Raw genomic sequence first — 53,815 nt, forward strand, 5'->3', positions numbered from 1 at the left:
TGTGTGATCTGTACAGTGACATATCAATAACTTGAAAATCAGTTAAATATCGCAACATTATATTTACAATAAATGACAGTTTCGAAGCGTGGCTTGATAGAGCTTTGCTAGGTGATAAACTTAGATGTGCTGCGGACATTGTGTACCTGTAAATCGTGCCTCTTCATGCTAGTGGCGGACGGTGCAAGCGTCTTAGGCTCTGTACGAAAAATCTGAGCGATTTAAATTGTCGCCATGACAGGCTGGAGGGCCGCATGGCAAAGCGTTACGAACTCCCGGATGAAGCATGGGAGCTGATCGAAGATCTTGTTTCGCCCGAGCAGAAGAGGGGGCGGCCACGTAGTAATGACCTGCTGATGCTCAATGGCACCTTCTGGATCCTGTGTTCAGGTGCCGCCTGGCGCGACCTACCTGAGCGGTTCGGCCCCTGGTCCACGTTGTATCAGCGGCTTCGTGACTGGCGAGATGACGGTACGTTTGATCGGGTTCTCGAGCGCTTACACGTTCGCTTGAATCAGGAGGGGCTGATTGACCTGGACACCTGAGGGCCAGAAGAACCGGTAGACCATGCGCTGGGGCGCAGCAGAGGTGGCCTGACCACCAAGATCCGCATGATTTGCGACGCCAACGGCGTCCCCCTACGCTTTATGTTGTCGCCGGGTCACCCCAGCGACATCTCCCATGCTCAGGCACTTCTGGATCAGGTGCGCATCCCCAGCAAGCCAGGCCGCCCCGCAAGCGCTGCCGCTGGTTGCTGGCAGACAAGAGCTACGATGCCGAGCACTGGCGCCAGTACTGCGACCATTACCGAATGAGACCTGTGATTCTGCGGCGAACGATGAAACGCAAGCCCAAGCCGGGACTGCCAAGGCTGTTCGACCGTCCGAAATACCGGCAGCGCAACATCATCAAGCGGATGTTTGGCTGGCTGAAAAAGAGTCGCAGGATTGGCACTCGCTACGACAAGCTGGCAAAAATTTTCGCTACGATGGTCACGCTGCGCTGCCTACGCCAGTAATTTTCGTACAGAGCCTAGCATATCGTCAGCCAACTAATTACGCATGTGGAGGCGCGATGCGGCGAATACGAGGCTATTACATCGATGGGCGCATAAGTGCCTCGCGGTAAACCTTTAACAAATTGATAGCCATAAATTCACTGCGAAAATGCGTATTGAAGCGTTCCCGCGCAGCATTCCCATACCGAGTCCGTAGATCGACACTCTGCCAAAGCTTTATTAGCCCCTGACGTACAGCCAAGGAGTCTGGCGCGACGCCTAGTCCGGTTTTTTCATTAATATTGATTTCGCTCATTCCCGATCCTATCTCGCAACTGAGCATGGGCTTGCCGTACATGGCCGCTTCTAGAAGCGCCATACCGAAGGCTTCAGAACGCAGGTGCGAAGGGAAGACGAAACTCTCGCAACCTGCGTAAAGAGCCGCTAAATTTTCTTCCGTCTGCCGGCCTAAGAAGTGACAGTTCGTAAGCTCAAGTCGCTCGCATTGCATTTGTAGCGCATCGCTTTCTGGACCAGCACCTACGATAGCCATCGGATAATCCAAGCCTCGTAAGGCTTCAAGTAGCAGATGTAGCCCTTTGTAGTAGCGTAGAACCCCCACGAACAAAAAATATCTTTGCCCGAGTCGCTGTTTCCATTCCGCGATACGCTCCTGCTCTGGCGATGGATAGCTAGCGGGGTCTAGACCGTAGGGGATAACGCGAACCTTGTCACCCAGACGCTGCAGCATCGCACTTGTCTGGCGATAGGGTTCTGTCGCCGCAATTACGCAGGCTGCTTTATCCAGGAACTGCCGCATTAATGGCGCATATAACTTGAGCAAATTACGCTGCTTAACTATATCTGAATGGTAACTCACCACATAGGGTCTTCCTGTGCGAACCAGGAGTTGTAACACATCCATGAAGGGCCATGGAAAATGGAAATGCACTAGATCTGCCGTGTGAGCCTCTTCGGCAAAGGCTTTGAACGCTCCCAAGGATAGTCCTGTAGAAGCCACATCAAAATCCTGGCGCACGCGACGCACAGTAATGCCATCTACTTCGACGCGCTCCGGCACTGGGTGCTTGCTGAGCGTCAGTATGCGATTGTCAACGCCGAGCCCTTTGGTTGCCAAGCACATCTGTCGTATGACGTGCTCAATACCGCCATGGGTGTCGGGAAGGTAGGTTTTGAAAACATGCAGAACGCGCACGGCAGAAACCTTCTTAAAAAGATATACCCTACCACATCCTTGGAAGATACTTAAGGAGCTTGTGATGAGCTAAGCCTTTAGAACAAATTTTCAAAAATTCCTTTCACGATATTGCATTGGCTTTCAGTTAGTTAGTAGGTGAGTGCGGGCGTTTCACGTTGACAATGAAAGCGGAGGCCTATTAGTTAATAAAGATTTGAGCATGACCGTTTAATATTAATTTTTATTCAGCTAAAATACTGGCAGTCGCAGGTTGGGTCAAAGGAAAACGAAGCGGTTTCATGGAGGCAAGATGCGATCGAGTTTTCAGATTTTTTGCCTTTTCCCGATTTTCATTTTGCAGTTTTTGCCTTTGAGGGTTCTATTTTAGGCGAAAATCCATTAATTTAATACTATCTGATATATTGGCCATACAGGGGGTAATGGTGATTATTGGTTTTAAATCTATCTAGATAGAAATGCAAAGCTCTAATTGCGGAGTAGTACTCCTGAAAGGCCGAGTGTTTAGGTGGTGCCTTAGTTGTTAGGCAATATCGATAATGGCTCGGCTTTGATAGAGATGGCTATAATCTTGGCGTCAGAGTGAGGCTATGGTTTGTGTATTTATTGAGTGCGGGCTTGAGGTTCTAGTTTGATTGGTGTCAAAGGATGCCTGGTGTTTTATATGTATAACATTATCTAAAGGTTGTGGCTCGTAACGCTTGCCTGGTAAAATTGGATATCATTTAGTTTTGATGAATATCAATTTTTCAATTAAGGCTGCATCTATAAGATTGCTATAGTAGTTAAACTGGCTGGTGAGCAATGATGAATAGTGAAGCGGCAGAGCTAAAAAGTGCTTTATTTTCATTGAGAGAAAGCTTTTTCTATATAGGGTTCTTTAGTTTTTTTGTGAATCTTCTATTGCTGACTCCGTCTTTCTATATGTTGGAAGTCTACGATCGTGTTGTCAGTAGTCGAAGTGAGGTAACTCTTGTTATGCTTACGCTGATTGCTGTTTTTATGATTATAGTTTATGGGGTCTTAGAGTGGGTTCGTTCGCGGATGATGATCCGAATTTCCACAAAGCTAGACCTAATGCTCAGCGAGCGCGTTTTTAATGCTAGCTTCAAGCAGGCATTAGCTAATAACGGATTAGGCATTTCGGCGCAGCCAATGAGCGATTTGGCGGGTTTGAGGCAATTTCTCACAGGAAGCGCCTTGTTTGCATTTTTTGATATTCCGTGGATTATCGTTTATATAGGACTGATGTACTATTTTCATCATTGGTTTGGGTGGTTAACTGTCATTGGCGCGCTAATTGCGGTGATGTTTGCTGTTTTTAATGAGTGGGCGATAGGCAAGAATCTTTATGAGGCTAACAAGGAAAATAGCGTGGCGTTGGGTGCGTTTAGCGCGAGTCTGCGTAACGCCGAAGTCATTAGTTCAATGGGAATGTTGCCAAGCTTACTAGGCCGCTGGAAGTTGCGTGGATATAGGGTTTTGTCTCTACAAGCTCATGCGAGTGAAAAAGGCGGCGCCATCTCAAATGCCTCGCGAACATGGCGGATAATGCTTCAGTCTTTTATACTAGGCCTCGGCGCTTTTCTAGCTATCAATAATGAAATTACCCCTGGCTTAATGACTGCTGCATCAATTTTGGTCGGACGCGCTTTGGCTCCTATCGATAATATGATTGGGAATTGGCGGGGATTCGTAGCCGCTCGCGGTCAATACAGCCGTCTCAGCGCACTGCTACAGCAAATTCCGGTAGATCCTGAGCACATGCCTCTCCCAATTCCCCAAGGCGATCTTTCTGTAGAACAGATCATAATAACGCCGCCAGGTGCTCAGGCTCCGGTAATTAGAGGTATTAGCTTTCGAGCACCTCCTGGCGCCTCGGTAGGGATTCTGGGGGCCAGTGCTGCGGGTAAATCTACTCTGGCTCGTGCGTTGCTTGGCGTTTGGCCGACACAGAGTGGCAAGGTGCGTTTGGATGGAGCGGACATGTGCCTCTTGGATCGAGCCACGGTCGGCCCCTACCTCGGCTATCTCCCTCAAGATATAGAGCTATTCGAAGGCACAATTGCTGAGAACATCGCCCGGTTTGGCGACGTTGATGCGACTAAGGTAGTCGAGGCTGCGAAGCTGGTTGGCGTACACGAGATGATTCTGCGTCTTTCTCAAGGCTACGACACGGTGATCGGTGCCTATAAAGGTGTTCTTTCAGGTGGCCAGCGTCAACGCATTGCGCTTGCGCGTGCTATCTACGGCGATCCTAAGCTGGTGGTGCTCGATGAACCCAATTCTAATCTGGATGACGTTGGGGAGCGTGCTTTGGGTGAAGTGCTCGAAAGGCTCAAGCAAAAGGGCACCACCCTTTTCATCATTACTCATAGAGCAGGCGTGCTTGCTTATGTGGACAGCCTCTTAGTGCTAAGTGAAGGCCAAATCGCGATATCCGGCGCGCGCGACCAAGTACTTACCCAGTTGAAAGCGCAACAGGCGAGCGCGCCCCAGTCTGTGTTGATTCCTAAGTCGGCCACGCCAGTACCACCTCCGTCTGGTAGTTCTGAAAAGGGACCCGCATGAAGGACGTCTTCTCGGAGGCAGAAGCTCATGGCCTCAAGGTCAGCGACGTACCGATACGTCGGCTGGGCTTGTTAATTCTGTTGGTAGTATTTGGGATTGGCGGTGGCTGGGCAGCCCTGGCACCGCTTAATAGTGCAGCCGTTGCCACAGGTTTGGTGGCGGTAGACAGCTACCGCAAGTCGGTCCAACACCTGGAAGGCGGTATCGTCCGCGAGGTGCGGGTACACGACGGCGACGACGTCAAGGCTGGGGACGTGCTGATTGTCCTGGACAGTACCCAGGCGGGTTCGGAACTGGAGGCGACCCGTGGTCAGTTGATCGCCGCCCAAGCGCAGGAGGCCCGGCTCATCGCCGAGCGGGACGGCGTCAATGACATCATCTTCGGCGCGAGTGACTTTCCAACCGCAGACAAACGTGTGCAAGAAGCTCGCGCCAGTGAACGGCAGATCTTCTTGGCCGGTCGCGATGCGCGCCGTGGTGAGATCGACGTTCTGAAGAATCGCGCCGCAGAACTCGAACAGCAGATTCGGGGCTATAACGAGGTGATCGCCAGCAAGGTGAGTCTGGCCAAATCCTATGCCAGCGAGATTAAGGATCTCACCGGGTTGCTGAAGGAGGGCTTCGTCAGCAACGAGCGTCTTCGTGACCAAGAACGCAATCTCTCCCGTCTGCAGGCGGAGATCGCTGATCAGCGCTCCGCTATCGCCCGGGCCAAGGTCCAGATCGGCGAGACGCGGCTGCAGATCCTGCAGACCACTCAGAAATTTAAGTCTGACGTGGCCAGCCGGCTGGCTGACGCTCAGTCGCGAATCTACGAGGCGCGCGAGCGGGTAGGCGCCTTGCAGGACAAGTTCAACCGTACCGAGGTCAAGGCACCCGTTAGCGGTATGGTGATGAATCTGGCTGTACATACCATCGGAGGCGTCGTGCAATCGGGCACCAATCTGCTCGATATCGTGCCAGATGCCGCCAAGCTCATCGTCGAAGTACACATCGAGCCCAAGGATATCGACCGGGTAGAATTGGGAACCAAGGCCGAAGTTCGTTTCAGTGCCTTCAGTAACGCCACCACGCCCATCATCGAAGGCGAATTAGTCTATGTGTCAGCGGACCGGATTATCAACGAGCGCGACGGTACGCCTTACTACCTGGGCCGGGTAAAGCTGACCGACCAGGGTAAGAAAGATTTGGGCCACCGGGAACTGGTCGCGGGCATGCCTGCCGACGTGCTGATCAACACCGGTTCGCGCACCATGCTGCAATACCTGCTCAAGCCAGCGCGCAATGCCATGGCTCGCTCGTTGATCGAGGAGTAGGGCAGCTATGAAAGGCAAATTCATTACGTTGGCGGTATTGCTAGGTTGCTGTCACTGGGCGCAGGCGCAGACAGTCGCCACATCCCAACCACAGGATTATGTCGATCTTTGGAAGCTTTATCAGGATAGCGCTGTGTCGGATCCGCGTATTCGTGGTGCCGAGGCTCAGGTGAAAAACCTGGAGGGCCAGGAGCGCTCCGCCTTCGGCCAGGTGCTGCCGCAGTTGAGCGGCGGAGCCTCGACCAGTCGAGTACGGCGTGAGGAGGGTATGCAGACCCTCAACTACAACGGCGAAAGCTACAACCTGAGCCTGAGCCAGGCCCTCTACAACGCCGCGGCCTGGCGCGGTTTCAAACGCTATGAGCAGCTGACCGAGCAGTACCGTGCCCAATACGAGGATGCCAAGACCCAGTCGGCCGCGGACCTCGTACAACGCTATTTCGCCGCGTTGGCAGCTGAAGATACGCTCGAGCTGGTCACTGCCGAGCGAAAGGCGACGCAGCGCAACCTGGATCGTGCCCAGGCGCTGTTTGACAAGCAGATGAGTACCATTACCGACGTCCTGCAGATATCCGCCAAGGTGGATAGCCTGAAAACTCAGGAGATCGAGGCACGCAACCAGATCCAGGTGACCCGCGAGGCCCTGGGCGAACTGATCGGCCGTTCTGTCTATCAGCCGCTCAAGCGCCTCAACGAAAAAGCCCAGCTGGCCATGCCGCAAGGTGACGAAGAGCAGTGGGTGAGTTCGGCCGTGGCGAACAACCCTGCGCTTGGGGCCAAGCAGCGCGCCGTGGACGCCGCCAACTATGGTATCTCCGAGGCCAAGGCTGGCCATCTGCCGACCCTGAGCTTCAACCTCGGCGCCCAACGCAGCGACTTTGCCTATGACAATGTCATCGCCTCATCCGCGATCAATACCTACTCAGCCACGATCAGCGTGCAGATACCGCTCTATAGCGGCGGCTCGACCAGCGCCCGTGTCGCCAGCTCCTATGGCTCGCGCGACGCCGCCGAGCAAGAATACGAGTCGATCCGCCGTCAGGTGGTGAAGGAAACGCGTACGGCCTACATGAAGAGCGCTGCGGATTTGGCCAAGATTGGCTCTTCGCGTAATGCCCTGGACTCGGCGATCAAGTCCCGCGCCGCCAGTGAGCGATCGCTCAGCCTGGGCGTAGCGACCGCTGTGGATGTGCTCAACGCGGTGCAGCAGGAATACAGCGCACGGCGAGACTATCTGCAGGCGCAATACGACTTCGTCACCAATCAGTTGGTGCTGCTGCGCTGGAGTGGTGGCTTCCGAGATACCGATATCCAGAAGATCAACGGTTGGCTGGCTGTGCCTACCCCCGGTGAAGAGCGTAAGACCGGGGTGAAGGAGGGAGAGATCGTCAAAGGATGAGTGGAAGGCAATAGGGTTTGCATCCGCGCCCCCCCCCCAGCGTCTGCCACCTATTAGGGAGGCAGACGCTTTTCTATCTGAAAGAATTGCCCTGATTGTAGTATTTCACTACGAGATAGACAGGTTCGCTGTGTTATCAGGCGAAGCCTGGTCTAGTCCGAAGGAGATAGGTTGAACAGCTACGACCTCGGGCCACGCGCCACGGACACGCCGGTGCTATTAACCCTCGTAATACCGGTATTTAACGAGACGGAAGCCATTCCTTTCTTCCTGGAGCGAGTAGGGGCCGTCTTCGCGACACAGGCTGGAATCGAGCTCGAGTTTCTGTTCATCAACGATGGCAGTACCGATGCGACCTTGCAGACGCTGTTGGAATGCCAGCAGCGTGAGCGACGAATCCGAGTGCTGGATCTTAGCCGCAACTTCGGCAAGGAAGCGGCCATGACCGCGGGTCTCGAAGAGGCCCGCGGTCAGCTGGTCGTGCCGATTGACGTCGATCTCCAGGATCCACCCGAGGTGATCCTAGAGATGATTGCCAAATGGCGCGAGGGCTATGAAGTCGTTCTAGGACGACGCCTGAATCGCGACTCGGACTCCTGGGCCAAGCGTACCTCGGCCAATTGGTTCTACCGTCTGCACAACAAGATCGCCAATCCCCAGTTACCGGAGAATGTCGGCGATTTCCGCCTCATGGATCACTGCGTGGTGGAAGCGCTCAAGGAACTGCCGGAGTCGCGCCGCTTTATGAAGGGATTGTTCGCCTGGGTAGGCTTCCGCACCGCCTACGTGGACTATGCTCGTCCTGAGCGGGTCGCCGGCTCGACCAAGTTCAACGGCTGGCGGCTATGGAATTTTGCCTTGGAAGGCGTCACCAGCTTCAGCACTGATCCCTTGAGGGTATGGACCTACCTGGGATCAGCTGTTTCCCTGGTGTCCTTTTTGTTTGCCATATCCATCGCCCTGAAAGTGTTGATCAAGGGGGTGGATGTGCCCGGTTATGCCTCCATCATCGTCTCGGTCACTTTCTTGGGCGGTCTGCAGCTCATGGGAATCGGCATTCTTGGCGAGTATCTGGGGCGAACCTACCTCGAAGCCAAGCGCCGCCCGGTCTATGTGGTGCGCAAGAATTACACAGTGACCGATCAGGCTGAGCCATGATCACCAAGCTCAAGGCACTGCGCGAGGGACGCGCCTTTGGCGAGCTATTGGTAGCGAGTCGCTTTGGTTTAGTAGGACTCGCGGCCACAGCTGTGCACCTTGCCATTATCACCCTGTTGATTCGAGCTGGCTTGGCACCGTTGCTAGCTAATCTGCTGGCCTTCGTGTGCGCCTTCGGCGTGTCCTTCTGCGGGCATTACCTTTGGACTTTCCGCAGTTCAGTCGGCGTAAGTCGCGCCATTGTGCGCTTCTTTCTAATAGCGGTAGGTGGTTTCTTGGTTAACAGTGCTTTGCTTGCGCTGCTGTTGCGCTGGACCACCTTTGAAAGTACCACTTGCGCGCTGATTGCCATTCTCATCGTGCCGGTGCTGTCCTTTCTAGCAAGCCGGCTTTGGGGCTTCAAGGCGTGAGTACGATTCACTCTTTAGGAAAGTAAGATGTCAGATTGAAGCTCACGCGCGGAATCGCGGTTGGTAGGGACTTAGCTTGGGCGACCTGGCGTACTCGCCTTCCTGGCAATACTCGGTCCCCGCGTACTTGATCCTGCCAACATTAGCTGGTTGCACGCAGGTAACTTTGCCCAGTACTACTTGGGCTGGCGTTTTTTCAGCAGGCGCCTTGGATTTTTCCTATTAGACTAAACCCTGGTTTTGGCCTCGAATTAGGTAATTCCATCGGCTACACTGATTCTACACCACTGTTGGCAATCTTCTTCAAATAGGTCCCCCCTGCTGCCCGGGACTTTCAAGTCCGCTGGAATCTGGTGGCTCTTCTGCTTCATATTGCAGGCATTTTTCGCTAGGAAGATCATCGGTCCGTTTTCAAGGAATCTGGCCATCCAGATTCCGGCCGTAATGTTATTTCTCTTCGCACAGCCGTTTCTCTGGCGCTTGCAATGTCACGTAAGTCTTACCGGACATTTTTTTGGTTTTGGCAGGAATCTATCTCGTACTTCGCCTCGACCAACGCCACTGTATTCTCTATTGGTGCTTACTGTTTGAAACGTTGTTCTGATTCATGCCTACTTCTTTCCCATGGTTGGCGCGCTGTGGGGGGCAGGATTAGGCTGGCGTATAGCGAAGCGTACACAAACAATTCGCCATGCTATTGTCGAGACAATAGCCGTAGCCCTGACTGCGCTTTTCTGCTGTTGGCAGGCCGGCTATTTCGCTGTACAGAATGGCTTAAGTGCAACTGGTTATGGTCAGCTCGCCCTTAATCTGCTTTCAGTCTTCGATTCTGCAGACACCTGGGCGCACAGTCCTACGTCGCGATGGTCATACGTGTTGCAGCATCTTCCTGAGATTCCAGGTAACTATGAGGGCTTTAATTAACATGGCTTGGGTACCATCGTGCTGTTGATCCTAGGTATACCTACCACAAGTGAGTAGCAAGGTTAGCCTGATTTCAGTGGTTCCTCGCAATCCATTGCTAGTCCTAGCCGTGCTGGCACTTACGCAGTTCGCCATTACAAACAAGGTTGGTATCGGCTCCTATTCCTTTCAGTTCCCCATCGGAGCTCATCTAGAACGACTAGCCAACGTCTTTCGAGCTTCGGGAAGGATCTTCTGGCTCGTACAGTACCATCGGGAAAAATACTCTGAACGAACGCTATTTCACGGTAGGGAGACGTGGAGCGATCATTGACGAGGAACATGGCGGGCCGCAGGCGGTAGGTGATTTCCAGGTCATCATACCGACCCGAGTCTTGCCGCTGCATGTCGCTGGCGTGCGCTCCACCCGCTAGACGAAACCGTCCGGCAGACAGGATTGCAGAAGAGATGGTGCCGGCACCAGGAGTCGAACCCGGGACCTACTGATTACAAGAAAGCTGGGCTTCCCTTGGATTTCAGGTACTTAGCCGTTTTCTTGTTACGCATGCGCACGCCGTTAACCCGAAGCCCTAGCGGGTCCCGGCTAGCTTGTTACGTGCTGGTTCAGAGAGCGGAAGGTAATGAGTGACGACGATGGCGCTGAGTCTATGGCCGGTCAGGCATCACGACGGATCAGAAGCCCGTTGCCATCGCTTATCGCTTGCTAGCTAAGGTTTCGGGAATGGGGCCAATCGCTCGCCCACCTGGAAGCTGCCCTTCTAGGTGGACCCGATAAATCTTCGTTGCAATGGCTAGCCGGCAGTTGGTGGCGGGACAACATTGACGCCATCATTTGTTGCTAGCGAAGGATGCGCGGTATGTGGGTGGGAGGCTTCATCAGTAGATACTTTTGGGTCCAGCATGTTTTTACAAACATCCGCTTCGGGATGCCGGATTCCAATTGATGCGTTATCAGGGTTGGATCGATACCGTTCAACCAAGGACTCTTTGTTCCAAGCCTTTGTTAAGTTCACAAGGCCTTCAAAATTCTTAGGATCAGTCTTCTGTGCCTCGATTATGAGATGAAAACCTCGGCGTTCGGTTCCTGCAAGAATGCCTGAAAAACACTCTCTCAAAAGGCAGTCATCCAGGTCGCGATATTTGATTCCTTGGGCGAGAAATTCGAAGTAATTTAAGATATATATTGTGCCTTGTATTGCGTCAGATACATCTTGAGGAACCTGCGCATTTTTATATTCTTCTTTGGAGCCGTTAAAGCGCCATTCTGCCAGCTCTGGCGGAATGACTGCATTATTGTAAAGTTTTGAGCTGGCTCTGGCCTGCTGCTGATACTCACTGCTGGTGCGCGAAGCCATAATTATATTTAGCGTATGACTTCTTCTAGCGTTAGCTGCCGTTGTAATTGCTTGGATCCACCAGCCCATTCCTACAAAGGAACCGGTCACAAGTATAGAGAGAGATGTCTGATATTCTGGTTTGTATCTTAGGATTGTATAGCTGCATACCATGATTGCCCAAATGACAAGGCTAAACATAGGCAGCATTTCGCGTGTATCTGGATATCTTTTGATAATGTATTCATATGCACAAAAAACAAGTAGTGTTGCACCAGCTATAACAGTTAGGCAGTCGAGAAAGCCAATGTCAAAGGGAAGCGGTGTGCTTGTGTAGGTAAACATCAAACGAAGTGCTGCCATACAGATTAGAGTTGCTGCTGCAGCACCAATTTTTAATTTATTCATTCTTCTCATCTGCCAGAACTAAAAAAGGCCCCAGAAGGGGCCTTTTTAATAGGTTTAGATATTAGCCAGCACCAACACCGATGTTCAGTTTCATGCCTTTGCTCCTCACCGCTTCGTTGAATGATATGTTTCACGTTAAAACGTAGCTCAGCAGTTAGGCCGGTAAACCGGCTTGACTTACGACTGCCACCGCATTCAAGAGTTCAGGCCCATCGGTGGACCTTGCTTGCGCGTAGGATCGGATAGCTACCTAAAGGCGTCAAGGCGCTTTACAAAAAAAATTATTGCGTACTTGTCGAAATTGGCTTGCTTTTTCGCATGTTGTGTGGCAGCTGGTTTCTGTGTGCTAGCCGGCTTCCCTTGCTATCCTGATGGAGAAACAATCGGAATGCTCAAATCGTAGATGTCTAGCATAGCAGCCGAGCGGTGGCCGCTGGCCTGCTGCTTGTCAGCGCGGGTGCCGGGGCTATCGGTGATGCCCTTGCGCTTGAGGTCGTGCAATGCGAAGCGCTGCTCGGCCTGGATGACGCCATCGGCGATCGCCGTGGTGATGAAGCGCTGCCAGGCGCTATCGAGGCTGGACTTGACCAGGGCGCCGCCGTGAATAGCCACGATTGCCGGGCGGCGCTCGGGCGCAGCGGGTGTGGGGATCGACTTCTTTGTCCAGATCGCTGTGCGATAGGCCCTGGCGGAGTTCCAGGCCTCCCGGAGACGTGGCGTCCAGCTGACGACGTTGTCGCGGCTACCCTTGCGGCGATTGGTCTGCAGGCCTTCGGGCAATTCATTGGCGTCGGTGAGGGTCACCACCTCGATCCCACGCAGGCGGCAGAGGTAGGCCAGCTCCATCACCAGCCACAGGTAGGCTGGGCAGCTGCCAGGTTGGCCGCGGCTCAGGCGTCCCATTTCGCGAGCTCGCTGGATCAGCAGGTCCATAACCTCTGGTGCCGGTAGACGCCGCTGCTTGCGCTCGGTGGGCGCTTCGATGCCCAGGGCGGGATTGACGTCGACGTAGCCGCGGTTGCGGCCCCACTGCAGAACTCGGCGCAAATAGCGCAGGGCGTGCGCAGCCTTCGATGGCGTACCCTCGGCGGCGATTCGATCGACCAGGCGCTGGACCAGGGCTGGGGTGAACTTGCGGACAGCGAGGGCACCGAGTGGCTTGCCCAGCTTGGTGGGAACGCTGACCAGGACCTTCCGGCAGTAGTCATAGTCGGCTTGGGTCTTGGTGGCGAGCTGCTTGAACTGCTGGCTCGCATGGTACTGGCTGCATAGATAGTCGAGGCTCTCGCGATCCACACCATCGCGCTCTTCCATGATGCGGTGCAGCTCGGAGAGGGTAACGGTGGCTGGTGCAACGTTCTTGCGGCGCTGCCGGCCGGCTTCGTCCCGGTGCAGGGTGTACCAGACGCCATGCCCGCGGTGATCGAAGAAACAGGCCGCGGGTAGCGCGGCCTGGTCGATGTGGCTGGGTATATGGGGGTTGAGCTTTCGCTTCCTGGCTCGCCTCATAGGATGTCGACGCCGTACCGCTCCTGGCTTGCCGGCTTGACGCCGCCGGCCTGGTTGATGAGTTCGAGGGTGGTCCAGGGGCCTGTGCGGCCCCTGAATATCCGGACGCCCTGGTCGAGCAGGATCCGCTCAACGTCCGCGCGCCGGTTGTACCCGGTGATTGATTGCAGATCCTGGAAGGTCAGGATCCCGGTCGCCGGTGTCATTGCTCCAGCCACTCCTCGCGGCGACCGTACTGCCGCCGCATTTCCTGGATGAGTTTATCGGCCGCCTGGGCACCGCGTTTACTGGAAATCAAGGCGCTCAATTCTTGGATCCGCTCGGGTGAAATGTAGCCCTTGCGGATCCAGGTGCGCGCCTCGGCCTCGAGGAGCTGTTGGCGGTTGTCGATATTCATTACCTAGCCTGCAGGTCTGTGGGCTGTTCCAGCGATGCCACCCGGCTGGCTTCGGCCTTGGCGCAGTCCAGGCGGAGGGCATGGACGGACAGGGCCTGGATCAGCTGATGCGCTTCATGGCGGGCATCGTGCAGAGCGTGGTGACGGATGCCATTGAAGTGGCGCGGCTTGGCGGCCGGATACAGGTCCAGCAGCGTCCGCAGGTCGCGCTCTTCCCGGTGATGCCAAGGCACCAGGTTGCCGCCGATGCGGTAGGCGTTGCCCAGGATGATGCAGTCGAAACTGGGGCTGTTGCCCCAGATCCGCCGCTCGACATCGGCGAGACAGCCGTCCTGGTCGGGCTGAGGCTCGGACTGCTGGAGCAGCCAGTTGGAGAAAAGCACCAGCGCGGCCCGGATGTCGTCCCGATCGCGGCTGCCGTCGATCTCGGCCCGGGCCTCAGGCGACTGCTGCCACCACCATTCGATAGTTTCGCTATCAGGCACGGCGCCGCGGGCAATGGCGGATTCCAGGTCGACGCGGCTGTAGAACTCGTCGGCGATCGACGCCGCGGCTGTGCCGGCACCGATCACGGCAACGGCGCCGATGGACAGGATCGGGGCGTTGTTGCCCTGGCCGAGGGTCTCCAGGTCGATGACGATGTCGATACGGCGGTTCATTTGGCATCCCTCGCGGCATCTTGATCGTGCGACTTCTCTGCCCACTGGACAGCGAGCTCCCAGGCCGCCTCGTATGTGTCGGCGTAGATCCATACGGTGCGCATGTACCCGAACCCAGACGCGAAGGTGTCCTGGCCCATGTATTTGCGGACGGTACTACCGAACTGGATGGCCAGGCCGAGCAGCTGCCGGCGGAAAAGTGCATGGGCGTTGTCGGCGAGGTGATCCTGCTCGGTGAAGTGTTCGAGCTCACAAGGGCGCTGCATGATCTCAACCACTGGTTGGAGCGAGATGTGCTGGTGCCCGTCCTCGTCGAGCAGCTCGTCGATCAGGTCGCGTATCGCCCCGTCCCAGTGCTTTTCTGCGAACGCCTCGGTGACGGTTGCCGCGGCCAGGTCGACGATCTGCAGGGTTCGCAGCTCGTGCTCTTCTGCCTGGGCGGAACGGGTGATGCCGGAATTGGTAGTCATGCGGATGCTCCGGTGTGCTGCTGGGCCGGCTTGGCCAGGGTGGTTTCGATGACCTCGGCGTCCTCGGCAGTCAGGGCGCCGAGGGTGTTGGCCATGCTGGCCAGGGCGAGGAGGTGGATGCGATCGCCGCTGGAGCGGCTGACCTGGTAACGGATGACCGCCTCGCCCAGCAGGGCGGTGGCCTGGCAGCGTTGCACCAGGGCTGAGTGGAGCGTGATAGGCTGAGCATTGCTACTGCGCTGGTTTACGTTAGGCATGATGTTTCTCCAGTGGTGGTGGTCGGCCTGGGCGAGTTGGCGCTCCCCAGGCCTTTTTCTTTCCGGCGTCCCGTCAGCGGATCCGGACTTTCTCTCCTCGATCACAAACAGTTGGGCGCTCCCGGCCCTCAAGCTGCCTCCCGGTTGTAGTCGCGGCGGGCGGCGTCGTAGTGGCTAGGCAGGATCTCCTCCGCGCCTTCGATCCAGCCGGCGCTGGGCTTGCCCGCGGCGATATTGGCCAGGTGCTTGGCCTGGTCGATGGCGAAGCCCATGCAGAAGAAGGCCGCGCCGTGCTGGGTGAAGAACAGGCCGCCGCTGAGCAGCAGGTTGCCGGTGTTCACGCCCAGGCGATCCCAGAACGCATGCACGTCGAGCGACGCTGGGCAGTGCTCCTGCCACAGCTGGACCAGACGCTGGTGCTCGACCTGGAGGGCTTCGCGCTCCGCCTTGGGCATGCCCTTGGCCGTCTTCGGCTTGACGCGCAGGCGGCGGAAGCCCCACTGATCAGGTCGGCACCAGTGGACGTCCAGCTCCTGGCCACCCTTGAGCTTTATGCCGCCGGGCATGACGTCGGTCGTGGAGCGCAGCAGGGCGACCTCACCACCGAAGGCCTCGCCCAGACGATCAGCAGCGAGCCGCAGGGCTTGGCGTTGGTTGAAGCAGTCCTGGACGATGGCGACGACGGCAGGATCTGTGGAGCGGTAGTGGTATTGCTGCATGGTGGTTCTCCTTACCTGGTGGGCTTGCTGGTGCCGGCCTTGTCGCCCGGCTGATAGTGGGGGTTGGTGAATACCCAGCAGCGGACCTTGCTGGGGCGGTTGTCGAGTGGATTGGCGGCGCGCTGCAGCTCGCGAATGCGGCTGTCGACGGCCTTGTTGTCTTGGAAGCGGAACTGGCGGCTGTCCTTGAGCAGTTCGCGGAGGGTGCTCATATCGGCCAGGCGCTGGCGGTGCTCGGCGGCGCGCTCGATGAACTCGTTGAGGTTGATGGCCACCACCGCGCCGTCTTTGCTGTGGTTGACGACCGGGTTTTCGCTGAGCGATTGGAGGTAGTCGTAGACCTGCCAGAATTCGGTCACGACCGGGTTATCCGCGCTGATGGCGGCCTGGCGCTCCAGGGCGATGCGAACGATGGTGCGCTGGGTCTCGCTGACCATGCTGGCGGGGATGTCCACCACCAGGGCGAGGCAGTCGAGCAGGGCGAGGAACATGGCGTGGTTCTTCACGATCCGCTCAATGCGCAGGTGGCCGACCAGCTCGCTCTGGCAGCTGCTGCAGCGATGGGCATCGCCGCTCAAGCGCGCACCGCAGCAGAAGCAGGTGTCGCCCAGGCGCCGCAGCTTGGCTTCGTACTGAGGGAAGAGTTCGTGGAAGCGAGCCAGGACCTCGGCTTCCTTGCGGGTGGCCAGCAGCAGAAAGTGGCTCAGGGCCTCGCCGTCCATACGGCTCAGGGTGTCGGCCGCGGCGCGGCTCTCGTCGGTCAGCACCGGGCGGGTGAAGTGCAGCTTGACGATCCGGGTGAGGATGGCTTCCGAGGCGCTGACCGGGGCGTTCTGACTGATGGCGATGGTGCCGCGGAAGGGCGGCTCGTAGGTTTCGTTGCCCGACGTCTTCATGCCCCGGGTGCGTAGGGTGCCGCCGCCGAAGAAGTCTTTCAGCTCGTCCCAATCAAAGCTCTTGGCGTGGGCCTTCTCCGGGTCGTTGCGATCGCCCTCAATGAGGACGATGGGCATGCCGGCGACCTGGCCCATGGCGCGGCTGCGACCGGCGGTGGAGGACTTGGACGGGTCGAAGCCTTCGTAGCCGGCCCGGCCGAACAGCTTCCAGAGAAAGGTCAGCAGCGTGGTCTTGCCGGCACCGGCCTCGCCGGTGGCTTCCAGGAAGGGGAAGGACTGGTAGCGGGCGCGGATCTGCTCGGCGAACAGCGAGCCGAACCAGAAGGTGAGGGCGGTCAGGCCGTTGGCGCCGAAGCAGGTCCAGAGCAGCGGCAGCCAGTCGCTGCGGTAGTCGCCGGCGGCGGGGTTGGGCTTGAGGCCGATGGTCTTCTGCAGGGTCTTGAGGCGCAGCTTACCGAAGTCGAAGTAGTCCTCGTCGTTGACCTGGTGCAGCTGGCCATCACGGACCGCCAGGTCGCCGAAGACATAGCAGCTGTGCTCGCGGCTGTAGCCGACATAGTCCATGGTCTCCACGGTTTTCAGGCCGAAGAGCTGGTCCTTCATGATCTTGTCCAGCTGGGTGCCGCTGCCGGTGAAGACGGCGCCGGCGGCCATGCTGAGCAGGCGCTTCTTGAACTCGCTGGCGGCGGCGACCTGGGCCCCGGTGAAGGTGTTCTTCACCGGGGCGCCGTCGTGGGGAAACTCGACGCGGAAGTAGTACCAGGACTCGTCGGTGACCTCGTTGCGCTGGAAGTACAGCGCCTGGGGCGCGCAGTTGGCGATCTCCACCACGTTGCCGGCCAGGCGCATGGCTTTGTCGCGCTGCTGCTTGGTGGTCAGCTCGCGGTCTTCGTCGCGCTCGGACTCCTCAATGTGGGTGAGGGCCTTGTTGTACTTGTCCAGGTCGAGCTTGAACCAGTAGAGACGGGCCTCGTAGGTGAAGTGGAATTCGTGCCGCTCGCGCCATTCGTACATGAGGACCGCTTTCTCTGCCGCGGTGTCGGCCAGCAGCAGGGCGCCGTGGTAGCGGGTCTCCTTGAGGTCCTGGTCGCGGCGTTCCTCGCGCTTGGCGTCGTCCTGCTCGAAGGCCCAGCGCTGGTGCAGGTCGTTCCAGTCGACCTTACGGCTGCCCGGTTGCGGGATCTGGGCAGCCTCGCACTTGAAGCCCAGCTCGCGGGCTTGCCGGGCCCAGCGGCGGGTGTAGCGGTGGGCGCCGGGCTCGTTGTCCAGCGCCCAGACCAGCTTCGGCAGCTTGCCCTGGCGCGCGCTGGCCAGGTCCTTGAGGGACTGCTCGGGATAGGCGTTGCTGCTCATGGCCGAGACCGCGGCGATGCCGTGGTGGGTCAGGGCGATGGCGTCGAAGATGCCCTCGACGATCCAGAGCTCCTGGACCGTCTGCAGGTCCAGGCTTGGCGGGCACCACCAGACGCCGCGGTAGCTGGCGCCGGGCTGGAAGCGGGCTTTCTGCTTGCCGAAACGCGCGGGGCGGTCGATCAGTCGTTCCCAATAGCCGCCCTTGGCCAACGGGAAGCGCACGGTGGCCGAGCCGATGCGTTGGTCCCGATCCCAGTAGTTCTCCTGGGTGTACCAGCCCTTGACCAGGCTCAGGTCAAAGCCGCGGGCGAATTGGAGGTAGCCGTCGGCGCTCGCGGCCGGGGCGTCGCTGGTGGGCTTGAAGCGCTCGGACCAATCCTCGAACAGGTCGCTATAGAGCTCCTTGACGTGCCAGGTCTGGCCGCACTTGGACTCACGGCCGCACTTCAGCACCCATGGCGCACGGTGATCGGTGAAGAGCTCGCGCTTGTGGCAGGCCGGGCACTCGCCCTTGCGCATGTAGTTCGTCCCGCCGATGTGCCGCATCCCGAGGTCGCCCTCGAGGCGCTGCAGCACGTCGGCGCGGAGCTGGTGATCCATTTGGTACATGCTTAGAACTCCGCCGCGCGGCCGGTACCGAGGTCGCGCACCAGGCGCAGGTCGCTGCCCTCATGGCGTTCGGCGTCGGTGGCCAGGATGTTCAAGGCGCGGGCCAGCTCGCGCAGCTCGGCGGGGGTCCAGAAGTCGATGACGCCCAGGACGCCATCGTTCGATACAACGGTAGAGCCAGCGGCGTCGCGGGCGAGGGTCACGTCGAGTTGGCGGCGCATCAGTTGGCCTCCTGGTTGGCGAGCTGAGCGCGGATCTGGGCGGCGGTCTGGTGGGCGGCGAGCATGGAAGGGAAGCGCTGCAGGATGGAGGCGCGGCGCTTGTCGGTGTCCTCGATCCGGAGGTAGCGCGGCTCGTTCCAGTGCTGGTTGACGATGTAGTCGGCGCGGCCCTGGAGCCAGCGGGCGTAGGTCTCAGCGACTGCCGGCGGCAGTTCGATCTGGAGGGAAAGGGTGTTCGGCATGATGTTTCTCGCTGCAAAAAGGCGCAGTTCACCCATACCCACGCAAGGCGGGCATGGATTAGGTATTCAGGGGCTTAGCGGGAGGCGTTCTGTCGCGTGCCGGGGTCTTCGTCGATCAGGGCGTCGAAGATCTCCACGACCGGAATGCAGTAGCGCAGGCCAGTGGCCGGGTTGACCAGGACGACGACGTCGCCGGTGCTGGCGTCGATGTCCAGGAAGCGGTGGCCCTTGAGGGCTTCGAGTTGATCGTTGGCGCGAGTGACCAGGCGCTCGGCGGTGTGCTGCGGCACGCCCATCAGCTGCAGGTGCGCGGCGGCTGCATCCTGCAGGGCCTGGCTGCGGCCAAGGTGCTTGGCTTCGTGGTTGCGCAGGTAGGCCAGGGCAGCGGCCTGCATGGTGTCGAGGTAGTCGGCGGGGTGGTTGGTGGTGGTCACGATGCGATGTCCTCTCTGACGTGCTGCTGGTCTTCTTCGTGCTCTTCCTGGAGCAGATTGAGCTGCTCTTCACGGACGGCCAGGTTGTTCTCGTATACCTTCTGCGCCATGGCAGTCAGGTGGCTGTTGCTTGGGGGCAACTCGCATGCCGGCGCATTCGGCAATCCGCTCGGGCTGGCCAGGTGAGTCAGCTCGGTGTGGGCATAAAACGACGCGCTGCAGGGCGCGAAGTGACACTGGAAAACCTGTTGCCGCAGGAACACGTGGGCAAACCAGCTGGTCCGGCAGACCAGGGGCGCACCACAGAAGCAGCACCAGAATTGCCCCTTCTTCTGTTTCTTGAACAAAGACATCTATCTTCCCTGCCGCCTGTGGCGGCTCCGGCCTAGCCGGTTTCTGGCGCTCCGCGCCGACTTCGGGCCCGCTGTCCTGGCAGGCTTTCAGGGTTCGCCCTTCGGCTAGTGTTTTCGGCCAGACGACCTGGCCGCGTGCAGCGTGATCACCGCCCAGACCTCTTCCTCGCGTGCTGCCATATGCCGGCGATGCGCGCCGAGAATCTGCTCGATCTCTTTCTCATCGATGACGCCATCCTCGAGGGCCTGGCCGATGATCTGGTCCACCAGGCCACGCTTGACGGCGGTCTTCACCGAGCGGGCGTAGAGGTCCAGGTTGTCCAGGTCGCCGATCTCGGCCTGGCGCACGAAAAAGCCGCCGTACTGAGAAGCCAGGTAGTCCACCAGGTGGGTGGTGCCGGTCTCCTGCTCGAGTAGCAGGATCTGGGCGTCGCTCAGCGGGCGGCAGCCGGCAGTTTCGTAGGCGTGGTTATCGAACTTCTTGAGCGGCAGGCCGAGGCGGGCTGCGGCGCACTCGCGGCCGCCTGGGTATGCGCAGATGACTGCGCTGATGACCTGGCGGCGAGTTTCTAGGGCGGGGCGTTTCATCTTCCAGTTTCTCCCTGGGCCGCAGGCCCGTACTGTTCCGGCTTAGCAACGTTTATCTCACCGTCTTTTATGCCCAGTAGTACCGCCGCGCGGTGGGCCATGCCTCGCTTCCCCTTCTTCTTGCCTGCCAGCACCTGGTAGACGGTGAAGGCGTCGAGCTCATGCTCGCGGCAGAAGTCGGCGATGCTCCTGCCCTCTCGCTCTAAAGCCTCACGTGCTTGTGCCGGTGTGCGCAGCGCTGTCATAGTTCAAATTCGTTCAAATGAGTTAAGTCACGCGAACTCTATCACTCAATTGAGTTAAGTCAACAGGGTAGTTTTATTCAAATGAGTTCAATCGGGAGCCGGTTGAAGGAGGAGCGCGAGCGCCTTGGCATGTCCCAAGGGGTTTTCGGCGAATTTGGCGGCGTGAAGACAAACGCCCAAGTGAAGTATGAGAAGGATGAACGGAGCCCTGATGCTCTGTACCTGCAGGCACTTCACAACGCTGGCGTTGACGTGTGCTACGTCATAACTGGTCTACGCGCGAGCGCTATCCCGGAAAACGCGCTTGGCCCAGAAGAGGCTGAGATCCTCCTCTATGTCCGGGGAATGTCTGAGTACAACAAAGAGTCCGTCCGCCGCATGACGTTTGCTATGGCGGCAGCGGATGGCGCACTGGATTCCGGCAAGTCGTAAGTCTTGCTGGCCCTGGCCATGGTGGCCGGGAATCATGGATCCTCAAGGAGCATTTCCATGCCTTTTCCTCTAGGTCTCTTGCGACCTGTCCTTATCGCCTCCCGCTGCGGAGGTTTCCTGTGGCGCTGACAACCTGCAAAGAATGTGGTCACCAGGTAGCGATGACGGCGAAAGTCTGTCCTGGTTGCGGTGTGAAAGACCCTGGCGTCAGGTTCAAGCACTACGTTGTGGGATTGATAGTGGTGATCGCTATCGGCTGGGTCGCGATCAAGCTGTTAGGCGGCAAGCCGGCGCCGCATGGGGTCATCGTCACCGCCGAGGAGTACGGTAAGGATTGGCCCTTCACTGTGCCCTCCGCTGAATTGGACTGCGAGCCTCCCGCCTATACGGTTGTTCGCGTCAACGGCGTGACCTATGCGGTCAATGGGTCTGCTCGAACTCGGGCCGCTGAGAAAGGCTGGCGTGATCTGGCAGAGATCTGGCGCCAGTCACCAGAATCGGTCGGCACCGGCAAGACCTGGTATGTACCGGCGTCAGGACTTGTGCAGCGGGCACTGACCATGTGCCCGAAGCCCTAAAGCTCTAGCCCGGTGCATTGCCGGGCTTTTTTTTGCATTACTTCTAGCCTTGGCGAACTGGTTCACAGAATGTACTGTATAGCCATACAGTGTTAGCGAGCTAGGTAATACCATGGAACAGGCCTCGATCCGCATTGCCCCAATCTGCCGACAACGTTGGCCGCTGCTTCCCTCTCGGTCCGAGGCTGACCTGTTACTGGCTTTCCGTCGCCTTTCTTCGAGTGATCAGCAGCGGCTGGTGCGGTTGGCTAAAGATTTAGGGCAGGCCCATGGTCCATTGCGCTGATGATTAGGCGGACGCCTTCTCAGCCTGCAGCTTCTTCCATTCCCGTTCCACCGCGCGCTTCGCCGTCGCCTTGGTGGCGTACAGGTGCCGCAGCCGCCGCGGCTTGCTCTGGTCGCCCTCGGTGAGGGTGTGCTCCTTGCCGGTTTTGGGATCACGGTAGTAGGCGATGATCCCGGTGTAATCGCCCTGGATCTCGTCGACCAGGTCGGCGACCAGGTCTTCCGGCAGCTTGGCTTCCAGCTCGAGGCGGGTGATGTAGCCGCCGTCCGCGGTGAGGCTGTGCTGCACGTTCCCCCCGTACCAGATGATGGCGTCGATCTCGGCCTTCACGCCCTGCAGGGTGTAGGTGAGTTCGGGCATGAGCTCCGGGCGGCCCAGGGCGAGCTGGTAGGTGAGGGTGGCGGTGCCGCGCTGCAGGCGGTTCCACTCGGCCCGGGCGGCGCGCAGCGCGGAGAGCTGGTCGGTGTAGGTGTGGCGCAGGTCCTTCACGTTCTCGCCGCCGCCCGCGATGGCCTCCTTCTTCTTGGCGCTGTTGACGTCGTAGTAGAAGGCCCGCACGGCGTCGTAGCTCTCGCGATCGGCCTGCAGATAGCTGTGCTGGTCGCCGTCCTTTCGAGTCAGGGTGACGTGGCCCAGATCAGCGCCGCTGACGGCCTTGCCGCCGCCGGCCGGGAGGAACAGCAGCCGGCCCGCCTTCACGGTGGCCACCGCGTCATAGTCCTCGCCCAGCCGGGTCAGCAGGTTGGCGTCCGATTCGCTGGTCTGGTCCAGCTGCAGGATCTGCTGCGCCTCGAGGTCGGGCGCGATGAGCGGGGTGAGCCCCTGGCGCGCAGCCAGGACGCGCAGCACGGCGCCCAGGGTGGTGGCGCTGTAGCTCTGGTCCCGTTTGGTCTTGAGGCCCTTGCGCAGGTCGGCACTGCGGGCGCGGATGCTCAGCACGTCGGGGGCGCCGCTGTGCTCGGTCTCGTCGACGATATAGCTGCCCTTGTCGATCAGGCCGGTGGTGGACCAGCCCAGCCAGAGACGGATCTTGGCGCCCCGGGGCGGGATGGCCAGCAGACCGTCGTGGTCGGACAGCACCAGGCTCAGCTGGTCGGCCTCGAGGCCGCGGTTGTCCGTCAGATCCAGGCTGATCAGCCGCGGCGCGATGAGGGCGCTGATGTCCTTGCCGTCGACCAGGATCTGGTAGCGCGCCTGGGCATAGGTAGCGCCCTGCACCAGGTCGCGGCCGAGGGTGCGCAGATGGCCGGTGCCGGTGTCGAGCAGCTCCTGGATCACAGCAGTTTCCTCAGCAGGGTACCCATGCCGGCCATACCGGCGCCGAGCAGCTCGCGGCCGGTGTCGTCGTCGACGCGCTTCAGGGCGATGCTGAACTCGATGCGGCGCGGGGTGCCGTCCGAGAAGAAGAGCGTCTTGGTCTCGGTGATGCTCTCGATGACCCAGAGCCCGTAGATCCGCCCGCTGCCCTCGATCAGTGGCCAGGCGCCGCCGGTGCCGGCCATGTAGCGCAGCACGTCCAGGCTGCTGGGCGTGCCGGCAAGCTCCGGGGCGAGCCAGCCGGGCAGGGTGATGCTGTCGTCGCCCTTGCCCAGGAACTGGCGCGCCGGCGCCGCGCCTACGCGGGAGCTGGTGGCGTGGCGGTAGTCGGTCTGCCGCTGCAGCTCCTGGTAGGCGAGGGTGTAGAGGCTGAAGATGAAGTTGCCGAGGGCCATCATCATGGTGATCAGCTCCTGTCCTTGAGGCTGCTGCGGCCGCGGGCAGCCTTCTCAGACTCGATCCGGGCCATGATGCCTCGGATCTGCCGTTCCAGCGCTTGGGTGTCCTGTCCGGGGGCTGCAGCAAAGTGGAAGTGATAGGTATCCCCGCCCGTAGGAGCAGCAGGTGCTGCAGCGGACATCGCGGGTCGGTCGTCGAAGGTGATGCCGTTGGCCAGCGCTGGAGTGGCAGCCGTACCGACGCCCAGGGCGACCGCGCCCGCGCTGGCGATGCGCTTGGCGGTATCGGCGATCTGGGCCAGCGGACTGCCTTCCCCCTTGCCCAGGCCGATGGCCAGGCCCTGCATGGTGAACTCACCCAGGGAGGCGAAGACGCGGGACGGCGAGTGGATGTCCAGCTTCTCCTTGAAGAAGTTGATCGCGCTCTCGCCGGCGCCCATCACCGCGTTCTTCACCGCGCCCAGGCCGCTGGTGATGCCGTTGACCAGGCCCTGCATCATCATGCCGCCGAGCTCGGTGAATTTGGCCGGGAGCTCGAAGCCGAAGTAGTTCATCACCGCCGCGAAGGCCCGGTAGAAGAGGCCGATCGGCGAGAAGTCCAGGATCAGCTTGGCGATGCCGGTAATACCACCACTGGCTCCCAGCTTCATCTCCTCCCAGATCCCTTTGAACCAGGGCCCGATGGTGCTCCAGTTGGCGTAGAGCAAAGCGCCGGCGGTGACCAGGCCGAAGATGATCGCGGCAATGGGGTTGGCCATCACGGCGGCGCCGAGCAGCCGGAAGCCGGTGGCCACTAGGGGCAAGGCGGTCTTGCCGAGGTTGAACAGCAGGCCGATCAGACTCGGCAGGCGGATGCCGACCTGGGCCAGCATGAAGCGCAGCGCGAGGAAGGGACCCAGCACGCCAGCCAGCCCCAGGGCAACGGTGCCGAAGGCGATCGATACGGCTGACAGCACCGCGGCTACCTTGACCAGGTTGCCGGCGAGAGTGGGATTGGCCTCGGCCCAGGCGCCCGTGGCGGAGGCAGCATCGGTCAGCCAGGTGATGATTTCCTTGAGCTGGGGCGCGACTGACGCCCCAAACTGAGCTTGAGCGTTGGTAAAGCTACCTGTCGCGGCATCCCAGAGGTTGGTCACGGTCTTGAGCTGCTCGTTGACGCGCATCTGCAGGTCCGCCTGGGCCTTCATCTTGCCCTGGACTTCCTGGTAGCCGGCCAGTCCCTTGGACATCATGGTATTGAGCGCGGTGAGGGTCTCGGAGTCGTCGCCGAAGACCTGTTTCAGTACGCCCAGGCGGGTCTCGGTGTTGAGACTCTTGAGCTTGTCCAGCTGGGCGTAGAGCTTCTCCATGCCGCCGAATTCGCCCTTGCCATCGGTGAAGTCGAGCTTGATTCCCTTGTCCTTGAGGCCCTTGTTGGCCTTGCCGACCTTGTCCGTATCCATGCCCATCTGAAAGATCTTGCGTAGGGCGTTGCCGGCGGCGCCGCCTTCCATGCCGGTCTGGTCGAGCTGGATCAGCAAGGGGGCAAGCGCGTTGGCCGCCTCGAGGCCCTCCTTCTTGATGATGTCCAGCGCCGGGCTGATCTTGCTGAAGCCCTCGAGCATGTTGTTGGAGTCGACGCCCAGGTAGAAGCCGCGCTGGATGGTGTCCATCAGCCCCATGAGGTCCTTCTCGCTGGTGCGGGTGGCGTCCTGCATCTTGGCGGCGAACTCCGCGGCCTCGGTGACCGGCATCTTGAGCTGGACGCCCAGGTAGGCCGCCGCCTCGCCCATGCCACCGAGGATGGTCTTGGCTGACATCCCCTGGCGCACCAGCATGGTCATCATTTCCTGGAATTCGGCGGTGGTACCGGGCAGGCGATCGCCCAGGCGCGTGGCCAGGTCGGAGATCTGCTTGAAGGATTCAGGGACCGAGCCGTCGCTTAGCATCAGCGAGGCGCGCAGCTGGGTGGCGGCGTCCTCGGCCGGGGCGAAGGCCTTGATCATGCCCAGCACCGGGCCGCCGATCGCGGCGCCGGTGGCAGCCGAGCTGGCGCCGGCCATGGCGGCGTTGCCAGCGAGCTCCTGGCCGCGTTTGAGCTTGTTGCGGGCGCTGGCCAGCTTCTCCTGGGTGCGATTGAGGCGCTCGAGCTTGCCCCGCTGGGTGTCGATCGCGGCATTGGCGCTGGTGATCTGCGCCTGCAGCCGCGCCTGGGCGCCGCCGAGGTCGCGGGTATCTACGCCACTGGTGCGCATGATCGGCAGCAGGCGCTGCAGCTCGGTGCGCTGGGCGGTGTGCTTGGCCTGCAGCTTGTCGACGGCTGTGGCCGCGTTGGCGAAGGTCTTCTGGAAGGCGGCGGACGGGGCGTCCATAGCCTTGAGCTGCTCGCGGTAGGACCGCAGCTTCTCCTGGCCCTTGGCCAGGGCCTCGGCGCTCTGGCGCACGGCCTCGCGCTGGCGCTGGTAGGCGCTGATGTCTTGCTGCTGCTGGTTGAGCTCTTTGACCCGGTCCCGGGCAGCTTTGAGCGCCCGGGCGGTCGCGTTGCCGCCCCCGGCGATGCGTTTGAGCGGGGCCGTGACCTTGTCCAGGGCGGACAGGAGGACGCGGATCTGCAGGTCATTGGCCATCGGGGGAGACTCGCTTGCGGGCGCGTTCGCGCCAGTCCATCAGTTCGGAAATGCTCAGCTGATCGAGCTGAGCGGGGTGCCAGTGGAACGTGATGGCGAGATCTGCCATCGCGTCCTCTACGTGGCGGGGAAGAGATCCGCCTTCATGGACTTCTTGAGCAAAAAACTGGCGACGACACTCCCGGCGTCGACCAGGTCGGCGGGATCCATGGCGCGGACCTCGGCCTCGGTGAGAGTCGGGGTGCTGATGCGCGGGATCACGCGGACGATGGCGTTGACGTCCATCTGCAGCAGGTCGGACAGGGTGATGCCACGCAGCGCCCCGGCGTTGGGCTTGCGCAGGGAGATCTGGTCGATGGTGGTCGCGCCGCGGACGATCGGCTGGTCCAGGACAACGACGTTCTCGGGGGTGGTGTCGCTCATGGTGGTACTCCAGGTAATAGGCTTGGGAGATCAGGTGGCCCGCCGAAGCGGGCTGGGAAAGGGGACGGATCAGATGCCGAGAGCAGCGCGCTGCTTGGCCAGGCGGTCTTCACCGCCAACGATCTCGATGAAGTTGAGAAGATCGATCTCGATCACGGTGCTGCCGTCCACGATGAGCTTGTAGTAGCTGCAGGTGGTGGTGATCTTGTGCTCGGTGTCCTCGCCGGCGGTGGCTTCACCCATCTCGATAGACTCGTGACGGCCGCGGACGACGATCTCGACAGCGGTCTCCTCGCCGGTGTCGTCCTGCTGGTAGCTGCCGGCGAAGCGCAGGGGCACGGCTGCGGCGCCCACGGCGCCGAATTGCTTTAGGACGGTGAGGTCCAGGCCGCCGAGGGTCCATTCCAGCTGCAGGCCGTCGTCGGACATACCCAGGTCAGCCTTGACCGGGCCGTTCATACCGGCGCCGCGGAAGGCTTCCATCTTGCGGCCGAGAGTCGGCAGGGTGCAGGACTTGGCAACGCCTAGGTAGGAGTTGCCGTCGTTGAAAAGCATCATGTTCTTGAGTTTGCGGGGCATGGCCATGGGGGCAGCTCTCCAGAGGGCGCCCCAGGGGGCGCCGAGTGATCAGGATCAGGCGTTAACGCGGGTCGCGAAGTCGGCCAGGAAGCGGTCGGTGATGCGCTGGCGCAGGGTCAGGTCTTCCAGCGGCGGGACCGGGGTGTAGTCGTAGTCCAGGAAGAGCTTGCCGGCCTTGAGCAACTCCTTCTCGTTGGCGTCGGCGTCGTACCAGCACTCGCCGCCCAGCAGGTAACCCTGGCGGGTCAGCTCGCGGAATTTGGCGTTGATGCCCTCGACCAGGTCGCGCACCAGGCTCGGGTGCATGGGCTTGTCCACGGCCCAGAAATGCGCCTCGGCCATGGTGTCGGCCAGCACCTGGGCAGTGCGGGTGTAGTTCTCGAAGGCGAACAGCGGATCCTCGCTGCAGGTGCGCGAGCCCCAGAAGCGATAGCCGTCGTGATTGATCAGCGTGGTTACCTCGTTGCTGTTGAGGTAGTCGCTGTCGGTGGCGGTGTCCTGCAGATCCCAGAAGACATCCTTGCTGATGCCGGTCACGCCTTCGACGGTGGCGTTGGACAGAGTCTTGTGCCAGCCGATGTCGCGGTCCAGCTGCGCACGCAGGCCCAGGGCCCGGGCGGTGGCGTTGACGGTGACGGTCTTGTTCTCGGTGGTGGACCAGGCCAGGAATTCCGGCCAGTGCAGCATGAGCTCGCGGGCGCCGAACTGATTGCGGTAGGCGACAGCCTCTTCCTTGGTGGCGCAGCCGTTGCAGTTGGCATAGACGAAGCCCCGCAGCTGCTTGGCAATGGCGACCATGGCGGTGGTGACGGGCTGGGTGTCGAGCTCAGGCACGCCCAGGATGCGGGGCACCACGCCGAGCTGCGCCTTGGCGGCGAGCAGGGCCTTCATGCCGGTGTATTTGCCCGCGGTGACGCCGCCGATGATGTTCGAGGTGGTCTCAGCCGCGGTGGTGCCTTCGGCCACGCGGACCACGACGGTCATGGGCTTGGCCTGGTCGGCGATCGCCTGCAGGGAAGCCGCGAGCGTGCCCTTGGTGCCGGCCTTGTCGACCGCGCCCTGGACATTGGTCAGCAGGACCGGGGTGTTGAGTGGGAAGGCGGTGGCATCGGCATCGCTGCCGGTACAGACCATGCCAACGATGGCGGTGGAAACGGTGGAAATGGACCGCGTGCCCTGATTGATCTCTTGGACTCGCGTGCCGTGATGGTAGTCAGCCATGGGGGGTAAGCCTGCGCAGGTAGGTAGGTGACGCTGCACAGGCTGGCGGATCCGCGCACGCGGGTCGCGGGGCGGGATGTGTAGCGGGCGCTGCTACAAGACGAGCTGGCGTTGCTTACGACGAAGCTTGCCGATTCGTCCTGATTTACGGGCTTGGCGGATGACAATACTAAGCCTCGACATGGGCTCAGTTAGAATCCGGATGCACCAGTACACACGGGCAGCTGTTCTTAATCTGAGTCGCGGGATTTTTGCCTCATGGATCTCCATTGCTTCGTTGATGAAGGCGAACAAAGTTTTGTCGCTCAAGTAGTCATCATCAATGGTCTCAAGAATGGAGATTCCGGAATTTCGTAGGCCATTCCAAATGGTCGGAATTAGCAGTGCGAAAGCTGCGAACGGTATCAATCCATAGTTGAGCGCGATGTAGAACATGGTTTTCAGCAGGTCGATAATCTGCGGAAGAGACTGGAAGTGATCAGTCTCTTGAGTAAGGGCTACGATGAAAGTAACTGCGGCGCCTACGATGATGCTTAAGAGTGTCAGAGAGTTTGCTGAGGATGGTGGTCTGAAGAGCGCCCTGGTCTGCACTCCACGGGAAAGCCGGACCTGCCTCAATACTGACCTTCTCCAGCTCCATTGCTCCATAATTTCGTTGATCAGGGATTTGATATCGGTATTCCCGAATTCAGAGCAGAGAAGCATTTCGTCTCTTAGTCTTTCTCTTTTGGCGGCGGTTCGAAATGAGCGCGTGGGAGCGTGCGGGTGAAACGCTGAGTCTTTGGCCAGTTTCCTAAGGAGCTCAAGCTGAAGAAACCCTGGAACAAAAAGCAGCTCGAGTAATAGAACCCAAAAAGGTAAGAGTATGTAGGTGTCGCTTTTCCAGTAAATCCGATCGAGAACATATATTCCCAATGCCGCTAAAATTGCTGCCATAAAAACAACAATCAGGCGAAAAATTAAGGTATCTGCTAGTAAAAATGCGCGAGGCTTCCGTCGCTCGTTGTAATTTTTTATATGGTGAATGTAGTTGCGCAAGTGAAGCCCCTGAAACTGTACTTTCTAGAATTCTGTAATCCCCAATCTTAATGCCCAATGCACAGCTTCGGTCAACTGCCTAGGGCTGTAGCGCTGAGGTTGCTCCAGGTCCAGGACGTGGGCGCAGAACTCCGAGCAGAACCAGCGCGACCGGCTCTGGATGCCGGCCGGCAGGATTTGGCTGCCGAGGATGCCCAGCCAGTCATAGCCAGCGCCGGCTTCCTGCTCAAGCAACTGCTCGACGTGAGCGGGCTGGATCCAGGGCAAGGACAGGAAGTCCCAGACCGCTGGATCTTGATCGATCACCTTGGCGCGTACGCCGCCGTCCCGTGGCGAGCTGGTAACGAAGCGCCCGTCCGGCAGCACCAGCTCACAGTGTGAGTAGGGGCTGCGGGTCCAGGCGCGGATCAGGCGGTCGTAGGTGTCGCCCGGCGCCTTATACAGGGCGAGGCGGATCACTGCGGTGCCGTCCAGGTGATGGCCTCGACCTCGGCCAGGGTCTTGGCCTTGGCCAACTGCTCCTCGAGATGGATCTTCTGGGCGATGCAGGCATTGATGGCGTCCTTGCCATCGGTACCTACCCGCTGGATCTGGGCGGCGGTATGCGGGCGATAGGCCCAGGTGCCGGCGGCGTCCTGGCACCAGAAGGGCGTCGTCCAGTCCTCGGCCAGGCCGGGGAACAGCGACGCCAGAACAGAGGCTTGCAGGTTGCTCTGGTCGGTCAGCTTGGCCGGGTAGCGATGCTCGCTGCCAAGGGCCCTGGAGGCGAATCCTTCAAGGATGGCGGCGTTGCAGGCGTCGGTGATCGCCGCGAGGCGGGTAGCGGCAGCTGCAGGCAGGATATCCGCCTCACTCGCGAGCCGAACCTGGCCGTTGATCAGGCGCTGGTTGGCGTAGTCCTGGTACTGGACCTCGGAGCATTCGTGCTGGTCGGCTGGCAGCTCGAAAGCCTCGTAGTCCTCAAGGCGGTAGAGAAACTGCGCGACCGGCTGGCCCTGGGCATTGAATTGGATGGCATGCAACATGGAAGGGCTCCGGTCAGAGGACGAGGTTGCTGGTGGGGATAAACCAGTAGGAGGTGTTGTGGGTCAACGTCGGCCAACTGGCCGAGGTGCTGGTTCCGGCCGCTGTACAGGTGACGGTCACGGTCTCGCCCTTCACCACGCCGAGAGTGGCGATGTCGGTCATGGGCAGCGGGGTGACCTCCTGCACGATGGACGAACCAGCGGTGCTACCGGTGATCTTGGCTGTGTTGGTCAGGTTGGCAGGGGAGGTCGCCCCGATGTTGAGGTTACTGAGCGCGAGGACGTACCCGTCGCAAGGAGCGATGAAGGACGGGTAGACCTTCTGCCAGGTGAACGCCTGGTTTGCAGCAGGTTGGCCGTTGGAGCTGATCGAGGCGGCAATCGCCCGTGTCCTGCGCCTGAACTCTGTCGAGTAGGGCAGTGCAGCTGCACCCCCCGCCATGGTCCAGGAGCTCGAGGCGTTGGAGAAAAGCGATACCTGGTCACCCGCGTTAAGAGTGATCGCGGAGACGGTGGAGGAACCGGTATCAAGCAGTTGGTTGTTGGAGGTGCTGAGGATCCAGCCAGCCTGTTTGGCGAGGATGACCAATTGGGCGCCCTTGGGACAGTCGATCGCGGAGGGCAGATAGACGACGCCTGGATTGCCATCTAGGACGATGGCGTTGCCGACGGCTGTCTTGTCGAGTGCGGCGGCCGCGCTGATTACCTTGAGGCTCGCCAGGTTGCCCAATGCGCGCTGGACGTACTCGGTATTGGCCAGCTGCTTGCTGGCATCAAAGAGCTCTGCCGTGGGCGCCGTGGGCTTGTCAGTGAACGCCGGCGACTTGAGCGGTGCGTAGCCGCTGGTGATGTCAGCGAAGGTCAGCGCCGTGGTACCCAGGGTGATGGGCGCATCGGTGACCAGCTTCCAGATGGTGTCAGCCTGGGCGGTGCCCTGCTCGACGTAGACGGTGAGGCCCGGGGTGACCTCGCTGCTGGCGTCGGCATCCAGGGCGCGGTTCCAGGTGCCGGCCGCGACCAGGTAGAGCCCGTTCTGGCTGGCGGTGTCCTGGTTCTTGACCAGGATGCGATCACCCACGGCCAGGGCGATGCCGTCGACCGTAGGCGTACCGGTCAGGGGCAGATTGGCCGTGGTGGCCACGCGCACCGATTGCTTGTTGTCCAGGCGATTGACGGCCACGGTGATGGCGTCGTCGACGTACTGCCGGGTAGCCAGCACCACGCTGGGATCGATCTTGAGCTCAACCGCGCTTGCGCTGCTGACGATCAGCACCATGCGCAGCACCTGGGTACGGCCGGAGCCTTCGGCCAGCTGCGGCTTGTAGCTGGGCGGTGTGTTGGCCACGGCGATGAGGTTGCCGTCGGCATCGATGAGGCCCATCTCGCGGATCCAGTTGCCGCCGGTGGCTTCCGGGATCACCAGCTCGGCGATGATCTGGCTGGTGTTGCTCGGATCCACGGCCAGGGTATTGAGGCCGGCGCGGTACCACTCGCCGACCAGGGCCGTCTGGCTGCGGTTGGGCGTGGGGACCACGCCGCCGCCGTCGCCCACGGCCATCTTGGCGATCTTGAGGGTGGTGTTGAGCGCCGCGGCATTGGCGAGCTTGGCCTCGCCGATGGCGGTGAGGATGGCGTAGTAGGTCTGGCTCATGGGTAGATGCTCAGGGTGTCGATGCTATGGGTGCCGCCGGCGCCCAGCAGGGCTTGGCCGCTGACGACGATGGCTTCGGGTTGGTAGGCGTAGACGGTGAGGATCTCGCCGCCATAGGCGGCCAGGTGCGGGCCGACCGGGCCGCGGGCCTCAAGGCTGATGGCCAGGCCCAGGAGGTGGCGGCTGACCGGCTTGGCGTCGTCGATCAAGAGCGACAAGGCGTCGTACATGGCCTCGGTGATACCGGTGTCCAGGACGCCAATGTCCAGGCGGAAGGTGCCGGGCGTGCCGGTTGGGTTTTCCTGCCACCACTCGCGGACGCGGATCAGGTAGCCAAGCGGCTCGACCACCCGACGCAGGGCGCCGATGGTGCCCTTGTGGGCGTGGACGAAGTAGGCGGACTTGATGACCTGCCGCTTGGTGGCCTCGCTCCAGGTGCTGTCCCAGCGATCGACCGAACGGGCCCAGGCCAGATACGGCAGCAGGGCGACTGGGCAGCGATCCGGATCGCCCAGGTCGCGTAGCGGGACCGGCACGTCGCCGATGCTGGCCAGGGCTTCAGCGGCCAGGCGCTCCAGACGGGTACTGTTGGGTGGGAGCAGGGCAGTCATGCCTTAGCTCCCCACGGTGACGCTGGTGGCGGTGCAGTAGCCTGCCTGGGCTTCGGTGGGCGTGACGTCCTGCCAGCCGATCAGCTCGACCCAGGCGACGCCGGCGACGTGGAGGGCAGCATCGATGCCGGAGCGCGGGATCCGCACGCCGAGGCGGCGGCGCTGATTGACGTAGGTGGCCAGGTTCTTCTTGGCCGTGGCCAGGATGACCTCGGCCTCGGCGCCGGTGTTGGCCAGGTGCAGGATAGCGGTTACCTGGTAGCGGAGGATCTGCGCCGATTGGACGGTCAGGCGATCGCCTACCGGGCGGACGTCTTCGTCGTTAAGGGCCTTGCTGACGGTGGCCAGCAGCTCGGCCGAGGCGGTGCCGTCGCCGGTCAGGGCCTGGACCGTGACAGTCACGGCGGCTGGGCTGGGGCTGGTGGCGCTGGCATCGGCCACCAGGCCGCTAGCGTTGCGGGCGTGCAGGATGTAGGCATTGCGCGGGCCGGCGACGCTCAGGCCTTCCCAGGCCATCTGCACGCGCTCGCGCAAGGCGTCGTCCGTCTCCATCACCGCGGTGGTGGGCGGTACGGCGCTGGGGTTGGCCGGGATGACGACCAGGCGGGTCAGGTTGACGCCGGCAGCGATCTGCTCGAGGTCAGCGTCCTTGGCTTTGGCCAGCATGGTGGCGAGGGCCGCTTCGTTGACTCGCTGGCGCAGCAGCAGCTCGCGATAGACGTTCTCCTGCAGCAACTTGGTCAGCGGCTCGGATTCGAGCTCCAGGCGGGCGGCAATGGCGGCCTGCTCGGCGACGGGCCAGAGGCTGACCATCTTGGCTTTGCGAGCCGCGAGCAGAGTCTCGAAGTCGAGCGCTTCGATGACGGCCGGATCCGGCAGCTGGCTGAGATCGATCGGGGTGAAGGTGGTCACCGAGTGCCTCCCAGGGTGAGCGGAGCCCGCAGGCTGACGGCGGTGTTGGTCACGGTGCTGTAGCCCTCAAGGTCGACGAAGGCCTGACCAGGCTCGTCGCCCAGCGCCAGGGCGATGCGGGTGAGGTTGATGCGCGGCTCCCACCGCAGCAGGGCGATTACGATCACCGCCTTGGCCTGCAGGGCGAGGGCGCCGTTGAGGGGCTGATCGATAAGGCTGAACAGGTCGCAGCCGTAGTCCCGGCGCATCAGGCGGCTGCCGATCGGCGTAGTGAGGATGTCGGCCACCGACTGCTGCAGGTGCTCGAGTTCGGTGACGCTCAGGCCGGAGGTGCGGTTCATGCCGGCGCTCCAGTCTGGGCGCCGCCGTTCTGGACGCCGCCGTGCTTGTGCTTGACCAGACTGATGCCGGCGGCAACCACATCCTCGCTGACAGTCACCTTGCCGGTGACGTTCTGGTTGCCGGTCTGGGTGTAGTCGCCGTGGTGATTGATCGGGCCGATGATGTTGATGCCGCCGGTGCTGGTCAGGTCGATGACGCCGCCCTCGGGCAGGATGGCCCGCAGGCGATGGGCCACGCTGTCGTACTCGACGACGGCGCCGTCCGGGTAGGTGCGGCGGTGCAGGCCGGCGCGATCACCGTTGGCGGGAATAAGGGCGCTGAACAGGCCGGTGATGGCGACGCCCTGGGCGGTCTGGCCGCTCGGGCTGAGGACCAGGACCTGCTCACCCACGGTGGGCGGATCCCAGTCGCGGGTGGTGCCAGCGCGCAGGGCGGTCCAGGGCAGCCAGCCGGTCAGCAGGTCACCGCTCTGCACCCGAACGCGGGCAGGGCGCTTGTCTGGGAGACTGCCATGGTCAACCTCTGCAATGGTGCCGAGGCGGATCAGGTTCTCGATGAGGCGGGAGAGGGCGGCGATATCGGTCATGCCGCGGAGCATGACTTTCGTCCGAGCGCCTTGCAGCGAGCTAAAGTTGTAGGGCGCGACTGTACAAATCTCGTCAGTAGGATTGACCAATTATAGGAATCGGCTATGTACCCGGAACGGCCCAGAAAATTCTATCGGTTTAGACCTTTGGAGAACTTGATAGGTAAGTACAAAGAGTTAGAAAGTCAGACAATCTTCTTTCCTCATCCAGATCAGTTGAACGACGCAATGGAAGGTCATTCGGATATCTATTGGAAAGGAGATAGAGTACTTTGGGTTAATTTATTTAGACACTATTTGCGTTGCCTATGCATGTGCCTTTTGACTGCTCCGCACGATGAGGATAGGGCGCAATACTTGACGAAAAATAATGTATTCGTTAGGACGTTCACACATGACTTGCCAAGCGATCATGCTCGACAGCTAGTCGATGATGTCGCATCTAAGTTTTTTGCGTGTGCCGGAATCATCCAAGTGATAGGTGTTTTGTCCAATGAAGAGGAAGAACGATCGCAGGACGAGCTCCTTTTTTACCTGGAGCTTGTCCATGATCTAGCAGTTTCGGTTGTTATGGATGTATTTATAGATTGCGGACTCTATCCGGGTGCGAAAAGAAACTTTGAAAGCGCGGAGATAAATCTCACGAAAAACCTCAAGGATTGGTTTAGTACTGGAATTGAAGATGTTTTAAAGGTGGATGGTTCAGCTAGAAGTGTATTTGCAGCCGCTAGATTTGTAGTTGAAAGTAGAAACGCATTTTCAAGTGACTTCGGTGGTCAGGGTTCTGCCAAGCAGCTATTAATGTATGATTTCCCTATGATGTTTGTATCTAATATCAAGCGAATCATGCATCCGGATTGGTATGCTGCATGTTTCATGGGTGACTATCGGAACGCTTCTGTATGGGGGACCTACGGCGACAGCTACGCAGGAGTTTGCCTCGTATTTGATTCCGAAGAGACTGATGATGGATTTTGTCTAGACTTGTATCAGCCTATTGGCGTGGCTGGCAGAAAAGATAAGGACGACTCGATAGTTAAGAGGGTAATTTTTGACTATCGAAAGCTTAAATTTCATAAAATTGATTATGGTGGAAGTCACCCTCGCTTGGACTTTTTCAAAAACATTGGTAGGGCCTCAATACCTGTATTGATTGATGACTGGTATACGCTTGCTACTGGAGATAAAAGTGCAGTGGCAAAGGTGGAGGATACTGAAGCTTGGCGAGCTGAGTACCGCAATTCATTCGCGAAAACAGCTACGAAAAAGCTTTCAGATTGGCAGCACGAAGACGAATATAGGCTACTGCTTGATGGTATGCTTCAGGATTATTCAAACAAAGAGGATAGGAAGCTGAAGTATAAATTCAACAGTCTGTCAGGGATTATATTTGGGATGAAAACCCCCTCCGAGGCTAAGCGAAAGATTATTTCTATAGTTGGTGAGAAGTGTCGCGCAGAGGGTCGCTCTGAGTTTGATTTTTATCAGAGCTATTTTTTGGGTGAAACCGGGAAAATAGCTATCGTCAAAATCCATCATATTTGGACAGCTGGTCAGTTGTAAGCAGGTCCAACATAGTTTCGACCAAGCTTTCTCTATCCTTTTCTGTTAAGCCAAGGATCTGACGTTTAGCGTAGCGAATCTCGGGAGCCCCACGCTCGGCGCGGTCCTTCAGGCCGTACTGGTGGACACGGGCGATGCGGGAGACGCGGCCGGCGAAGCCGATCACCGCCTGTTGCGGCGTGCCCTTGGTCTTGAGGTACCGGGCCATCTTGAGCTTCTCGAACATGCGCCGCTTGATGCGACCCTTCTTGCCGCGCAGATCCCGCGGCTTGCGCGACTCGAACGGCGAGCCGTCTGGGTTCGCCTGGGCGCGGATCCGCTGCTGCTGGCTGCGGCGCAGCTGCTGGGCGGCCTTGCGGGCCAGTTGGGCCCGGCCGCGGCTATCGAGCTTCTGCAGCAGCGGCGAGAGCCAGGTCTCCAGTGCCTCGAGGTCAGCCACGGCTGCGACCCGGCTGCGGTGTTTCTAGGGCCAGGGCATCCCCGGCGGATCCGGACTGCCACTCGGCGAGCAGTTCGCCGCCGGCGAAGACCTGCCAGGTGGCTGGCTCCTGGTACTCGGTGTATTGCGGCTCCGGCGCGTGGCTGAGCTGGTAAGTGCCATCTGGCTGATGCTTGACGACCACGCGCTCGGTGAGCGGCAGGGTGATGGCCAGATCCACTTTGGAGTTGTCCAGGATGTCGGCCTCGAAGCCGATCCCCTGGGCGGACTTGTCCAGGTTGACCAGGAGCTCGGACTGGTTCGTCCGGACCCAGGCCAGCAGCGGCAGCATCACGGCGTCCGGATGGCCGGCGAAGTCGGTCAGGATGACCTGGAGCTCGTAACCGTATTCCCAGGACAGGCTGGCCGCGGCGGTGCAGCGCAGTTTGCCCTTATCAATGAAGACCAGCAGCCGGTCAGGCGCGTGGCGCAGCTCCGGCACGGCGGCGAGCAGGTGAGCGCGGAGGCTCTCGGGCTTATTCATGGGTGGGCCTGCTGGGCGTCATAGACCATATCTACCTGGGCGGCGCAGTCGGCCCAGGCCGCTTCCAGCGCCTCGCTGTCGTCTAGGAGCTCGCCGTTATTGCGCGGGTTGGTCGACGGCAGCTGGCAGCGCGTTACCACTGGACAGCCAGTCATGGTAAGCCGTGGCTCCGGTGAGGACGGGCCGCTGACGCAGCCGGCGAGCAGCAGCAGGCAGAGGCTGGCCAGCCCAAGCCTTGAGTTCGGCGTTTTCATCTTCGAGCTCCTGGATCCGGCGCTTGCGGACATCGATCTCGCGGCGCAGGTCTTTCTGGGTGGTCTGCAGCCGGGCCTGGGCGGCCCGCTGCTCGGTGAGGGTGTCGGTGAGGTGGTCGCGCTCGCCGGTCAGTTGGGTGACCTGGTCCTCAGCGGCCTCGCGCTTCTGGTTGGCCTGGTCGATGCGCAGGCCCTGCCCGTAGAGGGTCAGGCATAGCACGGCGATCGTCAGGGCCAGGGCGAGCGCGAAGAGCGCCTTCTCCTTCCAGCTGATCATCGGCGGTACCAGCCAGCACGGCCCATGGCCGCCTGGTCCAGGTGCTCGAGGTCACCCATTACGACGACGGCGCGGACCCCAGGCTTTGCGGCCTGGATGGCTTCGGCCAGGTGCTCGGCGTCCTCGATCGAGGCACCGGCCGGCAAGACGAAAACGTCGCCATCTACCGGATTGATGCGCTGCGCAGCATCCGTGGCGATCATGCGGCGTCCTTAGCCGTGGCGGCGGCGCTGTAGCGGGCGAAAGCGCGCTCAAGCTTCACGTCGTAGAGATTGCGGGCGTAGGCCGGGCCGTTGTAACCGCGGGCGAAGTCCGCCCACTTGCCGGTTTTGAGCGCCTTGAGCAGGGCAGGCTCCGCCTTGATGAAGCGGGCGAAGGCGTCCAGCTGCTCGGCCTCGCTGGCCTGCATACGGGTGACGAAGTCCTGGACGCTGGCATAGCCCAGGTCCTGCCAGTGGTAGCCCATGACCTGGAACAGGCCCCAGCTGCACGACTCCAGCGCGCAGGCCTCGTCGATCTGCCGGGCCGAGGTCAGGCGCTGCCACTCGGCCGCGCCGCCGGCGTAGCCGCCGGACTTCGGATTGATCAGGTTCGGATTGAGCGCAGCCAGGCGATCAGCCTCGGCCTGGCCGTTGGCCTTGACTAGGCGCTGGTAGAAGACGTGGCGCTCGAACAGGATTACCACCCGACCGTTGTCCAGGAAGCCTTCGCCCTTGGACTCAACCTCATTGACCGCCTGAACGGCCGCGACAGGGACGCCCAGGGTCTTGGCGGCGAGCTCGAGGTCGGCGTAGCCCAGATGGAGTGGGTCGCGCTTGCCCAGCAGGGCGGCGAAGGTCTTCGGGCCAGCGATGCCATCGGCCACCAGGCCGACAGAGCGCTGGAAGGCTTCAACGGCGTGCTCGGTGCCTTCGTCGAAGTCGCCGTCCAGGTCGACGGTGAAGCCGGCCGCGGCCAGGGCTTTCTGCAGGTCGCGCACGGCCAGGCCGTGGGCGCCGAGGATCAGGATCTTGGGCTGGTTCATTGCGTTTCTACCTTGCGTTCGACGAAGCGTTTAGCCGCGGCGCGAGTGCCCTCGACGCCCAGCAGTCCGATGATTCCGCCCCAGAAGGGGCCGGTGCTGGCAGGGATGCCCAGCAGGGAGAGGCCGTGGCTGGCGGCCAGGGCCAGGGCGCCGCATAGCGGGGCCTCGAGCAGCACGCGACGCAGGGTGCCGCCGCTGTAGGCGATCCGGAGACCCGCGATGACGCAGGCGACCATGGCGGCGTAGAGGGCGGGCCAGTTGTGTTCGAGCCAGGTGGCGAACCAGGCCCAGGAGTCAGGACGGTCAGGCATGATGTTTCTCATCTAGTCCCAGAGGCTGACCGGCTGCTGCGCGGCGATGCCGGCAGAGACCTGGGCAGGGGCGTCTGGCAGGGTGATAGGGGTGCCGATCGGCAGGATGGGGCCCAACTCAGCCAGGCCCGGGTTGGCTTCGAGCGCGGTCTCGGTGACGTCCTGGGTGCGCCCGTAATGTCGCAGGCAGATCCGGTCCAGGGTGTCGCCTTGCTGGGTGCGCACGACGGTGGCCATCAGATGAGCTCCACGGTGGTCCGGGCCAGGCCCAAGAAGTCGCGGATGGCCCAGCGCTGATCGCGTCGGTAGTCGTCGATGGTGGGTGTCTGCGCCTCCGCGCCCTTGTCGCCCTTGGCGGTGCTGTCGTAGCTGCGATAACGCTCGGCGACCTCGGCCGCGGTGGCGGCATCGATCGCGCGCAGGTACAGGTGGGTACGCTCGCTGACGCCGTCGACTAGCAGCCCGGGCACAGCGGCCAGGGTCGCGTAGCCGCCGGTGGACTGGGCGAAGCGGTAACCGGCGAGCTCGCGATTGACGCCGATGGCTGCGGCGATCACCGCGGCTTTCAGCTTCTCCGTGCTGACGCTGCTGTCGATCCGCAGCCGCGCGCGGACCTGGTCCAGCTCGATCGCCGGCCAGAAGGGGTCGGACACCACCTGACCGCTGGCGACGGTGCCGCCTGCAACGAATCCGCTCATGGTGCTGCTCTCGAATGGGTCGCCGGTGGTCGGGGCTTCACGGTCCCAGGCGAGGCCTGGCCGATCCGCCCCGAGCCGGCGAGGTTGCGGGGGACCGCTCGGTTAGCCGCCAGGGGCGGCATGTTTCTTGGCCAGGCGCTCGGCCCGTTCCAGGTCTTTCTTGCCGCCGCAACGGTCGTGCAAGCTGATCGCCTTGCGTAGCATCTCGATCGCCGAGACCAGTTGGCCAGGTCGGCCGGGTCGATCCTCGTCGACGTCGGCCAACTCGGCCCGGCCGATGGCCAGGTAGAGCTTGGCGCGCGCCTCGTCGGGCATGTCGTGCTCATCGGTGAGCACGGCGGTGCGGATCAGGATGTCCAGGTCGAAGGTCTGGCCGGCCTTCTGCGCCGCCAGTGCGCCCTCGGCTACTTCCTCGGCGATCAGGCAGCCCGGGGTGCGCTCGAAGCGATCGGGCATCAGCAGGCCGTGGCGCAGCACGTAGGCGGCGATGTCCAGGGCGCCGGCGAACTCGCCGGCGTCGATGCGCCAGATCATCACGGTGACCAGCACTTCGTCCTGCGCGCCGTTGCCACCCTCGAGCACGCCGCTGACATAGTCGGCGTAGGCGCCGAGCAGCTGCCGCTTGAGCTCGGCCTTGGCCTGAGTGGATTGCACCTGCTTGAGTCGCAGCCGGTCCTGCAGCAGCTGGGCCAACTGCTGCTCGTACACAGTGCGGCCCGCCATGCTGTCGGCCGGCCCGGCGGCCGCGGCGGCGAGTGCCGCTGCAGCTGCCTGGAAATGGCTTTTTGCGGGAGAGGAGGCCATGGCTTATACGCCCGTCTCGATGTTTTCGATCAGGCAGCCGAAGCCGTAGTCCTCGACCACGTAGGCGTCGTTGCTCGACTCGTAGTTCTCGATGCGGTTCTTCTCCGGCGTTTCCTTCACAAAGCGGCGACGGCCACCGGTCTGGAAGTAGATCGCCAGGTTTTCGAGCGAGGTGATGAGCATGCCCTTGTCCGGGCAGTAGGGGACCTCGACCGGCTGTAGGCCGCCCATGCGCTTCTGAGCCAGGATCAGGTCGGTGGCCAGCTTCTCGCTGGGTGCCTGCTCGCGGTTGACCAGGGGGAAGTACTTGTCGTGGACCAGGTCGCGGCCGAGGATCACCACCAGGCCCGGGTCCTTGCGGTACCAGGGGTCGATCAGGTTACTGACGGCGTCGAAGACCAGGGCATCCAGGTTGTTGTAGTCGGCGTCGCTGCCGGTACCGATCACGATCTTGCCTTCGGCCTTGCCCGACTTCAGCACGCGCTGCGGTGCATTGCTGCGGTACTGCTGCAGCCAGCCGATGTTCACGTCCTGGAGCAGCGGATTGGTGGCACGGTTGGTGGTGGCCGCGGCGCTGGTGCCGTTGAAGCCGATCATCAGTCGGTCCAGGGCCTGCCGCTTCACGATGGCGTCACGCAGGCGCGACTGGAAGTCGGGGAACTTGGCCCAGGTATCCAGCAGCTGGTAGGTGATGGCGGTATCGAAGTCGGTCTTCTTGCACTCGTACCCGCGATTTTCGAGCGCCTGCATCTCGCGGGGTTGGCGGGTCGCTGTGCCGCTGGTGTCGGTGCGGCCGGCGATGGTGCCGGAGACGCCCAGGCCGACCTTTTCGCCCATCAGCTCGTCAACGGGAATGACGTTGACCTTGCTCAGGAAGTCGCTGGACTCCTGGATGCGGGTCTCCAGCTTCTGCTGGACGGTGGGCGCTACGGCGAAGGTCGCCGCGGAGGAGGAGACGCCGGACAGCTTGGCGACCTGCTCCAGATATTGGTTGAACAGCACACGGGTATCGTTACGCATGGATCTCTCCGGAAAGGTGAACGGCTGATCAGCAGTCGGTCAGGTTCTGGCCATCGCCGCCGGTGACCGGAGGGCGCTTGGGTTGGTTGGGGTCTTGGGTCTGGCTGAGCTGCACCTGCAGGGCGGCGAAGTCGGTCTGCAGCTGCTGGTGCTTGCCCGTCAGCTCGGTGAGGGCCGCCTCGGCGCGGGTGAAGCGCTCGTCCTGCTCGCGAACGTGCTCGGCCACGGCGGTGACTGCGGCGCCGAACTGGGCGAACTCACCCTGGGTCTGCTCCTCCTTGCCCTTGAGCAACTCCTGGACCTTGGCGAAGAGCAGCGCGCCCAGGCCAGGCTTGTCCTCGACCTCGTCGAAGGTGAGGGCGGTCTCCTCGGCCACGGTGAACAGGTTGTCCGCGTGCAGCTTGCGGCTGGCATAGGGATTGGCCGCCGGATTGGCCGCGGCGAAGGACAGCACGTCGGTACCTAGGCTGGCCGGGCTGTCGGTGATACCCAGGCCGACCAGGTAGGCGGCGCCGGTGTCGGCGAACTTGGGCGAGATCTCGACCGAGGTGTAGATCTTCTGTTTGGCCTTGTTCAAGGCCACCAAGTCGGCGGTGGGCTCGATCTGGGCGAAGAGGGCCAGCTTCTTCTGGCCGTTGATCTCGACCTCCTCGGCCTTGACCGCCACCACGTCGCCGTAGGCCTTGAAGGGGCTGTCCGCCACGCTGCTGCGGATGTGCTCCATCCAGATGCGCGCGCCGTAGGTCTTGGGGTTGTAGCTGGCAGCGGCCTGCTCGATCCAGGCGCGCTCGATCTGACGGCCATCGCTGGTGGCGCCTTCGACGGCGACACGGAAGAAAGGAGAGCGGAGTTTGGGGGTCTTGGGGTCGGCCATGCCGGGGATCCTCAGAGGCTTAGCGGGAGTGCTTGGGCGATGAGGGGCATGGTCGGGACGCGCGCGCGTCCCAGCAACGAGGGGGTTTTGTAGGCGCGCGCGGTACACGTTCGCGCGCTATGGAGGAGGGGATCAGGGCGGCAGTCTGGCGGCCATGAAAAGCCTATCCGATTCCTCGCCCCTGCCAAGCCCGGCCGAAACGCCGGCGGCCGTCCAGTCCACCGACCTGCTGATGGACGTGCGTCGGCGCGCCAAGCATCTGTATTGGATGGGCTGGAGGATCACGGAGATTGCCGAGGCGATCGGCGAGAAGGAAAAGACCGTCCACAGCTGGAAGGCCCGGGACGAGTGGGACCGGGCGGACAACGTCGAGCGGATCGGCGGCGCCCTTGAGGCGCGCCTGGTGCAGCTGATCCTCAAGGACGGCAAGACCGGCGGCGACTTCAAGGAAATCGATCTGCTCCATCGCCAGCTGGAGCGCCAGGCGCGGATCCAGCGCTTCCAGGGCGGCGGTACCGAGGCCGAGCTCAATCCCAAGCTGGACAATCGCAATGCCGGGCCGAAGAAGAGGGCCGCGCGCAACGAGTTCACCGATGAGCAGATCGAGGCCCTTGAGAGCGCCTTCCGCGATCAGTGCTTCGGCTACCAGCTGGACTGGTACCGGGCAGGTCAGCAGCGGACCCGGGCGATCCTCAAGAGCCGGCAGATCGGCGCCACCTTCTACTTCGCCCGCGAAGCTTTCCTGGACGCCCTGATCACCGGACGCAACCAGATCTTCCTGTCGGCCAGCAAGAACCAGGCGCATATCTTCAAGGCGTATATCCAGGCCTTCGCGCGGGAGATCTGCGGCGTCGAGGTGACGGGGGATCCGATCATCCTGGCCAACGGCGCCGAGCTGCACTTCCTCGGCACCAATGCCCGCACCGCCCAGGGCTACCACGGCAACTTCTACTTCGACGAATTCTTCTGGACCTTCCGCTTCGAGGAGCTGAATAGGGTGGCCAGCGGCATGGCCATGCAGAAGCAGTACCGCCGGACCTACTTCTCGACGCCCAGCTCGATGGCCCATGAGGCCTACACCTTCTGGACCGGCGAGCGCTTCAACAAGGGCAAGCCCGTCGCCCAGCACCTCAAGCTGGACGTCTCCCACGACGCCCTGCAGCAGGGCCGGCTCTGCGAGGACCGGATCTGGCGGCAGATCGTCACCATCCTGGATGCCGAGGCGCGCGGCTGCGACCTGTTCGACCTGGAGGAGCTCAAGCTCGAATACTCGGCCGAGGCCTTCCAGAACCTGCTGATGTGCCAGTTCGTCGACGACGGCGCGAGCATCTTCCCCCTGGCCATGCTGCAGCCCTGCATGGTCGACAGCTGGGTCGAATGGGCCGAGGACTACAAACCGTTTGCAGCCCGCCCCCTGGGCGATCGTCCGGTCTGGGTTGGTTACGACCCCGCCGAGACCGGCGACACCGCCGGCCTGGTCCTGGTCGCTCCTCCAGCGGTACCGGGCGGCAAGTTCCGCGTGCTGGAGCGCCACCAGTTCCGCGGGATGGACTTCGCCGCCCAGGCCGAGGCGATCCGCCAGGTCTGCCAGCGCTACTGGGTGAGCTACATCGGCATCGATGTCACCGGTATGGGCAGCGGCGTGGCCCAGCTGGTGCGCCAGTTCTTCCCGGGGCTGACCACCTTCAGCTACTCGCCCGAGGTGAAGACCCGCCTGGTGCTCAAGGCCTACGACGTGATCAAGAACGGCCGCCTCGAGTTCGACGCCGGCTGGACCGACGTCGCCCAGTCGCTCATGGCCATTCGCAAGACCACCACCGCCAGCGGCCGGCAGTTCACCTACACGGCCGGCCGCAACGACACCACGGGCCATGCGGATCTCGCGTGGGCCCTCTTTCATGCCCTGCACAACGAGCCGCTGGAGGGCCAGACCGGCCGCAACACCGGCGTCATGGAGATCTACTGATGAGCGATTCCACCGCCCTGGTCAGCCCGGCCGCCCAAGCGCCCGGCATCGAGGCCTTCACCTTCGGCGACCCTGCGCCAGTGCTCGATGGCCGCGAGGTCTTCGACTATCTGGAGTGCTGGTTCAACGGCCGCTACTACGACCCGCCGCTGTCGCTCGACGGCCTGGCCAAGGCCACCCGCGCCAGCGTCTATCTGGACTCAGGGCTCAAGTTCAAGCGCAACCTGCTGGCTCGCACCTTCATTCCGCACCCGCTGCTGAACCGCGCCGCCTTTGAGCAACTAGCCCTGGACTACCTCTGGTGCGGCAACGCCTACCTGGAGCGCCGCCAGTCCCGCCTGGGCACCACGATCAGCCTGCAGCCGCCGCTGGCCAAGTACATGCGGCGAGGGGAGGAGGGCCGCTTCTTCCAGGTCAGGGGCTGGCAGGACGAGCACGAGTTCGCGCCGGGCACCATCTGCCACCTGCGCGAGGCCGACATCAACCAGGAGATCTACGGCATGCCCGAGTGGCTCGCCGCCATGCAGTCGGCACTGCTCAACGAGTCGGCCACGCTGTTCCGCCGCAAGTACTACAACAATGGTAGTCACGCCGGCTTCATCTTCTACATGACCGATGCGGCGCAGAAGGAGGAAGACATTGACTCCCTGCGCACCGCGCTGCGTTCGGCCAAAGGGCCGGGCAACTTCCGCAACCTGTTCGTCTACGCGCCCAACGGCAAGAAAGACGGCATCCAGCTGATCCCCGTCAGCGAGGTAGCGGCGAAGGACGAATTCAACTCGATCAAGAGCATCACCCGCGACGACATGCTCGCAGGCCTGCGGATCCCGCCGCAGCTGATGGGCATCGTGCCGCAGAACGCCGGCGGCTTCGGCTCGATCAAGGAGGCGGCGGAGGTCTACGCCGCCAATGAGCTGGAGCCGCTGCAGGCGCGCCTGGCCCAGGTCAACGACTGGCTGGGGGAGGAGGTCATCCGCTTCCGGCCCTATGAGATCACACAACTGCCTTAACAGGTTTTTGACTTGCGAGGATGATGTCTGGACCTATAAGCGGAGGGTTGCTGTGGCTACGAACATTGAATGTTTCGATCTACTCACAGGGCGAATTTTCGCTGACCTGTACGACGATTTTCCGGTGGCAAGAGTCCTTACCGCTGAGATTTATTGCAGCTACCTGCTGGGTATTGATCCTGAAAATCCGATAGAGGCTGTGATGGATGATCAGGGCAAGGCGATTGAATTCTACTTCGCAACAGTTGAATGGCTAGAAGTGGCCGGTTACATCAGGCATCGCCATGAAAACAGTGATTGGTCCGAAACAGTGCTCACTGCGAAAGGCCTAGAATCGCTGAAGTCGGTACCTGATTCATTGGCGGGAAAGGAAAGCCTGGGTTCTCAACTGATCGATGCAGCTAGAGATGGGGCGACTACACGACTGAAGGACTTGGCCAGTAGCGTGATAGGAGTAGGGGTGCAATTGAGTATCGGTGCCGTCCAAGCGGTCCTTGCTAGATGACGAACCATTTTGAGAAAGCCGCCTCCGGGCGGCTTTTTTGTGCCTGCGGATCATGGTGGGCGCGGCTGTGCCCAGAGGAGATCTTGAGAGCCGGAGACAGGAGGCGGCACCGGGGTGGCCGGGGGTACGGCTACACCTGGCGCGCGCCGTCGTCCCCCCGCCGCGCCCGCGGTCTAAATGTGTCGCTTTTTCTGCAGCCCTGCACCTGGGCCCGTTCCGCGCCGCTACTGGGGCTGTACGGGGGTTGGCAGGCCTGAAAAACCCTGCGAATCCCTGCACCACCGGCCCTTTTCTGTAGGTGTGACCTGGCTCAAATCCTAGATGGGGTGGTGCGAGGCGTTACTTCCGTTCCTTGGCGATCGGCAGCGCACTCGAAACCCGCGTTACTACTGGACTAGCACATGATCTCGTGGCCGTTACTCAGCCGTTACCTTTACCGTTACTTTTTCTCAAACCATTGATTTAGAGCGGTTTCTAGTTCTTCAAAAGTAACAGTGAAAATTGTTACTAAAGAACGGTGAAGTAACGGAAAAGTAACGGCAAGCGGATGGGCTGGAAAGCTTGTGGGGCGGGCTTTGGAGCGGGGAAAGGCAGGCAGGTAACGCAAGTAACGCAATCCCCTTGGCCGAACATAAAAAGGGGATAAGACCAGTGGGAGTGGGCTAGGATGGCCACGCATCCAGCCGTCTTCACACTGTCACTGCCTGGCAGATACGCTCTGCCATTCGTGCTGACTTGTTACGCTGCTTGTTACGTAGACGCTGATCTGTCGACGAGGCAAGCGGCTGGAAGCTTTGGAGTAGATGGTGCCGGCACCAGGAGTCGAACCCGGGACCTACTGATTACAAGTCAGTTGCTCTACCAGCTGAGCTATACCGGCAAGGGGAGGCCATTATAGCCATGGGAAAGCCCTTGTAAACCAAGGATGTGCGACGGTTAAGGCTGACGTAAGCCAGCTGCGGCTAAAATGGTGCAAAGAGCTTGCGAGGAGCCGCTGATGAGAACCAAAACCCTGGCCTTCCTGGCCGCTGCCCTGGCCGGTTGCACCAGCCAGGCGAATCTTGAGCGCAATCCGCCCATGGAGCTGCGCACGGGCAAGAGTGCCGAGGACTATCGCACCTGTCTGGTGACCGGTCTGGAAAAGGACGGTCGGCATGTGCTGGTCCAACCGCAAGGCAGCAGTGGGCAGCGGGTGCTGGTGGACAGCAAGGTGCCGGGCGCCACGGCGGCGATCATCGATATCGGGTCGGCATCGCGCGGTACGCGTATCCAGTTGCGCGAGCAGATGGCCAACAATCCGCTGCGGCCGCGGACCATCATGACGGCGGTGAAGGATTGTCTGTGAGGTGAGCGGCTGGGTGGACCCTCACCCCGGCCCTCTCCCAGGGGGAGAGGGGAAAGAACGGGCTGCCCGTCGTCACCTGGAAAGGCATATACAAGAAGGGCGCCCGAGGGCGCCCTTCTTGCGTTCGGCTGCCCGGGATCAGGCGGCCGGTTGGTCACGACGCTGCGGGACGGGCTCAGCGGCGCGCTGGCCGTTGACGTCACGCATGGGAGTACCCCGTACCGGGGCGCCATTGGCGACGTAGTAGGCGGCATTGCTGCGCGGCAGCGGGGCGCGACCACGGATTTTGTCGGCGATCTTCTCGGCGATCATGATGGTTGGGGCGTTGAGGTTGCCCGTCGCGATGATCGGCATGATGGAGGCGTCCACCACGCGCAGGCCTTCCAGGCCATGCACGCGACCGGCGCCGTCGACCACCGCCATGTCGTCGGTGCCCATCTTGTTGGAGCAGGACGGGTGATAGGCGGTCTCGGCATGGGAGCGCACGAAGGCGTCCAGCTGGGCGTCGGTCACGCAATCACGGCCCGGGTTGATCTCTTCGCCACGATAGGGATCCAGCGCCGGCTGCTGCATGATCTCGCGGGTCAGGCGGATGCCGTCGCGGAATTCACGCCAGTCCTGTTCGGTGCTCATGTAGTTGAACAGGATGCTGGGGTGCTGGCGCGGATCGCGCGAGGTCAGTTCGATGCGGCCGCGGCTGGGCGAACGCATGGAGCCGACGTGGGCCTGGAAGCCATGGGCCTCGATGGCGTTGGTGCCGTTGTAATTGATGGCGATCGGCAGGAAGTGGTACTGGATGTTGGGCCAGTCGAACTCCTCGCTGGAGCGGATGAAACCGCCCGCCTCGAAGTGGTTGCTGGCGCCCAGGCCGGTGCCCTTGAGCATCCATTCCAGACCGATCTGCGGCTGGTTGTACCACTTCAGCGCCGGGTACAGCGAGACCGGCTGCTTGCACTCGTACTGCAGGTACATCTCCAGGTGGTCCTGTAGATTCTGGCCGACGCCGGGCAGGTCGTGGACCAGCGGGATGTCGAAGCGACGCAGCAGCGGCGCGGAGCCAACGCCGGAGCGCTGCAGGATCTGCGGCGAGGCGATGGCACCGGCGCAGAGCAGCACTTCACGGCGGGCGCGCACGGTGATGGCTTCCAGGGAATCACCCTTCATATAGGCGACGCCGTTGGCGCGCTTGCCCTCGAAGAGGATGCGATCGGTGGTGGCATGGGTGACGATGGTCAGATTCGGGCGACCCTTGGCCTGGTCCAGATAGCCGCGGGCGGTGCTGGAGCGCCGGCCGTTCGGGGTGACGAAGCGGTCCATCGGGCCGAAGCCTTCCTGCTGATAGCCGTTGAGGTCTTCGGTGCGCGGATAACCCGCCTGAACACCGGCTTCGACCATGGCTTCGAACAGGGGATTGGTGTTCGGCTTGGCGGTGGTCACCGAGACCGGGCCGTCGCCGCCGTGCCAGTCGTTGCCACCGGCATCGCGCTTCTCGGCCTTGCGGAAGTAGGGCAGGCAGTCGAGGTAGGTCCAGTCGTCCAGGCCATCGAGTTGCGCCCAGTTGTCATAGTCCAGGGCGTTGCCGCGGATGTAGCACATGCCATTGATCAGCGAGGAGCCACCCAGGCCCTTGCCGCGCCCGCATTCCATCCGGCGGTTGTCCATGTGCGGCTCGGGCTCGGTCTGGTAGGCCCAGTTGTACTGCTTGCCCTGCAGCGGATAGGCGAGGGCGGCCGGCATCTGGGTGCGGAAGTCCAGGCGGTAGTCGGGGCCGCCGGCTTCCAGCAGCAGGACGGTCACGTCCTGGTCTTCGGTCAGCCGGGTGGCCAGGACGTTGCCGGCCGAGCCGGCGCCTATGACGATGTAATCGAATTCGTTTGCCATGAAAAAGTCTCCTCCTGACGGCGGGTGGGGTCTGGCCCCAGCCCCGGGCCCTCTCCAGCGGAGAGGGGAGAACAGCGCTACGGAAGCGGCTTAGAAGATCGAGGCGTAGTCGCCCAGCTCGACCTGCACCGACTTGATGCGGGTGTAGTGGCCGAGGGTGGTGAGGCCGTTCTCGCGACCGACGCCGGAGTGCTTGTAGCCACCCACCGGCATCTCGGCGGGGGATTCGCCCCAGGTGTTGATCCAGCAGATGCCGGCTTCCAGGCGATGGATCATGCGGTGGGCGCGGGCCAGGTCACGGGTGACCACGCCGGCCGCCAGGCCGTACTCGGTGTCGTTGGCGCGGCGCACCACCTCGTCCTCGTCGGCATAGGCCAGGATGCTCATGACCGGGCCGAAGATCTCTTCGCGGGCGATGGCCATGTCGTCACGGCAATCGGTGAAGACGGTGGGGGCGACGAAGTTGCCCTTGGCCAGTTCGCCCTGGGTGACGCGCTCGCCACCGGTGAGCAGGCGGGCGCCTTCGGCGTGGCCCTGGGCGATGTAGCCCAGCACCTTTTCCAGGTGCGGGGTGCTGACCAGCGGCCCGAAGTTGGTCTCGGCGGCCAGGGGATCGCCCAGCTTGATGCGCTCGACCCGCTCCACCACCTTGGCTTCGAAGTCGGCCTTGAGCGCCTGGGGCACGAAGACCCGGGTGCCGTTGGTGCAGACCTGGCCGGAGCTGAAGAAGTTGGCCATGACGGCGATGTCGGCGGCGCGCTCCAGGTCGGCATCGTCGCAGACGATCAGCGGCGATTTGCCACCCAGTTCCATGGTGACTTCCTTGAGGGTCGAGCCGGCGGCGCTGGCCATGACCTTCTTGCCGGTGGCGACGCCGCCGGTAAAGGAGATCTTCTCGATGCCGGGATGTTCGGTCAGGGCCACGCCCACTTCGGGACCGACACCATTGACCACGTTGAACACGCCAGCGGGCAGGCCGGCCTCGGTGTAGATCTCGGCCAGCTTCAGCGCGGTCAGCGGGGTGACTTCGCTGGGCTTGAAGATCATGGCGTTGCCGGCGGCCAGGGCCGGGGCGGACTTCCACAGGGCGATCTGGATCGGGTAGTTCCAGGCGCCGATGCCGGCGACCACGCCCAGCGGTTCGCGGCGGGTATAGACGAAGGAGGTCTCGCGCAGCGGGATCTGTTCGCCTTCCAGGGCCGGAACCAGGCCGGCGTAGTACTCGAGCACGTCGGCGCCGGTGACGATGTCCACGGCCTGGGTCTCGGACAGAGCCTTGCCGGTGTCGAGGGTTTCCAGCAGCGCCAGCTCATCGTTGCGCTCGCGGAGGATGTCCACGGCCTTTCGCAGGATGCGCGAGCGCTGCATGGCGGTCATCGCGGCCCAGACCTTCTGACCTTCGGCGGCAGCGGCCACCGCCTTGTCCACGTCGGCGCGGCCGGCGCTCTGCACCACGGCGAGCACCTCGCCGGTGGCGGGATTCAGGGTTTCGAAGGTGGCGTCACCGGTGGCGGCGACATAACGGCCACCGATGTAGAGCTGCTGTTCGGCAAAACGGGCCATGGACGTTCTCCCAGGCTGGGCGGGCGCCGTGGCACCCGCAAGGAACACAGGGGGCGCGAAAGAAGGGTCTCTCTGCGCCAGCGATGAAGCCAGTCTACTTAATTTTTATTGAACGTTCAATCAATGAAAAATTCGCAGGCGTGCCGAGAACGGCCGATGGGCGGCCCAGAGCGGTTCGATCAGAGGGGGAATGGATAAGGAAAAGCGGGAGGGGAGCCCGCGGCCGGAGCGGACCGGCCGGGGTTGCAGCGGTTAGGCCTTGGCCAGTTGCAGGTCCAGGTAGTCGTAGGCGATCTGCAGGGCCTGCTGGGTGTTGAAGGCGTCGCCGGAGAGGGCGCCGCGCAGCCAGAGGCCATCGATGATGGCGGCCAGGCCGCGGGCCGAGGCGCGCGCCTGGCCATGGGGCAGGAGGCGGCGGAATTGCCAGCAGAGATTGGAATAGAGGCGCAGGTCGTTGATGCGTTGCAGGCGGCGCAGATTGGGCTGGTGCATGCTGGTGGCCCAGAAGGCCAGCCAGGTCTTCATGGCCGGGCCACTGACCTGGGTATCGTCGAAGTTGCCCTGGATGATGGCGCGCAGGTTGGCGGCCGGGTCGTCACCGGGTAGGGCAGCGCGGCGTTCGCGCACGGCCTGGCGCAGGGCATTCATCAGATGCCGCATGGTGGCTTCGAGCAGGCCGTTCTTGTCTTGGAAGTAGTGGCTGATGATGCCGTTGGAGACACCGGCCTTGCGGGCAATGAAGGCGATACTGGCGTCGCCCATGCCGACTTCGTCGACGGCTTCGAGGGTCGCGGCAATGAGCTGCGAACGGCGGATGGGCTGCATCCCGACCTTGGGCACGAGGCATCTCCTGAAGAGAACGGAAGGAGCCTCGGAGGGTAACTATTTTTTATTGAACGTTCAATCAATAAAAACGGTCACGACCTTCCGGATTGTGCCCTGGCCCAGGCGGCAATACCAGTCCTGACAGGTGGTTACTTTTAATAACCGCCCGAAAGGCGTAGGCTGGGAACCAGTTCTGCTTCGAGGATCGCCATGGACGCCGTGGTCAGTCGTATCTCCAGCCGTCGCCGCCTGCATGCCCACGCCTGTCCCATCCGGGACGTGCTGGACCGCATAGGCGATGCCTGGTCCTTGCTCACGCTCTTCACCCTGGCACCTGGTCCGCTGCGCTTCAACGAATTGCGCCGGCGGGTCGACGGCATTTCCCAGCGCATGCTCAGCGTGACCCTGCGTCAGCTGGAGCGCGATGGCCTGGTGTCCCGCACGGTGACGCCGACCAAGCCGCCCCAGGTGGAATACGCCCTCACCGAGCTGGGCCAGAGCCTGATGGTGCCGGTGGGTGCCCTGGCCGCCTGGGCCTCGGCGAAGCAGCCTTTAATTCAGCGCCACAGGGCGGCCTACGATCAGGCCGCCGAGGAGAATCCTGATGACCCGTCTCTCTAAGACCGCCCTGTCGGTCCTCGACCTGGTCCCCATCCGTGACGACGGCGATGCGACCCAGGCGCTGCACAATGCCCTGACCCTGGCGCGCCATGTCGAGCAGCTCGGCTTTTCCCGCTACTGGGTCGCCGAGCACCACAACATGGACGGTATCGCCAGCTCCGCGACCAGCGTGCTGCTGGGCTACCTGGCCGCTGGCACCAGCACCCTGCGCCTGGGATCGGGCGGCATCATGCTGCCCAACCACGCGCCGCTGGTGGTGGCCGAGCAATTCGGCACCCTGGCCTCGCTGTATCCGGGCCGCATCGAACTCGGCCTGGGCCGCGCGCCGGGCTCGGATCAGCGCACCGCCTATGCCCTGCGGCGCGACCGCCTGGGCAGTTCTGACGACTTCCCGCGGGACGTGGAGGAGCTGCAGCACTACTTTGGCCCGCAGCAGCCGGGGCAGGGCGTGATCGCCATGCCTGGGGTGGGAACCGAGGTGCCGATCTGGCTGCTGGGTTCGAGCCTGTTCAGTGCCCAGCTGGCGGCGGCCAAGGGGCTGCCCTATGCCTTCGCCTCGCACTTCGCGCCGCGCTATGTGCACGAGGCGATCCGGCTCTATCGCGAGAACTTCAAGCCGTCCGCGGTGCTCGATCGTCCTTACGTGATGCTCGGGGTACCCCTGGTGGCAGCCGACAGCGACGACGAGGCCGATTACCTGGCCACCACCGTCTACCAGCGCATCCTGGCGCTGTTCCGCGGCGACAGCCTGCGCCTGCAACCGCCGGTACGCAGCATGGAAGGCGTCTGGTTGCCTCACGAGAAGGAGTCGGTATCGAGCCTCCTCGGCATGGCGGTGATCGGCGGCCCGGACAAGGTCCGCGAGCGGCTGGAGCTGTTGCTGGAGAAGACCGATGCCGACGAGCTGATCTTTACCTGCGATGTCTACGAGCAGGCGGATCGGTTGCGCGCCTTCTCGATCCTGGCGGATCTGAAGGGCGGTTGATCGGGGGCTGGGCCTGCTGGGCTGAGACGGCTTCATCGTCGAAGCCCAGCAGGCCCACATGAAAAAGCCGACCCTTTGTAGCGGTCGGCTTTTTCCTGTCTGCGGGAAGGCACCTGCTGCCGTTGTTGGGCTTAACCCAACTTGCGCGTCGTAGCGTGGAAAACCGCGCCAGCGTTTTCCACTGACGGCTACCGGCGGCGCGCTGTGGATAAGGCTGCGCCGTTATCCACGCTACGGTGCTCTGCGGTTACAGGAAGGTGAAGACCTGTTCGCGGGTCAGGCGGGACTTGGGCAGGGCGGCGTTGAAGTCGCTCTCGCCACGATAGCCCAGGCCGACCACTACCAGGGCGGTGTAGCCCTGTTCGCGCAGGCCGAGTTCCTGGTCCAGGCTGTTGGCGTCGAAGCCTTCCATGGGGGTAGCATCAATGCCCAGGGCGGCAGCGCCCAGCAGCAGGGTGCCCAACGCCAGGTAGGTCTGCTTCTCCATCCAGTGCTGCACATCCTTGCGCTCATGACGATGCAGGTCGACGAAATGACGACGGGTGCCATCCTGGGTGGCGCGCGCCTCGGGCTTGGCGAAGCGGCCGTCCCGGGCTTCCTGCTCCAGCACCTGGGCCAGATGGCCCTCGGTCATTTC

The 53,815-nt window shown here is 61.7% G+C and carries 61 protein-coding genes, 1 tRNA gene and 4 pseudogenes (1 of these 66 running past the window's edge); 18 read left to right on the forward strand and 48 right to left on the reverse strand.

Features of this window, described 5'->3' with window-relative positions:
* Positions 1 to 254: 254 nt before the first annotated feature.
* Positions 255 to 1,018 (forward strand): annotated as a pseudogene (locus OMP44_RS10730) (IS5 family transposase).
* 76 nt (positions 1,019 to 1,094) lie between these two features.
* Here the strand turns inward: OMP44_RS10730 and OMP44_RS10735 are convergent.
* Positions 1,095 to 2,213, reverse strand: a complete 1,119-nt coding sequence (locus tag OMP44_RS10735) for a glycosyltransferase (RefSeq protein ID WP_280307862.1) — start codon at positions 2,211 to 2,213, stop codon at positions 1,095 to 1,097.
* Positions 2,214 to 3,017: 804 nt separating this feature from the next.
* On the opposite strand from OMP44_RS10735, the gene OMP44_RS10740 reads away from it, so the two are divergent.
* From OMP44_RS10740 to OMP44_RS25215, 8 genes and pseudogenes are all read left to right on the forward strand, one after another.
* Positions 3,018 to 4,784, forward strand: a complete 1,767-nt coding sequence (locus tag OMP44_RS10740) for a type I secretion system permease/ATPase (RefSeq protein WP_431312635.1) — start codon at positions 3,018 to 3,020, stop codon at positions 4,782 to 4,784.
* Positions 4,781 to 6,100, forward strand: coding sequence for an HlyD family type I secretion periplasmic adaptor subunit (locus OMP44_RS10745; RefSeq protein WP_280307867.1), 1,320 nt, complete (start codon positions 4,781 to 4,783; stop codon positions 6,098 to 6,100). The genes OMP44_RS10740 and OMP44_RS10745 overlap by 4 nt, the downstream gene beginning before the upstream one ends.
* A gap of 7 nt (positions 6,101 to 6,107) precedes the next feature.
* On the forward strand, positions 6,108 to 7,499 hold the full coding sequence (locus OMP44_RS10750) for a TolC family outer membrane protein (RefSeq protein WP_280307870.1): 1,392 nt from the start codon (positions 6,108 to 6,110) through the stop codon (positions 7,497 to 7,499).
* 171 nt (positions 7,500 to 7,670) lie between these two features.
* Positions 7,671 to 8,657, forward strand: a complete 987-nt coding sequence (locus OMP44_RS10755) for a glycosyltransferase family 2 protein (RefSeq protein WP_280307872.1) — start codon at positions 7,671 to 7,673, stop codon at positions 8,655 to 8,657.
* Entirely contained in the window at positions 8,654 to 9,067 is a 414-nt protein-coding gene (locus OMP44_RS10760) for a GtrA family protein (RefSeq protein WP_280307873.1), read from the forward strand. The genes OMP44_RS10755 and OMP44_RS10760 overlap by 4 nt, the downstream gene beginning before the upstream one ends.
* A 99-nt stretch (positions 9,068 to 9,166) precedes the next feature.
* Positions 9,167 to 9,378, forward strand: a pseudogene (locus tag OMP44_RS25210) (DUF6311 domain-containing protein); the annotation flags it as partial.
* Between the two features lie 10 nt (positions 9,379 to 9,388).
* A pseudogene (locus OMP44_RS24975) lies at positions 9,389 to 9,991 on the forward strand (DUF6311 domain-containing protein).
* A gap of 76 nt (positions 9,992 to 10,067) precedes the next feature.
* Entirely contained in the window at positions 10,068 to 10,304 is a 237-nt protein-coding gene (locus tag OMP44_RS25215; protein ID WP_488803453.1) for a DUF6311 domain-containing protein, read from the forward strand.
* A 478-nt stretch (positions 10,305 to 10,782) separates the two neighbouring features.
* Here OMP44_RS25215 and OMP44_RS10765 read toward each other — a convergent pair whose 3' ends face one another.
* From OMP44_RS10765 to OMP44_RS10835, 15 genes are all read right to left on the reverse strand, one after another.
* Complete coding sequence (locus OMP44_RS10765) at positions 10,783 to 11,733, reverse strand: DUF4760 domain-containing protein (protein ID WP_280307875.1); 951 nt, start codon at positions 11,731 to 11,733, stop codon at positions 10,783 to 10,785.
* Positions 11,734 to 12,096: 363 nt separating this feature from the next.
* Complete coding sequence (locus OMP44_RS10770; protein WP_280307878.1) at positions 12,097 to 13,242, reverse strand: site-specific integrase; 1,146 nt, start codon at positions 13,240 to 13,242, stop codon at positions 12,097 to 12,099.
* Positions 13,239 to 13,448 carry a hypothetical protein gene (locus tag OMP44_RS10775; protein ID WP_280307881.1) on the reverse strand — a complete coding sequence of 70 codons (210 nt, stop codon included), beginning with the start codon at positions 13,446 to 13,448 and terminating at the stop codon, positions 13,239 to 13,241. The genes OMP44_RS10770 and OMP44_RS10775 overlap by 4 nt, the downstream gene beginning before the upstream one ends.
* Complete coding sequence (locus OMP44_RS10780; RefSeq protein WP_280307882.1) at positions 13,445 to 13,639, reverse strand: DUF7696 family protein; 195 nt, start codon at positions 13,637 to 13,639, stop codon at positions 13,445 to 13,447. Before OMP44_RS10780 ends, OMP44_RS10775 begins: the two co-directional genes overlap by 4 nt.
* Positions 13,639 to 14,298, reverse strand: a complete 660-nt coding sequence (locus OMP44_RS10785; protein WP_280307885.1) for a 3'-5' exonuclease — start codon at positions 14,296 to 14,298, stop codon at positions 13,639 to 13,641. Before OMP44_RS10785 ends, OMP44_RS10780 begins: the two co-directional genes overlap by 1 nt.
* Complete coding sequence (locus tag OMP44_RS10790) at positions 14,295 to 14,768, reverse strand: hypothetical protein (protein WP_280307887.1); 474 nt, start codon at positions 14,766 to 14,768, stop codon at positions 14,295 to 14,297. The genes OMP44_RS10785 and OMP44_RS10790 overlap by 4 nt, the downstream gene beginning before the upstream one ends.
* Complete coding sequence (locus OMP44_RS10795) at positions 14,765 to 15,025, reverse strand: hypothetical protein (RefSeq protein WP_280307889.1); 261 nt, start codon at positions 15,023 to 15,025, stop codon at positions 14,765 to 14,767. The genes OMP44_RS10790 and OMP44_RS10795 overlap by 4 nt, the downstream gene beginning before the upstream one ends.
* Positions 15,026 to 15,153: 128 nt before the next feature.
* Positions 15,154 to 15,744, reverse strand: a complete 591-nt coding sequence (locus OMP44_RS10800) for a hypothetical protein (protein WP_280307892.1) — start codon at positions 15,742 to 15,744, stop codon at positions 15,154 to 15,156.
* 11 nt (positions 15,745 to 15,755) lie between these two features.
* A complete protein-coding gene (locus tag OMP44_RS10805; protein ID WP_280307894.1) occupies positions 15,756 to 18,602 on the reverse strand; it encodes a toprim domain-containing protein in 2,847 nt (948 codons plus the stop codon).
* 2 nt (positions 18,603 to 18,604) lie between these two features.
* Positions 18,605 to 18,823 carry a hypothetical protein gene (locus tag OMP44_RS10810; RefSeq protein WP_133863228.1) on the reverse strand — a complete coding sequence of 73 codons (219 nt, stop codon included), beginning with the start codon at positions 18,821 to 18,823 and terminating at the stop codon, positions 18,605 to 18,607.
* Positions 18,823 to 19,065: a hypothetical protein gene (locus tag OMP44_RS10815; RefSeq protein ID WP_133863227.1), complete on the reverse strand. Its 243-nt coding sequence runs from the start codon at positions 19,063 to 19,065 to the stop codon at positions 18,823 to 18,825. Before OMP44_RS10815 ends, OMP44_RS10810 begins: the two co-directional genes overlap by 1 nt.
* Before the next feature lie 74 nt (positions 19,066 to 19,139).
* Positions 19,140 to 19,499 (reverse strand): hypothetical protein, encoded by a 360-nt coding sequence (locus OMP44_RS10820; protein ID WP_280307898.1) that lies wholly within the window; start codon positions 19,497 to 19,499, stop codon positions 19,140 to 19,142.
* On the reverse strand, positions 19,496 to 19,852 hold the full coding sequence (locus OMP44_RS10825; protein WP_280307900.1) for a hypothetical protein: 357 nt from the start codon (positions 19,850 to 19,852) through the stop codon (positions 19,496 to 19,498). Before OMP44_RS10825 ends, OMP44_RS10820 begins: the two co-directional genes overlap by 4 nt.
* A 105-nt stretch (positions 19,853 to 19,957) precedes the next feature.
* Complete coding sequence (locus OMP44_RS10830) at positions 19,958 to 20,440, reverse strand: YmfL family putative regulatory protein (RefSeq protein ID WP_280307902.1); 483 nt, start codon at positions 20,438 to 20,440, stop codon at positions 19,958 to 19,960.
* The gene (locus tag OMP44_RS10835) at positions 20,437 to 20,685 is read right to left on the reverse strand and encodes a helix-turn-helix domain-containing protein (protein WP_017641658.1); all 249 of its coding nucleotides are present in this window, start codon (positions 20,683 to 20,685) and stop codon (positions 20,437 to 20,439) included. The genes OMP44_RS10830 and OMP44_RS10835 overlap by 4 nt, the downstream gene beginning before the upstream one ends.
* A 102-nt stretch (positions 20,686 to 20,787) precedes the next feature.
* Between OMP44_RS10835 and OMP44_RS10840 the strand changes: the two genes are divergently transcribed.
* Both OMP44_RS10840 and OMP44_RS10845 read left to right on the forward strand, forming a co-directional pair.
* A complete protein-coding gene (locus OMP44_RS10840) occupies positions 20,788 to 21,117 on the forward strand; it encodes a helix-turn-helix domain-containing protein (protein ID WP_280307906.1) in 330 nt (109 codons plus the stop codon).
* A gap of 119 nt (positions 21,118 to 21,236) precedes the next feature.
* Complete coding sequence (locus OMP44_RS10845; RefSeq protein ID WP_280307909.1) at positions 21,237 to 21,695, forward strand: DUF2511 domain-containing protein; 459 nt, start codon at positions 21,237 to 21,239, stop codon at positions 21,693 to 21,695.
* A gap of 289 nt (positions 21,696 to 21,984) precedes the next feature.
* Here OMP44_RS10845 and OMP44_RS10850 read toward each other — a convergent pair whose 3' ends face one another.
* From OMP44_RS10850 to OMP44_RS10920, 15 genes are all read right to left on the reverse strand, one after another.
* Positions 21,985 to 23,259, reverse strand: a complete 1,275-nt coding sequence (locus OMP44_RS10850) for a phage late control D family protein (RefSeq protein WP_280307911.1) — start codon at positions 23,257 to 23,259, stop codon at positions 21,985 to 21,987.
* Positions 23,256 to 23,699 carry a phage tail protein gene (locus OMP44_RS10855; RefSeq protein ID WP_280307914.1) on the reverse strand — a complete coding sequence of 148 codons (444 nt, stop codon included), beginning with the start codon at positions 23,697 to 23,699 and terminating at the stop codon, positions 23,256 to 23,258. The genes OMP44_RS10850 and OMP44_RS10855 overlap by 4 nt, the downstream gene beginning before the upstream one ends.
* Before the next feature lie 5 nt (positions 23,700 to 23,704).
* Positions 23,705 to 26,302, reverse strand: coding sequence for a phage tail tape measure protein (locus OMP44_RS10860; protein WP_280307916.1), 2,598 nt, complete (start codon positions 26,300 to 26,302; stop codon positions 23,705 to 23,707).
* Positions 26,292 to 26,411: a GpE family phage tail protein gene (locus OMP44_RS10865; protein WP_268581700.1), complete on the reverse strand. Its 120-nt coding sequence runs from the start codon at positions 26,409 to 26,411 to the stop codon at positions 26,292 to 26,294. Before OMP44_RS10865 ends, OMP44_RS10860 begins: the two co-directional genes overlap by 11 nt.
* An 8-nt stretch (positions 26,412 to 26,419) precedes the next feature.
* Positions 26,420 to 26,725 carry a phage tail assembly protein gene (locus OMP44_RS10870; RefSeq protein ID WP_280307924.1) on the reverse strand — a complete coding sequence of 102 codons (306 nt, stop codon included), beginning with the start codon at positions 26,723 to 26,725 and terminating at the stop codon, positions 26,420 to 26,422.
* Between the two features lie 69 nt (positions 26,726 to 26,794).
* On the reverse strand, positions 26,795 to 27,310 hold the full coding sequence (locus OMP44_RS10875) for a phage major tail tube protein (protein WP_280307926.1): 516 nt from the start codon (positions 27,308 to 27,310) through the stop codon (positions 26,795 to 26,797).
* A gap of 48 nt (positions 27,311 to 27,358) precedes the next feature.
* Complete coding sequence (locus OMP44_RS10880; protein ID WP_280307929.1) at positions 27,359 to 28,525, reverse strand: phage tail sheath protein; 1,167 nt, start codon at positions 28,523 to 28,525, stop codon at positions 27,359 to 27,361.
* A 93-nt stretch (positions 28,526 to 28,618) separates the two neighbouring features.
* Positions 28,619 to 29,563 (reverse strand): hypothetical protein, encoded by a 945-nt coding sequence (locus tag OMP44_RS10885; protein ID WP_280307931.1) that lies wholly within the window; start codon positions 29,561 to 29,563, stop codon positions 28,619 to 28,621.
* A 24-nt stretch (positions 29,564 to 29,587) separates the two neighbouring features.
* Positions 29,588 to 30,022, reverse strand: a complete 435-nt coding sequence (locus tag OMP44_RS10890; RefSeq protein WP_280307934.1) for a hypothetical protein — start codon at positions 30,020 to 30,022, stop codon at positions 29,588 to 29,590.
* Positions 30,019 to 30,588: a DUF4376 domain-containing protein gene (locus tag OMP44_RS10895; RefSeq protein WP_280307937.1), complete on the reverse strand. Its 570-nt coding sequence runs from the start codon at positions 30,586 to 30,588 to the stop codon at positions 30,019 to 30,021. The genes OMP44_RS10890 and OMP44_RS10895 overlap by 4 nt, the downstream gene beginning before the upstream one ends.
* A 13-nt stretch (positions 30,589 to 30,601) precedes the next feature.
* Positions 30,602 to 32,239: a phage tail protein gene (locus OMP44_RS10900; RefSeq protein ID WP_280307938.1), complete on the reverse strand. Its 1,638-nt coding sequence runs from the start codon at positions 32,237 to 32,239 to the stop codon at positions 30,602 to 30,604.
* The gene (locus tag OMP44_RS10905) at positions 32,236 to 32,850 is read right to left on the reverse strand and encodes a phage tail protein I (RefSeq protein WP_280307941.1); all 615 of its coding nucleotides are present in this window, start codon (positions 32,848 to 32,850) and stop codon (positions 32,236 to 32,238) included. The genes OMP44_RS10900 and OMP44_RS10905 overlap by 4 nt, the downstream gene beginning before the upstream one ends.
* Before the next feature lie 3 nt (positions 32,851 to 32,853).
* Entirely contained in the window at positions 32,854 to 33,762 is a 909-nt protein-coding gene (locus tag OMP44_RS10910; protein WP_280307943.1) for a baseplate J/gp47 family protein, read from the reverse strand.
* The gene (locus OMP44_RS10915) at positions 33,759 to 34,103 is read right to left on the reverse strand and encodes a GPW/gp25 family protein (protein ID WP_280307946.1); all 345 of its coding nucleotides are present in this window, start codon (positions 34,101 to 34,103) and stop codon (positions 33,759 to 33,761) included. Before OMP44_RS10915 ends, OMP44_RS10910 begins: the two co-directional genes overlap by 4 nt.
* Positions 34,100 to 34,690 carry a phage baseplate assembly protein V gene (locus OMP44_RS10920; RefSeq protein ID WP_280308496.1) on the reverse strand — a complete coding sequence of 197 codons (591 nt, stop codon included), beginning with the start codon at positions 34,688 to 34,690 and terminating at the stop codon, positions 34,100 to 34,102. Before OMP44_RS10920 ends, OMP44_RS10915 begins: the two co-directional genes overlap by 4 nt.
* Before the next feature lie 105 nt (positions 34,691 to 34,795).
* Between OMP44_RS10920 and OMP44_RS10925 the strand changes: the two genes are divergently transcribed.
* Positions 34,796 to 36,253: a hypothetical protein gene (locus OMP44_RS10925; protein ID WP_280307949.1), complete on the forward strand. Its 1,458-nt coding sequence runs from the start codon at positions 34,796 to 34,798 to the stop codon at positions 36,251 to 36,253.
* Here OMP44_RS10925 and OMP44_RS10930 read toward each other — a convergent pair.
* The 12 genes and pseudogenes from OMP44_RS10930 to OMP44_RS10985 all read right to left on the reverse strand — a co-directional run bounded on the left by OMP44_RS10930 (position 36,216) and on the right by OMP44_RS10985 (position 42,477).
* Positions 36,216 to 36,692 carry a phage virion morphogenesis protein gene (locus tag OMP44_RS10930; protein WP_280307951.1) on the reverse strand — a complete coding sequence of 159 codons (477 nt, stop codon included), beginning with the start codon at positions 36,690 to 36,692 and terminating at the stop codon, positions 36,216 to 36,218. The genes OMP44_RS10925 and OMP44_RS10930 overlap by 38 nt on opposite strands.
* A complete protein-coding gene (locus OMP44_RS10935) occupies positions 36,685 to 37,215 on the reverse strand; it encodes a phage tail protein (RefSeq protein ID WP_280307953.1) in 531 nt (176 codons plus the stop codon). The genes OMP44_RS10930 and OMP44_RS10935 overlap by 8 nt, the downstream gene beginning before the upstream one ends.
* On the reverse strand, positions 37,212 to 37,469 hold the full coding sequence (lysC, locus tag OMP44_RS10940; RefSeq protein WP_280307957.1) for an Rz1-like lysis system protein LysC: 258 nt from the start codon (positions 37,467 to 37,469) through the stop codon (positions 37,212 to 37,214). Before lysC ends, OMP44_RS10935 begins: the two co-directional genes overlap by 4 nt.
* A pseudogene (locus OMP44_RS10945) lies at positions 37,393 to 37,746 on the reverse strand (Rz-like lysis system protein LysB); the annotation flags it as partial. The gene lysC and the pseudogene OMP44_RS10945, both read right to left, overlap by 77 nt.
* Positions 37,743 to 37,949 carry a hypothetical protein gene (locus OMP44_RS10950; RefSeq protein WP_280307960.1) on the reverse strand — a complete coding sequence of 69 codons (207 nt, stop codon included), beginning with the start codon at positions 37,947 to 37,949 and terminating at the stop codon, positions 37,743 to 37,745. The pseudogene OMP44_RS10945 and the gene OMP44_RS10950, both read right to left, overlap by 4 nt.
* Positions 37,946 to 38,770, reverse strand: coding sequence for an N-acetylmuramidase domain-containing protein (locus tag OMP44_RS10955; protein WP_280307962.1), 825 nt, complete (start codon positions 38,768 to 38,770; stop codon positions 37,946 to 37,948). Before OMP44_RS10955 ends, OMP44_RS10950 begins: the two co-directional genes overlap by 4 nt.
* On the reverse strand, positions 38,767 to 39,081 hold the full coding sequence (locus OMP44_RS10960; RefSeq protein WP_115946757.1) for a phage holin, lambda family: 315 nt from the start codon (positions 39,079 to 39,081) through the stop codon (positions 38,767 to 38,769). Before OMP44_RS10960 ends, OMP44_RS10955 begins: the two co-directional genes overlap by 4 nt.
* Before the next feature lie 12 nt (positions 39,082 to 39,093).
* Positions 39,094 to 39,318 (reverse strand): tail protein X, encoded by a 225-nt coding sequence (locus OMP44_RS10965; RefSeq protein WP_280307966.1) that lies wholly within the window; start codon positions 39,316 to 39,318, stop codon positions 39,094 to 39,096.
* Positions 39,318 to 39,779, reverse strand: coding sequence for a head completion/stabilization protein (locus tag OMP44_RS10970; protein WP_280307969.1), 462 nt, complete (start codon positions 39,777 to 39,779; stop codon positions 39,318 to 39,320). The genes OMP44_RS10965 and OMP44_RS10970 overlap by 1 nt, the downstream gene beginning before the upstream one ends.
* 102 nt (positions 39,780 to 39,881) lie before the next feature.
* Positions 39,882 to 40,583, reverse strand: coding sequence for a phage terminase small subunit (gene gpM / locus OMP44_RS10975; protein WP_280307971.1), 702 nt, complete (start codon positions 40,581 to 40,583; stop codon positions 39,882 to 39,884).
* Positions 40,584 to 40,586: 3 nt separating this feature from the next.
* On the reverse strand, positions 40,587 to 41,603 hold the full coding sequence (locus OMP44_RS10980; protein WP_280307973.1) for a phage major capsid protein, P2 family: 1,017 nt from the start codon (positions 41,601 to 41,603) through the stop codon (positions 40,587 to 40,589).
* A 28-nt stretch (positions 41,604 to 41,631) separates the two neighbouring features.
* Positions 41,632 to 42,477 (reverse strand): GPO family capsid scaffolding protein, encoded by an 846-nt coding sequence (locus OMP44_RS10985; protein ID WP_280307975.1) that lies wholly within the window; start codon positions 42,475 to 42,477, stop codon positions 41,632 to 41,634.
* A gap of 232 nt (positions 42,478 to 42,709) precedes the next feature.
* Here OMP44_RS10985 and OMP44_RS10990 point away from each other — a divergent pair, with 232 nt between their 5' ends.
* From OMP44_RS10990 to OMP44_RS11000, 3 genes are read left to right on the forward strand one after another with little or no spacing between them, the layout of a single operon-like run.
* A complete protein-coding gene (locus tag OMP44_RS10990) occupies positions 42,710 to 44,443 on the forward strand; it encodes a terminase ATPase subunit family protein (RefSeq protein WP_431312637.1) in 1,734 nt (577 codons plus the stop codon).
* Positions 44,443 to 45,453 (forward strand): phage portal protein, encoded by a 1,011-nt coding sequence (locus OMP44_RS10995; protein ID WP_280307980.1) that lies wholly within the window; start codon positions 44,443 to 44,445, stop codon positions 45,451 to 45,453. The genes OMP44_RS10990 and OMP44_RS10995 overlap by 1 nt, the downstream gene beginning before the upstream one ends.
* 52 nt (positions 45,454 to 45,505) lie before the next feature.
* Positions 45,506 to 45,958, forward strand: a complete 453-nt coding sequence (locus tag OMP44_RS11000) for a hypothetical protein (RefSeq protein ID WP_280307983.1) — start codon at positions 45,506 to 45,508, stop codon at positions 45,956 to 45,958.
* An 804-nt stretch (positions 45,959 to 46,762) separates the two neighbouring features.
* Here OMP44_RS11000 and OMP44_RS11005 read toward each other — a convergent pair.
* A tRNA-Thr gene (locus OMP44_RS11005) sits at positions 46,763 to 46,838 on the reverse strand.
* A gap of 117 nt (positions 46,839 to 46,955) precedes the next feature.
* Here OMP44_RS11005 and OMP44_RS11010 point away from each other — a divergent pair.
* Positions 46,956 to 47,303 carry a hypothetical protein gene (locus OMP44_RS11010; protein WP_280307986.1) on the forward strand — a complete coding sequence of 116 codons (348 nt, stop codon included), beginning with the start codon at positions 46,956 to 46,958 and terminating at the stop codon, positions 47,301 to 47,303.
* A gap of 138 nt (positions 47,304 to 47,441) precedes the next feature.
* Here OMP44_RS11010 and betA read toward each other — a convergent pair whose 3' ends face one another.
* From betA to betI, 3 genes are all read right to left on the reverse strand, one after another.
* Positions 47,442 to 49,184 (reverse strand): choline dehydrogenase, encoded by a 1,743-nt coding sequence (betA, locus tag OMP44_RS11015; RefSeq protein ID WP_280307988.1) that lies wholly within the window; start codon positions 49,182 to 49,184, stop codon positions 47,442 to 47,444.
* A gap of 90 nt (positions 49,185 to 49,274) precedes the next feature.
* On the reverse strand, positions 49,275 to 50,747 hold the full coding sequence (gene betB / locus OMP44_RS11020) for a betaine-aldehyde dehydrogenase (RefSeq protein WP_280307990.1): 1,473 nt from the start codon (positions 50,745 to 50,747) through the stop codon (positions 49,275 to 49,277).
* Positions 50,748 to 50,999: 252 nt separating this feature from the next.
* Entirely contained in the window at positions 51,000 to 51,587 is a 588-nt protein-coding gene (gene betI / locus OMP44_RS11025; protein ID WP_208693463.1) for a transcriptional regulator BetI, read from the reverse strand.
* 195 nt (positions 51,588 to 51,782) lie between these two features.
* Here betI and OMP44_RS11030 point away from each other — a divergent pair, with 195 nt between their 5' ends.
* Together OMP44_RS11030 and OMP44_RS11035 are read left to right on the forward strand one after the other, a co-directional pair.
* Entirely contained in the window at positions 51,783 to 52,193 is a 411-nt protein-coding gene (locus OMP44_RS11030; RefSeq protein WP_280307994.1) for a winged helix-turn-helix transcriptional regulator, read from the forward strand.
* The gene (locus OMP44_RS11035; RefSeq protein ID WP_280307996.1) at positions 52,177 to 53,178 is read left to right on the forward strand and encodes an LLM class flavin-dependent oxidoreductase; all 1,002 of its coding nucleotides are present in this window, start codon (positions 52,177 to 52,179) and stop codon (positions 53,176 to 53,178) included. The genes OMP44_RS11030 and OMP44_RS11035 overlap by 17 nt, the downstream gene beginning before the upstream one ends.
* A gap of 247 nt (positions 53,179 to 53,425) precedes the next feature.
* On the opposite strand, the gene nfsB is transcribed toward OMP44_RS11035, so the two are convergent.
* Positions 53,426 to 53,815 carry the 3' portion of an oxygen-insensitive NAD(P)H nitroreductase gene (gene nfsB, locus OMP44_RS11040; RefSeq protein WP_158890381.1) on the reverse strand. Its footprint extends 258 nt past the window's final position, so the window shows 390 of its 648 coding nt (coding positions 259-648); its start codon lies off the right edge, out of view; its stop codon occupies positions 53,426 to 53,428.

Source organism: Pseudomonas flavocrustae, from assembly GCF_029872515.1.
GTDB lineage: Bacteria > Pseudomonadota > Gammaproteobacteria > Pseudomonadales > Pseudomonadaceae > Chryseomonas > Chryseomonas aestiva.

Excerpts from the sequence above, each read along its gene's own strand:
- OMP44_RS10740 (WP_431312635.1), top strand. The coding sequence starts at position 3,018 with ATGATGAATAGTGAAGCGGCAGAGCTAAAAAGTGCTTTATTTTCATTG.
- OMP44_RS10745 (WP_280307867.1), top strand. The coding sequence starts at position 4,781 with ATGAAGGACGTCTTCTCGGAGGCAGAAGCTCATGGCCTCAAGGTCAGC.
- OMP44_RS10750 (WP_280307870.1), top strand. The coding sequence starts at position 6,108 with ATGAAAGGCAAATTCATTACGTTGGCGGTATTGCTAGGTTGCTGTCAC.
- OMP44_RS10760 (WP_280307873.1), top strand. The coding sequence starts at position 8,654 with ATGATCACCAAGCTCAAGGCACTGCGCGAGGGACGCGCCTTTGGCGAG.
- OMP44_RS10765 (WP_280307875.1), bottom strand. The coding sequence starts at position 11,733 with ATGAATAAATTAAAAATTGGTGCTGCAGCAGCAACTCTAATCTGTATG.
- OMP44_RS10770 (WP_280307878.1), bottom strand. The coding sequence starts at position 13,242 with ATGAGGCGAGCCAGGAAGCGAAAGCTCAACCCCCATATACCCAGCCAC.
- OMP44_RS10775 (WP_280307881.1), bottom strand. The coding sequence starts at position 13,448 with ATGACACCGGCGACCGGGATCCTGACCTTCCAGGATCTGCAATCAATC.
- OMP44_RS10780 (WP_280307882.1), bottom strand. The coding sequence starts at position 13,639 with ATGAATATCGACAACCGCCAACAGCTCCTCGAGGCCGAGGCGCGCACC.
- OMP44_RS10785 (WP_280307885.1), bottom strand. The coding sequence starts at position 14,298 with ATGAACCGCCGTATCGACATCGTCATCGACCTGGAGACCCTCGGCCAG.
- OMP44_RS10790 (WP_280307887.1), bottom strand. The coding sequence starts at position 14,768 with ATGACTACCAATTCCGGCATCACCCGTTCCGCCCAGGCAGAAGAGCAC.
- OMP44_RS10795 (WP_280307889.1), bottom strand. The coding sequence starts at position 15,025 with ATGCCTAACGTAAACCAGCGCAGTAGCAATGCTCAGCCTATCACGCTC.
- OMP44_RS10800 (WP_280307892.1), bottom strand. The coding sequence starts at position 15,744 with ATGCAGCAATACCACTACCGCTCCACAGATCCTGCCGTCGTCGCCATC.
- OMP44_RS10805 (WP_280307894.1), bottom strand. The coding sequence starts at position 18,602 with ATGTACCAAATGGATCACCAGCTCCGCGCCGACGTGCTGCAGCGCCTC.
- OMP44_RS10810 (WP_133863228.1), bottom strand. The coding sequence starts at position 18,823 with ATGCGCCGCCAACTCGACGTGACCCTCGCCCGCGACGCCGCTGGCTCT.
- OMP44_RS10815 (WP_133863227.1), bottom strand. The coding sequence starts at position 19,065 with ATGCCGAACACCCTTTCCCTCCAGATCGAACTGCCGCCGGCAGTCGCT.
- OMP44_RS10825 (WP_280307900.1), bottom strand. The coding sequence starts at position 19,852 with ATGTCTTTGTTCAAGAAACAGAAGAAGGGGCAATTCTGGTGCTGCTTC.
- OMP44_RS10830 (WP_280307902.1), bottom strand. The coding sequence starts at position 20,440 with ATGAAACGCCCCGCCCTAGAAACTCGCCGCCAGGTCATCAGCGCAGTC.
- OMP44_RS10835 (WP_017641658.1), bottom strand. The coding sequence starts at position 20,685 with ATGACAGCGCTGCGCACACCGGCACAAGCACGTGAGGCTTTAGAGCGA.
- OMP44_RS10855 (WP_280307914.1), bottom strand. The coding sequence starts at position 23,699 with ATGATGATGGCCCTCGGCAACTTCATCTTCAGCCTCTACACCCTCGCC.
- OMP44_RS10860 (WP_280307916.1), bottom strand. The coding sequence starts at position 26,302 with ATGGCCAATGACCTGCAGATCCGCGTCCTCCTGTCCGCCCTGGACAAG.
- OMP44_RS10865 (WP_268581700.1), bottom strand. The coding sequence starts at position 26,411 with ATGGCAGATCTCGCCATCACGTTCCACTGGCACCCCGCTCAGCTCGAT.
- OMP44_RS10870 (WP_280307924.1), bottom strand. The coding sequence starts at position 26,725 with ATGAGCGACACCACCCCCGAGAACGTCGTTGTCCTGGACCAGCCGATC.
- OMP44_RS10875 (WP_280307926.1), bottom strand. The coding sequence starts at position 27,310 with ATGGCCATGCCCCGCAAACTCAAGAACATGATGCTTTTCAACGACGGC.
- OMP44_RS10880 (WP_280307929.1), bottom strand. The coding sequence starts at position 28,525 with ATGGCTGACTACCATCACGGCACGCGAGTCCAAGAGATCAATCAGGGC.
- OMP44_RS10895 (WP_280307937.1), bottom strand. The coding sequence starts at position 30,588 with ATGTTGCATGCCATCCAATTCAATGCCCAGGGCCAGCCGGTCGCGCAG.
- OMP44_RS10900 (WP_280307938.1), bottom strand. The coding sequence starts at position 32,239 with ATGAGCCAGACCTACTACGCCATCCTCACCGCCATCGGCGAGGCCAAG.
- OMP44_RS10905 (WP_280307941.1), bottom strand. The coding sequence starts at position 32,850 with ATGACTGCCCTGCTCCCACCCAACAGTACCCGTCTGGAGCGCCTGGCC.
- OMP44_RS10915 (WP_280307946.1), bottom strand. The coding sequence starts at position 34,103 with ATGAACCGCACCTCCGGCCTGAGCGTCACCGAACTCGAGCACCTGCAG.
- OMP44_RS10920 (WP_280308496.1), bottom strand. The coding sequence starts at position 34,690 with ATGACCGATATCGCCGCCCTCTCCCGCCTCATCGAGAACCTGATCCGC.
- OMP44_RS10925 (WP_280307949.1), top strand. The coding sequence starts at position 34,796 with ATGTACCCGGAACGGCCCAGAAAATTCTATCGGTTTAGACCTTTGGAG.
- OMP44_RS10935 (WP_280307953.1), bottom strand. The coding sequence starts at position 37,215 with ATGAATAAGCCCGAGAGCCTCCGCGCTCACCTGCTCGCCGCCGTGCCG.
- lysC (WP_280307957.1), bottom strand. The coding sequence starts at position 37,469 with ATGAAAACGCCGAACTCAAGGCTTGGGCTGGCCAGCCTCTGCCTGCTG.
- OMP44_RS10950 (WP_280307960.1), bottom strand. The coding sequence starts at position 37,949 with ATGATCGCCACGGATGCTGCGCAGCGCATCAATCCGGTAGATGGCGAC.
- OMP44_RS10955 (WP_280307962.1), bottom strand. The coding sequence starts at position 38,770 with ATGAACCAGCCCAAGATCCTGATCCTCGGCGCCCACGGCCTGGCCGTG.
- OMP44_RS10960 (WP_115946757.1), bottom strand. The coding sequence starts at position 39,081 with ATGCCTGACCGTCCTGACTCCTGGGCCTGGTTCGCCACCTGGCTCGAA.
- OMP44_RS10965 (WP_280307966.1), bottom strand. The coding sequence starts at position 39,318 with ATGGCCACCGTCGTGCGCACCCAGCAAGGCGACACCCTGGACCGGATC.
- OMP44_RS10970 (WP_280307969.1), bottom strand. The coding sequence starts at position 39,779 with ATGAGCGGATTCGTTGCAGGCGGCACCGTCGCCAGCGGTCAGGTGGTG.
- gpM (WP_280307971.1), bottom strand. The coding sequence starts at position 40,583 with ATGGCCTCCTCTCCCGCAAAAAGCCATTTCCAGGCAGCTGCAGCGGCA.
- OMP44_RS10980 (WP_280307973.1), bottom strand. The coding sequence starts at position 41,603 with ATGCGTAACGATACCCGTGTGCTGTTCAACCAATATCTGGAGCAGGTC.
- OMP44_RS10985 (WP_280307975.1), bottom strand. The coding sequence starts at position 42,477 with ATGGCCGACCCCAAGACCCCCAAACTCCGCTCTCCTTTCTTCCGTGTC.
- OMP44_RS10990 (WP_431312637.1), top strand. The coding sequence starts at position 42,710 with ATGGACGTGCGTCGGCGCGCCAAGCATCTGTATTGGATGGGCTGGAGG.
- OMP44_RS10995 (WP_280307980.1), top strand. The coding sequence starts at position 44,443 with ATGAGCGATTCCACCGCCCTGGTCAGCCCGGCCGCCCAAGCGCCCGGC.
- OMP44_RS11010 (WP_280307986.1), top strand. The coding sequence starts at position 46,956 with ATGAGAACCAAAACCCTGGCCTTCCTGGCCGCTGCCCTGGCCGGTTGC.
- betA (WP_280307988.1), bottom strand. The coding sequence starts at position 49,184 with ATGGCAAACGAATTCGATTACATCGTCATAGGCGCCGGCTCGGCCGGC.
- betB (WP_280307990.1), bottom strand. The coding sequence starts at position 50,747 with ATGGCCCGTTTTGCCGAACAGCAGCTCTACATCGGTGGCCGTTATGTC.
- OMP44_RS11030 (WP_280307994.1), top strand. The coding sequence starts at position 51,783 with ATGGACGCCGTGGTCAGTCGTATCTCCAGCCGTCGCCGCCTGCATGCC.
- OMP44_RS11035 (WP_280307996.1), top strand. The coding sequence starts at position 52,177 with ATGACCCGTCTCTCTAAGACCGCCCTGTCGGTCCTCGACCTGGTCCCC.